55 protein-coding genes (2 of these 55 only partly in view) are annotated in these 56,374 nt (G+C 70.8%); 22 read left to right on the top strand and 33 right to left on the bottom strand.

Annotated elements, in window-relative coordinates; genetic code table 11:
- The 17 genes from OHA58_RS16725 to OHA58_RS16645 all read right to left on the bottom strand — a co-directional run.
- On the bottom strand, positions 1 to 1,306 hold the 5' portion of the coding sequence (locus tag OHA58_RS16725; RefSeq protein ID WP_405479540.1) for a hypothetical protein. It extends 257 nt beyond the left edge of the window; only the first 1,306 of its 1,563 coding nucleotides appear in the window; it begins with the start codon at positions 1,304 to 1,306; the stop codon falls past the left edge of the window.
- A 289-nt stretch (positions 1,307 to 1,595) separates the two neighbouring features.
- Positions 1,596 to 1,850, bottom strand: coding sequence for a hypothetical protein (locus tag OHA58_RS16720; RefSeq protein ID WP_389855966.1), 255 nt, complete (start codon positions 1,848 to 1,850; stop codon positions 1,596 to 1,598).
- Positions 1,851 to 1,863: 13 nt separating this feature from the next.
- Complete coding sequence (locus OHA58_RS16715) at positions 1,864 to 2,724, bottom strand: peptidoglycan-binding protein (protein ID WP_405479538.1); 861 nt, start codon at positions 2,722 to 2,724, stop codon at positions 1,864 to 1,866.
- A 15-nt stretch (positions 2,725 to 2,739) separates the two neighbouring features.
- Positions 2,740 to 3,372 (bottom strand): hypothetical protein, encoded by a 633-nt coding sequence (locus OHA58_RS16710; RefSeq protein ID WP_405479536.1) that lies wholly within the window; start codon positions 3,370 to 3,372, stop codon positions 2,740 to 2,742.
- A gap of 81 nt (positions 3,373 to 3,453) precedes the next feature.
- On the bottom strand, positions 3,454 to 3,618 hold the full coding sequence (locus OHA58_RS16705; protein WP_405479534.1) for a hypothetical protein: 165 nt from the start codon (positions 3,616 to 3,618) through the stop codon (positions 3,454 to 3,456).
- Positions 3,615 to 6,023, bottom strand: a complete 2,409-nt coding sequence (locus OHA58_RS16700; protein ID WP_405479533.1) for a hypothetical protein — start codon at positions 6,021 to 6,023, stop codon at positions 3,615 to 3,617. Before OHA58_RS16700 ends, OHA58_RS16705 begins: the two co-directional genes overlap by 4 nt.
- Complete coding sequence (locus OHA58_RS16695) at positions 6,010 to 6,855, bottom strand: hypothetical protein (protein WP_405479531.1); 846 nt, start codon at positions 6,853 to 6,855, stop codon at positions 6,010 to 6,012. The genes OHA58_RS16700 and OHA58_RS16695 overlap by 14 nt, the downstream gene beginning before the upstream one ends.
- A 9-nt stretch (positions 6,856 to 6,864) precedes the next feature.
- Positions 6,865 to 7,854, bottom strand: coding sequence for a hypothetical protein (locus OHA58_RS16690; protein ID WP_405479530.1), 990 nt, complete (start codon positions 7,852 to 7,854; stop codon positions 6,865 to 6,867).
- Between the two features lie 20 nt (positions 7,855 to 7,874).
- Positions 7,875 to 8,414: a hypothetical protein gene (locus OHA58_RS16685; protein ID WP_405479528.1), complete on the bottom strand. Its 540-nt coding sequence runs from the start codon at positions 8,412 to 8,414 to the stop codon at positions 7,875 to 7,877.
- 77 nt (positions 8,415 to 8,491) lie between these two features.
- Entirely contained in the window at positions 8,492 to 8,899 is a 408-nt protein-coding gene (locus OHA58_RS16680) for a DUF3592 domain-containing protein (RefSeq protein WP_405479527.1), read from the bottom strand.
- Positions 8,900 to 8,970: 71 nt separating this feature from the next.
- Entirely contained in the window at positions 8,971 to 9,303 is a 333-nt protein-coding gene (locus tag OHA58_RS16675; protein WP_405479526.1) for a hypothetical protein, read from the bottom strand.
- Positions 9,304 to 9,368: 65 nt separating this feature from the next.
- Positions 9,369 to 9,659: a hypothetical protein gene (locus OHA58_RS16670; RefSeq protein ID WP_405479525.1), complete on the bottom strand. Its 291-nt coding sequence runs from the start codon at positions 9,657 to 9,659 to the stop codon at positions 9,369 to 9,371.
- Between the two features lie 98 nt (positions 9,660 to 9,757).
- Entirely contained in the window at positions 9,758 to 10,360 is a 603-nt protein-coding gene (locus OHA58_RS16665; RefSeq protein ID WP_405479524.1) for a phage tail protein, read from the bottom strand.
- 58 nt (positions 10,361 to 10,418) lie between these two features.
- The gene (locus OHA58_RS16660) at positions 10,419 to 10,820 is read right to left on the bottom strand and encodes a hypothetical protein (RefSeq protein WP_405479523.1); all 402 of its coding nucleotides are present in this window, start codon (positions 10,818 to 10,820) and stop codon (positions 10,419 to 10,421) included.
- Between the two features lie 291 nt (positions 10,821 to 11,111).
- Complete coding sequence (locus OHA58_RS16655; protein WP_405479522.1) at positions 11,112 to 11,351, bottom strand: helix-turn-helix domain-containing protein; 240 nt, start codon at positions 11,349 to 11,351, stop codon at positions 11,112 to 11,114.
- Positions 11,348 to 11,887, bottom strand: a complete 540-nt coding sequence (locus tag OHA58_RS16650; protein ID WP_405479521.1) for a hypothetical protein — start codon at positions 11,885 to 11,887, stop codon at positions 11,348 to 11,350. Before OHA58_RS16650 ends, OHA58_RS16655 begins: the two co-directional genes overlap by 4 nt.
- Positions 11,884 to 12,240 carry a WhiB family transcriptional regulator gene (locus OHA58_RS16645; RefSeq protein ID WP_405479520.1) on the bottom strand — a complete coding sequence of 119 codons (357 nt, stop codon included), beginning with the start codon at positions 12,238 to 12,240 and terminating at the stop codon, positions 11,884 to 11,886. Before OHA58_RS16645 ends, OHA58_RS16650 begins: the two co-directional genes overlap by 4 nt.
- Positions 12,241 to 12,414: 174 nt before the next feature.
- Between OHA58_RS16645 and OHA58_RS16640 the strand changes: the two genes are divergently transcribed.
- Complete coding sequence (locus OHA58_RS16640) at positions 12,415 to 12,894, top strand: helix-turn-helix domain-containing protein (protein WP_405479518.1); 480 nt, start codon at positions 12,415 to 12,417, stop codon at positions 12,892 to 12,894.
- A gap of 651 nt (positions 12,895 to 13,545) precedes the next feature.
- Complete coding sequence (locus OHA58_RS16635) at positions 13,546 to 14,427, top strand: hypothetical protein (protein ID WP_405479516.1); 882 nt, start codon at positions 13,546 to 13,548, stop codon at positions 14,425 to 14,427.
- A gap of 69 nt (positions 14,428 to 14,496) precedes the next feature.
- On the opposite strand, the gene OHA58_RS16630 is transcribed toward OHA58_RS16635, so the two are convergent.
- On the bottom strand, positions 14,497 to 14,706 hold the full coding sequence (locus tag OHA58_RS16630) for a DUF397 domain-containing protein (RefSeq protein ID WP_405479514.1): 210 nt from the start codon (positions 14,704 to 14,706) through the stop codon (positions 14,497 to 14,499).
- Positions 14,703 to 15,551, bottom strand: coding sequence for a helix-turn-helix domain-containing protein (locus tag OHA58_RS16625; protein WP_405479512.1), 849 nt, complete (start codon positions 15,549 to 15,551; stop codon positions 14,703 to 14,705). Before OHA58_RS16625 ends, OHA58_RS16630 begins: the two co-directional genes overlap by 4 nt.
- Before the next feature lie 401 nt (positions 15,552 to 15,952).
- On the opposite strand from OHA58_RS16625, the gene OHA58_RS16620 reads away from it, so the two are divergent.
- Together OHA58_RS16620 and OHA58_RS16615 are read left to right on the top strand one after the other, a co-directional pair.
- A complete protein-coding gene (locus OHA58_RS16620) occupies positions 15,953 to 16,762 on the top strand; it encodes a helix-turn-helix domain-containing protein (RefSeq protein WP_405479511.1) in 810 nt (269 codons plus the stop codon).
- Between the two features lie 89 nt (positions 16,763 to 16,851).
- Positions 16,852 to 17,547 carry a Uma2 family endonuclease gene (locus tag OHA58_RS16615; RefSeq protein ID WP_405479509.1) on the top strand — a complete coding sequence of 232 codons (696 nt, stop codon included), beginning with the start codon at positions 16,852 to 16,854 and terminating at the stop codon, positions 17,545 to 17,547.
- A 16-nt stretch (positions 17,548 to 17,563) separates the two neighbouring features.
- Here the strand turns inward: OHA58_RS16615 and OHA58_RS16610 are convergent, their stop codons facing one another.
- Together OHA58_RS16610 and OHA58_RS16605 are read right to left on the bottom strand one after the other, a co-directional pair.
- Positions 17,564 to 18,238, bottom strand: a complete 675-nt coding sequence (locus OHA58_RS16610) for a hypothetical protein (protein ID WP_405479508.1) — start codon at positions 18,236 to 18,238, stop codon at positions 17,564 to 17,566.
- A 247-nt stretch (positions 18,239 to 18,485) separates the two neighbouring features.
- Positions 18,486 to 20,588 carry a fibronectin type III domain-containing protein gene (locus tag OHA58_RS16605; RefSeq protein WP_405479507.1) on the bottom strand — a complete coding sequence of 701 codons (2,103 nt, stop codon included), beginning with the start codon at positions 20,586 to 20,588 and terminating at the stop codon, positions 18,486 to 18,488.
- A gap of 351 nt (positions 20,589 to 20,939) precedes the next feature.
- Between OHA58_RS16605 and OHA58_RS16600 the strand changes: the two genes are divergently transcribed.
- The gene (locus tag OHA58_RS16600) at positions 20,940 to 22,067 is read left to right on the top strand and encodes a sugar ABC transporter substrate-binding protein (protein WP_405479505.1); all 1,128 of its coding nucleotides are present in this window, start codon (positions 20,940 to 20,942) and stop codon (positions 22,065 to 22,067) included.
- On the opposite strand, the gene OHA58_RS16595 is transcribed toward OHA58_RS16600, so the two are convergent.
- The 4 genes from OHA58_RS16595 to OHA58_RS16580 form a co-directional block, all read right to left on the bottom strand.
- Positions 22,027 to 23,742, bottom strand: coding sequence for a hypothetical protein (locus OHA58_RS16595; protein WP_405479504.1), 1,716 nt, complete (start codon positions 23,740 to 23,742; stop codon positions 22,027 to 22,029). The two genes, OHA58_RS16600 and OHA58_RS16595, sit on opposite strands and share 41 nt — an antisense overlap.
- A gap of 121 nt (positions 23,743 to 23,863) precedes the next feature.
- Positions 23,864 to 25,330: a hypothetical protein gene (locus OHA58_RS16590; RefSeq protein ID WP_405479503.1), complete on the bottom strand. Its 1,467-nt coding sequence runs from the start codon at positions 25,328 to 25,330 to the stop codon at positions 23,864 to 23,866.
- A 107-nt stretch (positions 25,331 to 25,437) separates the two neighbouring features.
- Entirely contained in the window at positions 25,438 to 26,466 is a 1,029-nt protein-coding gene (locus OHA58_RS16585; protein ID WP_405479502.1) for a LuxR C-terminal-related transcriptional regulator, read from the bottom strand.
- A gap of 23 nt (positions 26,467 to 26,489) precedes the next feature.
- Positions 26,490 to 27,449, bottom strand: coding sequence for a helix-turn-helix transcriptional regulator (locus tag OHA58_RS16580; RefSeq protein WP_405479500.1), 960 nt, complete (start codon positions 27,447 to 27,449; stop codon positions 26,490 to 26,492).
- A 168-nt stretch (positions 27,450 to 27,617) separates the two neighbouring features.
- Here OHA58_RS16580 and OHA58_RS16575 point away from each other — a divergent pair, with 168 nt between their 5' ends.
- Together OHA58_RS16575 and OHA58_RS16570 are read left to right on the top strand one after the other, a co-directional pair.
- A complete protein-coding gene (locus tag OHA58_RS16575; RefSeq protein WP_405479499.1) occupies positions 27,618 to 27,809 on the top strand; it encodes a hypothetical protein in 192 nt (63 codons plus the stop codon).
- A complete protein-coding gene (locus OHA58_RS16570; RefSeq protein WP_405479497.1) occupies positions 27,806 to 28,150 on the top strand; it encodes a hypothetical protein in 345 nt (114 codons plus the stop codon). The genes OHA58_RS16575 and OHA58_RS16570 overlap by 4 nt, the downstream gene beginning before the upstream one ends.
- Positions 28,151 to 28,267: 117 nt before the next feature.
- Here OHA58_RS16570 and OHA58_RS16565 read toward each other — a convergent pair whose 3' ends face one another.
- Positions 28,268 to 28,708 carry a pyridoxamine 5'-phosphate oxidase family protein gene (locus OHA58_RS16565; RefSeq protein ID WP_405479496.1) on the bottom strand — a complete coding sequence of 147 codons (441 nt, stop codon included), beginning with the start codon at positions 28,706 to 28,708 and terminating at the stop codon, positions 28,268 to 28,270.
- A gap of 141 nt (positions 28,709 to 28,849) precedes the next feature.
- On the opposite strand from OHA58_RS16565, the gene clpB reads away from it, so the two are divergent.
- Positions 28,850 to 31,465, top strand: coding sequence for an ATP-dependent chaperone ClpB (gene clpB / locus OHA58_RS16560; protein ID WP_405479494.1), 2,616 nt, complete (start codon positions 28,850 to 28,852; stop codon positions 31,463 to 31,465).
- Between the two features lie 194 nt (positions 31,466 to 31,659).
- Positions 31,660 to 32,199, top strand: coding sequence for a YbjN domain-containing protein (locus OHA58_RS16555; RefSeq protein ID WP_405479493.1), 540 nt, complete (start codon positions 31,660 to 31,662; stop codon positions 32,197 to 32,199).
- Positions 32,200 to 32,215: 16 nt separating this feature from the next.
- Here OHA58_RS16555 and OHA58_RS16550 read toward each other — a convergent pair whose 3' ends face one another.
- Positions 32,216 to 33,430: a hypothetical protein gene (locus tag OHA58_RS16550; protein WP_405479491.1), complete on the bottom strand. Its 1,215-nt coding sequence runs from the start codon at positions 33,428 to 33,430 to the stop codon at positions 32,216 to 32,218.
- A gap of 472 nt (positions 33,431 to 33,902) precedes the next feature.
- On the opposite strand from OHA58_RS16550, the gene OHA58_RS16545 reads away from it, so the two are divergent.
- Both OHA58_RS16545 and OHA58_RS16540 read left to right on the top strand, forming a co-directional pair.
- A complete protein-coding gene (locus tag OHA58_RS16545; RefSeq protein WP_405479489.1) occupies positions 33,903 to 34,112 on the top strand; it encodes a hypothetical protein in 210 nt (69 codons plus the stop codon).
- Positions 34,106 to 36,061: an HEXXH motif domain-containing protein gene (locus OHA58_RS16540; protein WP_405479488.1), complete on the top strand. Its 1,956-nt coding sequence runs from the start codon at positions 34,106 to 34,108 to the stop codon at positions 36,059 to 36,061. The genes OHA58_RS16545 and OHA58_RS16540 overlap by 7 nt, the downstream gene beginning before the upstream one ends.
- On the opposite strand, the gene fxsT is transcribed toward OHA58_RS16540, so the two are convergent.
- The 5 genes from fxsT to OHA58_RS16515 form a co-directional block, all read right to left on the bottom strand.
- Positions 35,976 to 40,226 (bottom strand): FxSxx-COOH system tetratricopeptide repeat protein, encoded by a 4,251-nt coding sequence (fxsT, locus tag OHA58_RS16535; protein WP_405479487.1) that lies wholly within the window; start codon positions 40,224 to 40,226, stop codon positions 35,976 to 35,978. The genes OHA58_RS16540 and fxsT overlap by 86 nt on opposite strands.
- Positions 40,223 to 41,338, bottom strand: coding sequence for an AAA family ATPase (locus OHA58_RS16530; protein ID WP_405479486.1), 1,116 nt, complete (start codon positions 41,336 to 41,338; stop codon positions 40,223 to 40,225). Before OHA58_RS16530 ends, fxsT begins: the two co-directional genes overlap by 4 nt.
- A 94-nt stretch (positions 41,339 to 41,432) precedes the next feature.
- On the bottom strand, positions 41,433 to 42,935 hold the full coding sequence (locus tag OHA58_RS16525; protein WP_405479484.1) for an effector-associated domain 2-containing protein: 1,503 nt from the start codon (positions 42,933 to 42,935) through the stop codon (positions 41,433 to 41,435).
- A 218-nt stretch (positions 42,936 to 43,153) separates the two neighbouring features.
- Complete coding sequence (locus OHA58_RS16520; protein ID WP_405479483.1) at positions 43,154 to 44,365, bottom strand: pyridoxal phosphate-dependent aminotransferase; 1,212 nt, start codon at positions 44,363 to 44,365, stop codon at positions 43,154 to 43,156.
- 66 nt (positions 44,366 to 44,431) lie between these two features.
- On the bottom strand, positions 44,432 to 44,848 hold the full coding sequence (locus tag OHA58_RS16515; RefSeq protein ID WP_405479482.1) for a hypothetical protein: 417 nt from the start codon (positions 44,846 to 44,848) through the stop codon (positions 44,432 to 44,434).
- 322 nt (positions 44,849 to 45,170) lie between these two features.
- On the opposite strand from OHA58_RS16515, the gene OHA58_RS16510 reads away from it, so the two are divergent.
- The 9 genes from OHA58_RS16510 to kynU all read left to right on the top strand — a co-directional run bounded on the left by OHA58_RS16510 (position 45,171) and on the right by kynU (position 53,683).
- A complete protein-coding gene (locus tag OHA58_RS16510) occupies positions 45,171 to 45,692 on the top strand; it encodes a DUF2617 family protein (RefSeq protein ID WP_405479481.1) in 522 nt (173 codons plus the stop codon).
- A gap of 90 nt (positions 45,693 to 45,782) precedes the next feature.
- A complete protein-coding gene (locus OHA58_RS16505; protein ID WP_405479480.1) occupies positions 45,783 to 47,444 on the top strand; it encodes a polyamine aminopropyltransferase in 1,662 nt (553 codons plus the stop codon).
- Positions 47,445 to 47,497: 53 nt separating this feature from the next.
- Positions 47,498 to 48,331 (top strand): SRPBCC domain-containing protein, encoded by an 834-nt coding sequence (locus tag OHA58_RS16500; protein WP_405479479.1) that lies wholly within the window; start codon positions 47,498 to 47,500, stop codon positions 48,329 to 48,331.
- 20 nt (positions 48,332 to 48,351) lie between these two features.
- Entirely contained in the window at positions 48,352 to 49,146 is a 795-nt protein-coding gene (locus OHA58_RS16495) for an aldose 1-epimerase (protein WP_405479478.1), read from the top strand.
- A 36-nt stretch (positions 49,147 to 49,182) separates the two neighbouring features.
- A complete protein-coding gene (gene pyrE / locus OHA58_RS16490; RefSeq protein ID WP_266561964.1) occupies positions 49,183 to 49,734 on the top strand; it encodes an orotate phosphoribosyltransferase in 552 nt (183 codons plus the stop codon).
- Between the two features lie 167 nt (positions 49,735 to 49,901).
- Positions 49,902 to 50,933 (top strand): class II fructose-bisphosphate aldolase, encoded by a 1,032-nt coding sequence (gene fbaA / locus OHA58_RS16485; protein ID WP_405479477.1) that lies wholly within the window; start codon positions 49,902 to 49,904, stop codon positions 50,931 to 50,933.
- A gap of 118 nt (positions 50,934 to 51,051) precedes the next feature.
- Positions 51,052 to 51,465 (top strand): DUF3151 domain-containing protein, encoded by a 414-nt coding sequence (locus OHA58_RS16480; RefSeq protein ID WP_405479476.1) that lies wholly within the window; start codon positions 51,052 to 51,054, stop codon positions 51,463 to 51,465.
- Positions 51,466 to 51,621: 156 nt separating this feature from the next.
- A complete protein-coding gene (locus OHA58_RS16475; protein ID WP_405479474.1) occupies positions 51,622 to 52,461 on the top strand; it encodes a tryptophan 2,3-dioxygenase family protein in 840 nt (279 codons plus the stop codon).
- Positions 52,454 to 53,683: a kynureninase gene (gene kynU / locus OHA58_RS16470; protein ID WP_405479472.1), complete on the top strand. Its 1,230-nt coding sequence runs from the start codon at positions 52,454 to 52,456 to the stop codon at positions 53,681 to 53,683. Before OHA58_RS16475 ends, kynU begins: the two co-directional genes overlap by 8 nt.
- A 48-nt stretch (positions 53,684 to 53,731) precedes the next feature.
- Here kynU and OHA58_RS16465 read toward each other — a convergent pair whose 3' ends face one another.
- Positions 53,732 to 54,382 (bottom strand): TetR/AcrR family transcriptional regulator, encoded by a 651-nt coding sequence (locus tag OHA58_RS16465; protein WP_405479471.1) that lies wholly within the window; start codon positions 54,380 to 54,382, stop codon positions 53,732 to 53,734.
- A 121-nt stretch (positions 54,383 to 54,503) separates the two neighbouring features.
- On the opposite strand from OHA58_RS16465, the gene OHA58_RS16460 reads away from it, so the two are divergent.
- A complete protein-coding gene (locus OHA58_RS16460; protein WP_405479470.1) occupies positions 54,504 to 55,376 on the top strand; it encodes an alpha/beta hydrolase family protein in 873 nt (290 codons plus the stop codon).
- A gap of 104 nt (positions 55,377 to 55,480) precedes the next feature.
- On the top strand, positions 55,481 to 56,374 hold the 5' portion of the coding sequence (locus OHA58_RS16455; RefSeq protein ID WP_405479468.1) for a sensor histidine kinase. It continues 492 nt past the right edge of the window; only the first 894 of its 1,386 coding nucleotides appear in the window; it begins with the start codon at positions 55,481 to 55,483; the stop codon falls past the right edge of the window.

The following is a 56,374-nucleotide window of genomic DNA, read 5'->3' as shown; positions in this document are numbered from 1 at the left end:
CGTCGCCCGCCTGGACGTTCCAGAACGATGTGGAGGGCGGCAGCGGGGGCGTGCGCAGTTCCGGCAGCAGGGACGCGGAGGGTGCCGACAGGACTCCGTAGCCGGACTCCGCCACCACGGCGTAGTAGTAGTAGTCCTTCTCGTCGTCGGCCACGGTGCGGGAGAGGGAGGTCTCCTGCGTGACAGCGAACTCGTTCGCAGGAGAGGTCGTATCGACGGGCGAAGTCTTCGAGCGGTACACGCGGTACTGGGAGATGGGCACGTACGGGCTCTGCAGCCACCTCAGCGTCAGTTTGTTGCCCGCTACGTAGGCGACATTGAGGTTGGGGGACGCCGGCACGGTGGTGGGGCCGACCTGCTTGGTGGCGAGGACGGATGAGGTACCGGCGGACTCGTTCCCGGCGCCGTCCACGCCCCGGACGAGATAGACGTAGTCGAGCCCGGCCTCACCCGAGGTGTCGCGGTAGGTGAGCGTGCTCGTGGAGCCCACCTTCACGTTGGGGGCGGTGTAGGGGGAAGTCGAACGGTAGACGTTGTACTTCACCGCGTCGGACCCGCCGTTGCGCCACGTCAGGGTGACCCCCTGCTCGTCCTGCTTCGCCACGGTCAGGTCCTGAGGGGCGAGGGGCGCGGTGGTGTCGCGGGTGGCACGGGCGACGTCGGAGAAATCCGACGGGTTGCCGGCCACGTCCACGGCACGCACCTTGTAGGCGTACGGCACGTCGACCCATGCGCCGGCATCGGCGTACGAGGTCGACTCCACGGTGGCGATGCGCGTGAACGCACCCGTCTCACCGGTCTCTTCGGAAGCCCGGTACACCTCGTAGTACGCAGCATCCGAAACGTCGTCCCAGGCAAGGGAGTTGGCCTCGCTGCCGGACGATGCGGAGATCCACATCGGCCCGTCGGGCGCCGTCTCGTCCACGGTGGTGACGTCGGCCGCCGTGCTGTAGGCCGACTCCTGCCCGGTCTTGTCGACGGCACGCACGGCGTACGAGTACGTACCTCCGGTCGCCGGGGGTTTGTCGGAGTACGTGGTCGCGGCCAGCGGATCCGTGCTGCTGACGGCGGTGTAGCTGTCGGGCCCCTGCCCTTGCGGGCGCCGGTAGACGCGGTAGCCCACGACCTTCTTTCCGTCACCCCTGGCCCAAGTGATCTTGGCGGTCAGGGCGGAGGAGTCGTAGGAGGCCGCGGTGTCGACCGGGGCGGCGGGTGCGGTGGTGTCCGAGGCGGCCGCCGGGCTGCCGAGAGCGCCGGTGAGACCGGCGGCCAGGGCGAGCGAGGTGAGGACACCGAGAAGGCGCACGCGTCTGAGGCGTCTGCCTCGGGGGTGCCGGGAGGGATGCGGGGGTACATGAGGCACGGCTGACTGCCCTTTCCGTTGGCGGTGTGGGTGGCACACGATGCGTGGGGGGAAGGGGGTGCAGACGCGGGGGGTGGGCGTGCTGTGGAGGAACGCCAATGTATCCACAACTCACAGCCATGTCAGGGGAGTTGGGGGCCAGGGCGACCTATGGCGGGAGTGGGCCGGGAGATTGGCGCGTATGCGTCTCCCGGCCCGTGCGTCGTTCCGGTCCTGGCCCGCGGATGCAGCTTTAGCGCCCCAGCGACTGCCACACCGTGAGCGCGAGTGCCGTGCAGGACGTGGCCGCCGCCAGGGAGGGCAACGGCCAGCGCGTGCGTTCCAGGGCACCGATGCGTTCTTCGTGTTCGACCAGGGTTTTGTCGGTCTGGTCGGCGCGCTGAAGCAGGAGCGCCAAGTCCCCCCGGGTCGTGGCGAATCCGACGTCCACACTGCGCCGCAGCCGCTCCAGCTCGACGGCGACACCCCCGGTGCCCGTATCACTCATCGATACCTCCTCCTCAGGCGTGCGGGACCCGCAGCTTGTCCCAGCTGACACGCCCCGGAATGCCGTCCGCGGCCGCTCCCACATAGCCGAGCCGGCGCTGCCACGCGGCGTACGAGAGGACGTCGGCCTCGCCCCACACCGGCCCGGGGCCGACGCGGTAGCGTCCGCATCCTTCCGCCACCAGGCGCTTGCCGACGGCGGTGATGAGCGCGCTGCGGCGGCCGGGGGTGAAGTACGCGGCGCCCGGAAACGGCTCGTACGACTGGGGCTCCGGCCCCGGCGCCGGTACGGGTCTGAGGCCGAGCCGCGCCTCGATCCGTGTCCGCATTCCCGCCATCGAGAACGAAGGGTCGATCTTGCGCCGCGTCCACTCCTTGTGGCCGATGACGCTTGCCGCCGACCAGTCGTGGGCCCGGCAGATCGCTGCTGACAGGCGTTCGGCAGCGGCGAGTTGGGCGGCGGGGTAGGGGTCGTTGCCGTTTCCGAGGTTCTCGATCTCAAAGCCGTAGAAGTGGGTGTTGCCGTCGACTGCGTCGGGGCCGGGCGGCGGCAGCGGGCGCTCGGAGCGTACGGCGTCGAGCACCGCGGATGAACCGAGGCCGGCGTGGTTCGTGCGTCCGTACCCGACCAGATGCACGGTGCCGTCCTTCGCGACCAGACCGATGCAGAGCGGGCCGGGGAGCGCGGCCGTGCCGTCGCGGCACAGGGTGAGGCTGCTGCTGCCCGCGGTGTGGTGCAGCATCACGCCGTGGACCGGGCCCCAGGGGCCCTTGTGGTTGCGATTGTGGGTCTGCCAGTTGGTGTGCTCGGAGATGCTTACGCCCTCGCCGCGCAGGGCGCGGGCGAGGGCGTAAGCGGTCAGGGGTGCGGCCATGGGTGGTTCGGCTCCTCACATGCTGGTGACCGTGATGTAGCGGTTGGTGAAGGTGGCGGTGCTGGTGGTGACCGCGGACTTGTAGGCGAGCGTCGCGGTGTACGTCGTGTTCGCGACCAGGCCGGTGACCTGGAACTGGGTGGTCGCCGAGAGGGCACTGGTGCCAGTGGCGATCGCGGCCCGGGTGTCGGCGGCGGCGAGCACCGTCGTGGTGCCGTTCTTGACGTTCACCGAGGCGTAACAGGCCGTGGCCGCCGAGCTGGAGATGCGGGCGCCGACGGTGAGCAGGACGGTGCCCGACGGCGGGGCGGTGAACGAGACGGTCGTGGCGGTGGAGCCGGTGAGCGCCTCCACGTAGGTGGCGGACGTGGTGCTGCCCGAGCCGGTGTTGGCGCCGTGGGCGGGGGGTGGGGCGAGCACCGACCACACGCTGCCGTTGTGATACACGAACTGCTTGGGTGTGGTGAGAAAGGCCAGCATGCCGCCGACCGGCGCGGCGATCTTGGCGTCCAGAGAGGCCTGGTCCGCGAACCGCAGCACGGTGCGGCCGTCGACGGCCTCGGCGAGGGACTGCATGTGCTGCGGGATGTTCGCCGCGTCGCTGGGCTGCGGGTAAGGGAGGCTGCCGAGCGGGGTGAGAAGGGCCATGAGGACTTCCTCCTGGAGTCGCGCTGGGACCTCGTACAGGAAGTACGAGAGGGTACGAGCGGGCGCGGGCCGGGCCGGTGGTCACGCACCCATGGCCGGCGGCAGAGAGTCGAGCGGCGTGCTGTAGGCCCCGTCACGGGCGGTGGGACCGTCGATGGGAATGGGGAGGGCCACGTTGCCCGCCGCGTCCGAGTCCACCAGGGCCGGCTCCTGCGCAGGGGGCTCCTCCGGGGGAAGTTCACTCACGCCGCACCTCCCGGTGCCTTGAGCAGATCGCGGTAGGTGAGCTTGCTGAGGGTGAGGTCGTCGAGGGTCGGGAACCCAGCGGTGATCTGGGCGAAGGTGCGCTGGATGCCGTAGGCCGGATCGAGCGGTGGATCGGGGGTGAGTCCGGTGTCGAGCGGGGCGCCGTTGTACGTGGTGCCGCGCAGGGTCAAGGTCTGCTGCGGGGCGGCACCGGCCTGGCAGGTGGTGCGGATGCCGACGACCCAGGCGAGCGTGTCCAGTTCGGCACCGCTGCTGTCCACCACCTGGACCGCGTCGCCGAGCTGGATGCGCGGATCGTGCAGCACCTCCACCTCACCGAGCACGGGCACGGGGAACATCCCGGCCATGATCATGACGTACGACAGGTCGGATGCGGCCTGCCGCGTCTGCACCCAGTCGCTCGCGGGCGCCTGGTAGACCTGCTTGCCGTAGTAGGACTGGCTCTGGGACTGGTACCAGGCGGTGGTGCGCTGCTTGGGGTCCCCGGCCCGTTTCTGCGGAATGATCTGCACCGACGGCTTGCCGTCCTTGGTGACCGTCCAGACGCTCGCCGTCCCGTAGTTGGTGAACCGGACGACATAGGTCGCGCCGTCGCGCCAAGAGCTGACGCTCACGCGCCCCTTGACGGATGTGCCCCCCGTCGCGGTGCTGCCGAAGCGGACCCGGTGACTGGCGGGAGCCGGGGCCACGTCGTCCTCGATCTCCAGCGGACCGATGTCGTTCTCGTCCTCGGCCATGGCGTACGTGACATCAAGAGCCTGACCCGGCTTGACCTCACGTATGACGGTGTCGACGATCGTGTCTCCGTTGGTGCGCCCGACACCGGTCCAGTCCTGGTACACCTGCTCGCAGTGGTTGCGGCAGGCGTCGATCTCCTCGGAGACGGTGAGCGCCGCGATGCTGCGCCGCGTCGTGACGGTGACGTCTGGGCGTGCGGGAACCGACTGGAAGCGTCCGGGCCCCCGCCACCGGAAGACACCTTGCTCGTCGAACTCGGCCGTCGACAACGTCGCGCGGGCGATCTCGGTGATGGCGTCCCACTGCGATCCGGAGACCTTCGGGACGTCGAACAGCGGCACGGCCGCTTCGTCGAGTACGGCGCCCTTGGCCCATCGGCCCTTCTGTTCCCACTCATCGGCGGTGTACGAGCTGAGGTCGGGCCACACCCGGTCGGTGACCTGGACGCACTCGACGGCCACGTCCGTCCTGAGGTTGACCTGGCTCAGCTCCGAAGGGGGCTGGGCGGTGGACACATCGGAGAAGGTGTAGGTCCCCGGAACGATGTACTCCCCATCGGGTGCGGTGAGGCGGGCGGCGACAGTCGCTTGCACGTTGCTGGTGACACTGCCCGCCCTGGTGTCCACGGCGAACCCGATGTGCCATACCCCCTTGAGTGACGAGAGCTTCGCGACGGTCCAGCTAATGACCTGACCTGAACCGTTCACCGTCCCAGAAGTGATCTTCACGGTGCCGGCCGCGAAATCGATGTTCAGCGCGTAGTTCCCGAACACACCCGCGCTACGGTCGAAGACCAGCTTGAGTTCCAGCTCGTTACCGACGGCCAGGGCGGTGTTCACCTGAACCTCGGCCTGGAACACCTTGCCGGCGACGACGAAACGGGACCGCGGACGCCACGCCATGGCCAGCCCCGGGGCCTTCGGCATCAACGCCATCTCGTAAGGCGCACCGTCGCGTATCCAGGAGAACGAGCCCGTGTCCGGGATTGTCTCGGGCTGCCCGTAAGTGGCGTTGAAGCCGCCGTGCAAGGAGGCGTACAGCACGGTGAAGGGCAGGGTGATGTCGACGTTGCCGTTCGTGTCCCGCTTCGGCGCCAGGGGTGCGCGCGGCGGCGGGCAACTGTGGATGCCGCCCTGCCGCAGCAGTTCGTCCACACACCAGGTCGCGGTCGCAACGGGCTTCGCGTAGAGCATGCCCTGGTACGGCCGCGGCACCAGTGCGGCCCCGCGCAAGCGTTCCGCGCCATCGAGCGCCTGCACGGTGACCGTGTCGCTGCCGGATGCGGCGGTGCGCGAGCGCACGGTGCCGCGGAACGCCGGCAGGGTTGCCCCACTGAGGCCCGCCTCATGGACGACGGACTGCCCGGGGCGTACGACATCACCGGTGCCACGCGCGGCCCATGCCGAATAGAGGCGGGGAGCGGGTATGCCTCCCGCACCGCCGAGCGTCAGCTCCAGCTGAGCGGACGAACTTCCCGAGAAGGCGCGCATGGCCTCCGGCAGATCGGTGCTGTAGGCGCGTTCGACCTTCCAGGTCTGCACCTGCGAGCCGAGTTCCCGGCCGCCGAGGCGGGTGGTGTGGGCCGGGGTACGGTCCGGTGCGGCGAGGGCGGCATCGAGCACGCCCCCCTGCTCAGAGTTCTGCACTGCGCACCTCCACCAGGTCGATGCTGATGTTCCGGTAGGGCAGGACGGTGGAGGGCACATCGCTGTACGCGGTCACGGTCATCGCGGGGCAGCCGTCGCCGAGCGCGAACGCGACAGGGGCCTCGCCGATGGTCAGACAGGCTCCCGCGAGCCCCGTCATGCCGGTGGCTCCGGGCCCGCCGACGGGGGTGACGAAGGCGGCGCCGGCAGGGGCGGTCCCGGTGATGCTCGCACCAGTCACCGCAGTCGTACTCAGGTACCCCCCGTCGGCGTCCTTCCAGTCCAGCTGGGCGGTGGCCGTCGCAGGGCTCCAGTCAGGTGGCACGAGCCACGACACCTTCATGCCCGGTGCCACGGGCCAGCCGGACCACACACCGTGCCGCCAGCCGATCCGGGTGTTCGCGTTCTGGCAGTCGCCGATGACCGTGTCACCGATGAAGGGGCTGATGAGGATGGTGCCCTGCACGGTGAACCAGTGGTCGCCGCCGCTGGCCACGCTGCTCTGGGCGGCGGCCTGGTAGGGGTCCAGCAGGTTCACGGAGGCGGGGTCGAGGACGACGAGCGGCCCGTACGCGTTCTGCGGACTCCCCTGCATACCCGGGCCGTTGACCCTTCTGGCCAGCCGGGACAGGTGTTGTGCGTCCCCAGGCTCCAGCGCGTCCCAGGACAGCTTGAGACGACGGATGGTGCGGGCTGGGGCGACGGTGGTGACGGTCCCCTCGAGGGACTTGAACTCGGTGACGTTCAACTCGGCGCTGCGGTCCCAGCTCTTGGCGGCCTGGTCCATCTCGCGCAGCAGTCCGGGCTTGCCGATCCACAGATTTCTGGTCATGTGCTTTCCTCACCTCCGGGCGAGCTGGCGCTGTCCCACGAGGACGGCGCGGGCGATGACCTGGGAGTCCACCGCGATGTGCACGGGCCGGTCCGCGAGCGCCTCGACGGCGGCAGCGAGCCGGTGCAGGGCGGCTCCGCCGCCGGGGTGGTGGCCGAGCATGCGGCTGAGCTTGGACAGCGGGATGACGGCTTCGTCCTCGCCGCCTTCCCCGATGACGGCGAGGCGTCCGCCGGCGCGGGCGCCGATGACGCCGCCCTCGGCGAGGGTCGGAATGTTGGGGATCTTCGGGATGTGGATCCCGAATTCCTTGCCGCCGAAGACCGGGACCCAGCCCGGGATCTTGACGTGGACCCGGTTGAGTCCCCCGATCATGGCGTTGATGCCGCTGATGAAGGCGCGGGGCAGCGCGGTGAAGCTGTTGACGATGCCCTTCATCACGCCCTTGATGGGGCCCGCGTGGGACTTGATGGCCCCGGAGATGGCGTTCCAGGCCCACTTCACGCCTGCGGCAAGGGCCTTCGACACCTTGTCCATGTTGATGAACTGCCCGATGATCGGCGCGAGCAGCGCCATGATCAGCCCGAAGGCGTTGGCCTTCATGGCGGTGTTGAGGCCCTTCTGGGCGAGCGTCGCACCCTTGAGCCCCTTACCGAGCCCGCCCATGGACTTACCGCCGCCGGTGGCGGACTTGCCGGCCTTGCCGACGGACTTCTCGACCGCGTCGGACTGGCGTTTTACATCGCGGAGGGCGGTGTTGGCTTTGGTGGAGGAGGACTTGAGCTTGTCTAGGGAGGACTTGAGCTTGTCGGACGACTGCCTGGACTTGCCGAGGGACGTCCCGGCCTGTCCCGCGGAGGTCTTGAGCGTTCCGACAGAAGTCTGGAACTTGTTCACGCCGCCGGTGGCGCGCGAGACGGATGTACCGGCCTTGTTGGCGGCCGCAGAGAACTTGGAAAAAGCTCCATGGGCGCTCTGGAGCTTTTGTACGAGAGCCATGGCTCCTCCTGGCGCTTTCTTCAGAAGCGGGATTCGAGCTCGGAGATGCGCTGATCAAGAGTCGAGAAGCTCTTGCTCGCGCGCTCGGCACTTGCGGCCGCGAGTTTGGTAGACCTCTCCACGGAGCTCACCAGATTCCGGGCCGAGTTGGCCTTCTGCTTCGCATCGGCGGCATCGTCCTGCGCGACCCTGGCCCGCGTGCGAACACGTTCCACTTGGCTGTTCAGGTCGGTCTTGAACTCAGTGAGGTCGATGCCCGCCCTGCCGATCTCTTCTTTCAGTGTGCCGACGTCCCTGAAGAGTCCGGACAGCTTCTCCTTCTTGTCCTCCTCGTTCTGCTTCTTCTGGCCGACGGGCTTCCCGGCGAAGGTGAAACCTTTCTCGTCCCACTTGAAGAGGGAGTGGTCCATTTTGAAGAACTGGGCGCTTAGTGTGGCGGCCTGGAAATCGCTCTTCAGGAGCGTTGCCTGGACGTCCTTGACCCATTGGGGCTTGACGTGGTCGAGGATGGTCCTGACGGTGCTGTTGATGGCGAGTTCTATGGATGGGTCCACTGACATGCGAATCTCCTGAAGGTGAATCAGGAACACAAAAGCCCGGCCTGACAGGTGCCGGGCCGGGTGCGGGGCGGTATTTCTCAGTCGAAGAGCATGACCTCTATGAGGAGCAGCTCGAAGACGCACAGTGCGACGGTCGCGGGAGCCAGAAGGGCGAGGAGGGCCAGGAAGAGAATCCGGTGCTTCCCGACGCACTCGGTCGCGTCGGATCGGGAGGGCCGACGGGGGTCGTACGTGACCGCTATATCCTCCCCCGGCGTGATGCTCGTCGTGGTGATGGCGGAAGAGCTGCCTGTGTAGCTCGCTCCGTCCACCTCGTACTCGTAATGAAGAGAAAACGCGCCGTCCAGAGCCTGGATGTCGGTGCACATCGCCGTGGTGGCAACGCCGCGACGTCTGAGTCTGAATCCGCCGTTCCCGTTGCGGTAGAGGAATATAGTTCCGCGAATGAAGATGACCGACATGACCCCGCAGATGATCAGAGCCACCCAGAGTTTTCCAGAATTCATATGGTAGGTCCCCTCGAAGAGGGGCACATGTTACAGCTGTCGCATGGCCGTCAGGAGAAGAACCTGGACAGTTCCTCCAGGGCCGGCAGCGAGTCCGGGACGGATGCGGCGGAGGCCTCGTCCTCAGCCGCCGCACCAGGGCGCGGCACCGGCGCGGGCGGCTCCAACGGCTCGGCGTCCTCGTCCCGGTTGACGGTGGCGAACATCCAGTTGGCCTCGGCCAGATAGTCGACCACTGCGGCGAGCAGGTGGTCGGTCGTCGTCCACTCGGCCGTGTTGCCGTGGAGTCCTTGTGCCAGCGCGCTGTCGCGCGGCATGTGCCGCACCAGCACTGCCAGCCGCCGTGACGACAGCCGTCCCCGGTACCAGTCCAGCAGATCCACGCCGTAATGGCGCAGCAGATCGGCCTCGATGGCCTCGGCGTGCTCTTCGACGAGCGCGTCGAGGCTCAGTCTTCCCCCAGGCCCAGCCCCGTCTCCTTGCCGTAGGCCTCCAGGATCGCGGCGATGTCCTGCATCGTGACGTCGTGCCGGTCGAAGCGGGTGAACTGCTGCTCTCCGAGGAGGAGTCGCAGGAGTCCGTCGACGTCGTTGTCGTCGAGGTCGCGCAGCTTACGCGCGACGGCGCGGCTGAGTTCGGTCGGCAGCTCGAACGAGTCGTTGTCGAGCTCGAATGTCCAGGCGCGGCCGAGCGCTTCGAGGCGCTGGGCGCGGGCCGCGTTGACGTTGAATCCGGCCATGGGGTTCTCCAAGCATGTGAGTTGGTGAAGTCAGGGGACGACCGAGGCCCGGCGCCCATGGGGCGCGCGCCGGGCCTCCTGGTGCGGGGCGGGGCCCGTTACGCGTACGCGCCGTCCTTCATCAGCCACGTGGCCAGCGGCTTCGTCGTGTCGTCCTGGGCGAACGCGGTGAAGGTGATGCCGAGCTTCATGGCGCCGGTGCGGGTCATCGAGATCTCCTCGGTGTCGGTGACCTGGCCGCGCGGGACGATCAGGCGGTAGACGACCGAGGTGCCGTTCTGGCTGTCCGCGAACTCGAAGCCCAGCGCGCGCTCGTCGGCGGCCGGGTTGGTGGTGAGGTCGTACTTGTAGGTGCCGGCCCCGGCCGGGGTCGGCGCGGTCGCCGTGGCGCCGCCGCCCATGAAGAACGGCAGGGTGGTCTTGTTGAACTGCAGCAGCTGGAACTTCAGCGTGAGCTCACGGTCGGAGTAGATGTAGCGCAGCGCGCTCACCGACTGCCAGCCGTCCACCTGGTCGATCTTGTCCTTCTTGGCGAGCTTGACGCCGTCGGTGGAGGTGTAGCCCAGCTCGGTCCACCCGGCCGGCCAGGCCACGCTGGTGTCGGCGGGGCCGGCGACCGGCGTGGTCGGGTTGTACTGGGCGACGAGCACCTTGCCGGTCCCCGGGACGCGGATCTGCGAGCTGGTGTTGGGAGAGGCCATGGAACGACTCCTTCATGAGTCTGAGGTCTGAGGTCCGAGGTCTGAGGCGTGGGCCGGGTCAGGCAGGACGGACGGAGAGCTGCAGCCGGGTGAGATAGCGGTTGCTCGCCGGGCGGTTGTAGTCGGGGTACCAGCGCGGACCCTCCACCTCCGACACGTCGGTGACGATCGCCGTTCCGTAGGCGGTGCCCTGGAGTTCGTGGACACAGGCACGGGCGGCGAGCGAGATCGTGTGGGCCGTCGTCTTGTCGGCGGCGTAGACCTCGAGGTCGACGATCGGATGGTCGAGGTAGAGGTCGTCGATCCACGTGCCGCCGGTACGCGAGACGAGGACGACCTGCTGGGTGCCGTCGAAGCCGCTGGGCGGCCGGTTGTCGACGGTGGTCCCGGCCAGCTCGGTGCGGTTCTTCAGGAAGTCGACGACGAGGCGTTCGACGTCGGGAAAGTTCAGTACAGACACATGAACGCTCCCTTCGGAGGGTTCGGAAGGACGGAGAGCAGGATCGGTACGGGGCCCGGCCGCGACGGCGACGAGGAGGTCCGGGCTCGTCTGGGCAACACAAAGCGGCAGGACCGTCGCCCCGGATCCGTTCGGTCCGTGGGCGCAGCTCTGCCGCTGCTTCAACTGTGACGCAGAGGCCCTGATCTCGCAACTGGATGTGTTTGCAAGGCTGTTGGCGCTCCCGCATGCGAGAAGGCCGTGTCCGCGTGATGCGCGGACACGGCCTTCGGAGGCCCGGTAGTGGCAGTCCTAGTCGATGGACCGGGATGAGGCGGGGTCGGTTCGCAGATTCACCGCGCGTTCGGCGGCGAACACGTCCTCGAGGCGATAGAGCAGGGCGCGTCCCTGCTGTCCGGCCGCCGCCAGGTAACCGCGCTGTACCCACTTGCGGATGGTGGCGGGGGCGACGCCGGTCTCGGCCGCGGCGAGGTCGCCGGTGATGAGCGGGCCGGCGGAGGTGAGGGGGGCGGTGGCCGGAGGGCAGGTCACGACGCGTCCTCCAGGATGTGGCGGCAGGCGGGGTTGATGCACATCACGACCGCCCGCTCCGGCAGTGCCCGCAACGAGACGGAGTCGCACGCGGGGCAGCGTCCGGCGATACGTACGAGCTGCTCGGGCTCGCCCAGCGCCCGCCCGCAGCGCTCGGCCATGCGGCGGGACTCCGACGCCACATGGGCGGCCAGGTCCGGGAGTTGGGCGAAGCGGTCGAAGAGTGACGCGATCCGGCGCAGGCGTACGGGGACGGGGGCGGGCCGCGCAGGCCGCAGCCCGAGCCGTTCGCGTACGGCCTCCTCCAGTTCCACGACCCCGTCGGTGACGTCACGAAGGGTGTCGGAGACGAAGAGTCGGACAGGTGCCGAGCCACCGGTGGGAGCGCCCCCGCGCCGCTCCCCCGTGGTCCTGCCCATTGAGGGCGCCAGCTCCTCGATCAGCTCCGGAAATCGAAGAGCGAGGCTGCGGAGCCAGACGGCGGCAGCAGCGGAGGAGGTCTCGACATCCGCCACGTCCGGGATGCGGCTGCTCATAGTCCCGCCCTCCCGTCGACGACCGCGCGCCCATTGCGCCACAGTCGCCCCCCACTCACGCCGTCGAACCAGGTGTGCGCGGGATCGACCACGGCCTCGCACTCTTCCCGTATCGGGCAGTGATTGCAGGCTCGCAACGCCGGTTCGGCTTCGGAGGGGTTCCGGGTGAACACGGAACGTTGAGGAAGGTGGGCGCAGGCGGCTGTCCTGCGCCAGTCGAGCTGATCGTCGGAATCAAGGAAAGCCAAGGTCAAAGCGGCAGTGAAAGAAGTCGTCAGACCGGACACGTGCAGCGCCTCCCCACGTATGGGAACATATGTTCGACAATTGCGAACGCGCGCCCAGCGTCGCATGGTGCGAGCGCGAGCGCAAGCGATTGAAGTGTCTGCTGTGACGTGTGAGGGGTGAGCCAACGGCCGTGCTGACCAAGCAAGTTGGGCGAATCTCTACAACTGCGCGCGAGCGCGCACACCTTTGGTGCGCGCGCGATCGGTACCCTGTCCCCGCGACGAGGGGAGACCGACCACATGGGCACGAGCTCGTGGGCCAATGCCCACAACGACCAGAGCTACCGGGACGAGGGGGCGCGCAGTCGCCCCAAGGGGGCGGACGGGCTTGAGGAGTTCGCGTCCTGGATCGAGGGTCTGCTGCGCGGGCGGGGCTACGACATCGACAGTCCGCGCGGGGGCGGGAAGTCGAAACTGGCGGACGACGCCGGAGTCCATCGCGCCGCAGTCAGCCGTCTGTTGCAGCGTCAGAGCATGCCGGACCTGGAGACGATGCGACGCCTGGCCGGCGTACTCGACGTCCCCCTGCGCGACATGCTGATCCGTTCCGGACGCGTCTCGGAGAGCGACCTGCCGATTACCGGAACGTACGAAGGGAAAAGGGGTGCAGAGGACCAGCGCCTCAGTCCGGAGGAGGCGGCGCGGAGAATGGGGGTGCCGCCTGAGCTGCTGGAGACCTTCGTCAAGGTCGCGAAGCAATTTCTGCCGGACGGCGGCTGAGAGAACGGTAGCCCCTGGGGGAGGGGCCTGAAGGGATGTGCGTATGGGGCGCGAGGGGGGAGACTCGGAGGCACTGGCATCTACGCGCAGTGAGTCCGGGGACGCGGGGGCTGCGGCCGAACAGGGCGACGTATCAGACCTGTTGGGGGGCCTTCTGATCGAACTGGGCCGCAAGGTTCAGCAGGCGGGCGTCGACGGTGTACGCATCCTCACGGCCGACGAGCTCGACAGGGGTCGGATCGACTGGTTCCAGGTGGGATGGGATGAGCATGCGCGAGCGACGGATTCCCCGGCGGACCTGCGCGAGCGGGCAGGTGCGGTGGACCACCCGCCGGCCGAGCCGCCCATTCCCGTACCGGGCCGTCTGCTGCGGTTTCCCGACCGGGAGGACGAGTCGGGCGGGGTCTTACGCCCCGCCGGCGACGACACACACCCGCTCCCGCTGGTAGGAGCGGGCGACGCGAACGTCCGTGACCTGATGCCACACCGCCCGCGGCCGCCGCGGGGGCGTTCGCGTGAGGGGGGACGGGAGCATGAACGGGGGTCTGAGCCGGATTGATGGTGCGGGTGCATGCCGACGTGTCCCTCGGCATTTCTGATGGTGTTCCCCTCGTCTTCCGGGGCGTCATGCCCATGCCTTACCGTGCCGTCGTGGCCGAACAGGTGTTGCGCAGCCGTCGTACTACCGCCCGCCTGGAGCGGGATGCCGTCCTGCTGGACCGGTTCGGTAGTGGGCTGCGTGTGCGTATCCCATTGACCGCCATTGAGACGGTCCGGGCGCGCGGGCCGAAGGGGCGGCGTGGCATCGAGATCGTTCTGACCTCGGGCCCGGACGCGTCCGTCCCCGTCAGCTACCCCCTGCGTCCGTCGAGCACCGCGGCCGCCACAGCCTTCGCCGCCGCCGTCAACTCCACCCTGCCCGTGCGGGATGCGGCCGAGCCGCGCCGGGACGGTTCCGCGGCCGTGTCGGTCCTGCCGAAGCCGCCGAGAGTCCGGCGGCCGGGCCCGGGGCGGACGGCCGGGGAGAGGGCAGCGTGGTGGTTCTTCGGCGGCCTGTTCGTCCTGGGGCTCGGGCTGACGTCCGCAACCGGTCACTGGGAAATGGTCGTGATCTGGACGGCCTTCTACACGGTGTTCCTCGTCGGCTGCGCGATCACGGCAGCCGTGTACCGGGCGACGAAGGACTGGTGGCTCCTGCGCCATCGCGGGATCACCGTGGTGGCCACGTACGAACGGACCTCCTACGGCACGGGATCGGAGGGCGAGACCACATCCACCAAGGTGTACACCTTCACCGATACCGAGGGTGTGGAGCGCGAGCACCTGGGCGGAGGCAGGCTCGTCGCCACCGACCCGGAGCGGATCGAGGTGACGTACGATCCCTGCGCCCCGAAGCGCATGAGCTCCCGGTCCGGGCCCGTTGTCCGAGTGCTGCTCTTCCTCGCGTACGTCCTCCTCGGCCTGCCCATCAGCTTGCTCACCGCGGCCTACCCGGTGGTCTACCTCTACTTCGTCGTGGCGGCATTGCTGTGACCCGCGGTGGAGGACGGCCTTGCAGTGGCGCACCACATCGATGAAACGGGTCGGTCGCGTCGGGTGGGTTCAGCGTTCGCCGGCGTACGTGAGGAAGTCCGCCCAGGCCGTGCCGTTCACCGTGAGGCGGGGGCCCTGGGTGTTCTTGGAGTCGCGGATGTGGACGGTGCCGGGGGTGTGGGCGACCTCTACGCAGTTCGGGTCGTCGCTGCCGCTGCTGTAGCTGCTCTTGAACCAGACCGGTTCGGACGGGTCCCCGGCGGGGGTCTCGCGGTTCATAGTTCTCCCAGCACTTGCTCGATGAAGGCCAGCGACTCCTCTGGTGTGAGCGCCTGAGCCCGGATGATGCCACACCGCAGTTCGATGACGCGGAGCTGGTTCAGGTCGGAGACCGGGCGTCCGGCGTAGAGGCCGTGGCAGCGACCGATCGCCGTTCCGTCCCTGAACTTCAGCACCTCCATCTCCCCGCTCATTCCGGCGTGATCCTCGCGTGCCGTCGGCATCACCTGGATCTCGACATGGCGCAACTGGCCGAGTTCCAGGAGATGTTCGAGTTGGCGCCGCAACACCATCTTCCCTCCGATCGGGCGCCGTAGCGTGGCCTCTTCCTGGATGAAGCTGAGGCTGGGCGCCAGGTCGCGTTCGAAGACGGACTTCCGGGCCACGCGTCCGGCCACACCCCGCTCGATCGTCTCCGGAGCCAGCACCGGGCGCCACATGGAGATGAGCGCCTGCGCGTACTCCGCCGTCTGCAGGAGGCCGTGCAGGTTGTGGTTCCAGTACGCCGTCAGTTCGACAGCCTTGGCCTCCATCTGCGCGATGTCCCGCACCTTCTTCGGATACCGGATCTCCGCCACGGCCGGCTTCATGTCCCCGAAGAGCCCGCCGGTCTTCAGTACCTCGTCCGCCTTGTCGAGGAACTCCGGCCGGGGAATCCGCGCGCCGGCCTCGACCTTGTAGATGATCCCTTCGCCGTAGCCCATGGCTGAACCCAGTTCAGATGCCTTGAGTCCCCCTGCCTCCCGGCGGGCCCTCAACAGTCGCCCGACGAGCGCCACCACCGCCGCACCCTGCTCATCACCTGGTTCGATCTCCCAGCCGTCACTGCCTGTCGCCTCAGTCATCCGCGCGCATCTCCAGTCCGCCGAGCTCCCCGCCCATGTTTGCCAACGGCCGTACCCATAAGGCGGATTGGGCAGCCTGTACAGCCCTGGACAAAAGCTGGGCATGTGGCGACCGTGGCACGGAAACCCGTACGCCGGTGCCGTGGACGGCAACACCAAAGAAACGGTCGAGAGGGAAAGAACCCAGGCCAAGCCCCACCCCGCCTCCCGCCGGAGGCGCCGAAGCCACTCGGACGGGTGAAGGTCACCAACTGGGCTTGCACATATGCCGGTTGCGCCCTCTACGCTCACGACCAGCGAGAGCAGCAGCACAACAACACCAGACATGCGACGGCCCCCGCCGGGACTGCAATCCCAGTGCGAGGGCCTGACCACAGGAAGAGACACACGAGGTCTCCCCCATGGATACCCAGCACCCTAGCGCGCCCTCGCGCGCCCCGGGCGGCATCGTCCACGACAACGCCCGCCATCACACCCGTTTCACGGTCATCGGCAACCACCTCGCCCAGCACCGCGAACTCTCCGGCCTCGCGATCGGCCTCGCCGTGCACATCCAGTCGCTCCCGGCAGGGGCCCGCGCCGACGTCCGTACCCTCGCAGCCCGCTTCCCGGAGGGCGTCACTCGCATCGCCGCCGCCCTGCGTGAACTGGAGGCCCACGGCTACTTGCGGCGCGAACGGCATCGCACACCGGACGGGCGGGTGCGTACGCGTACGGTCTCCTGCAATCGGCCGGGCGCCACCACCTCCGAAGCCCCCGCAAGGCGCCAGCCCCCGCCGAAGAAGAAGCCCCGGCCCCTCGCCGTCCCCCACCCGGAGCACACCCCCGGCCCCGGCATCCTCCAGGCGGCCACGGACCTCCTGGCCACCCTCCACCGCGCCGACTCCCGTCTCACCCTCTCCGTGCGCGACGCCGAACGCCTCGCGCCCGGCGTGGCCGCATGGCTGGAACGGGATCTGGCCCCCTCCGCCGTACGCCACGCCCTCACCCGCGACCTGCCCGAGGACCGCCCGATCCACCGCCCGGCGGCTCTCCTCGCGCACCGCCTGACGGCCCAACTCCCGCCCCGCACCAGCGGCTTCGCGGCAACCGCTACTGCCACACCACCACCCACGGTCCGTCACCCACTCCGGAACTGCGACGTCTGCGACCACGCCTACCGGGGCCCGGAACCGGGCCGCTGTCCCGGCTGCCGCCCGACGCCGCACTGATCGTGTCGCTTGTGTCCCCTGTACGCCGAGCCCACACTGAAAGGAGGTGCGCCACGATGACCGCTCTTGCCGGTGAGAGGCCCAGGACCATGCCTGACATCGCGACCCAGACAGAGAACGCTCCGTCCGACGAGGGGCTGTCCGAGCTGGAAAGGGTTGTGTGGCAGGCATGGAAGGCCATGGAACTCCCCGAGGGCTATCACGCCGAGATCATTGAGGGAGCCATCGAGGTGTCGCCCACCGGCCGCTTTTCCCACGGCCAGATCACCAATCTGCTCCGCGACGAGCTGGTCTTCTTCCTGAAGGAGACGGACTTCGTCGCCCGCAACGACATCAACGTCGTGCACAGGGGCAGCGCGTGGGTACCAGATCTGTTCATCGTCCCCAGGGATGTCGATCGATACGTCACGGCCGACGGTCTCGGTATCACGGCCGCGGCAGTGCGCCTCGTCGTAGAAGTCGTCTCTCCCGGCCAGCGCAGCCAGGAACGCGACCGCATCAGGAAAAAGCGCCGCGAGTACGCCCGCGCGGGCATCCCCGTATACGTGATCATCGACGACCACGACGCCCAGGGCACCGTCACTGTCCTCACCGAGCCCCGCTCCGACAAGGGGGACTGGGTGGGCGTGCACCAGGTGCCGTACGGCACGGAGGTGACCATCCCCGAGGGCCCCGCCAAGGGGTTCACCCTCGATGAGGCGATCACCGGACCACGCCGCGCCGGACCACGCCGCGCCGGACCACGCCGCGCCGGACCACGCCGCGCCGGACCACGCCGCGCCTGACCGCGCCGCCGTCATGTCACGTGATCGACGGATCCTGCTCGTCCCGCACCGTCCACTCGGTGTCCTTGACGACGGAGTCCGGGTTCGCGCCGACCCCGCGCAGCACCCCGTACACGAAGGCGGCCGCCGCCAGGCCGCACAGCAGCCAGGCGAACAGGGCCGGCAGGCCGTCGGTGCCGAGGAGGAGGGCGGGCAGGCAGAGGAGGGATGCGAGGAGGGCGCCGGCGGCGGCGTCCTCGATCAGAACCCGCACCTTGTCCCGGAAGACTTTCGGCGACGCCGAGCGGCGCAGGAACGTGGCGATCTTCAGCGTGCCGAACAGGGTGAGGAAGAAGAGGAAGGAGCCGATGAACGTGCCACCTGTCATGGCGAGCCAGGCCAGGGTGCAGGGGGTGAGTGCGATCAGTGCGGCGCCCGTCGCCCGCCCTAAGTCACGGGGAGGCGACGGAAGTTGGGCCGGTAGGGCGGCGGGCTCGACGGGCGGGGACGTGACCGGTGCCGTCAGGCGGGGCGCGGTGAGGCACGCCAGCGCCCAGGCGGCTGTGAGCACGGCGCCCGCGGCCAGCGCCCCGACGATGTCGAGACGTGGGGCCGACGTGGTGACAGGTACGTAGACCAGAGCCAGGGAGGTCGCAGCGGCGGCCAGCGCCCCGGTACCCAGGGCACGCGTGAGCAGGGTGGAGCGTCTCATGGTGCTTCCTCTGTTCCTCGGGCCAGCAGGAGGAGTCCGTCGGCCCGGGGAGGGGGGAAGCACCGGTCGCCTGACGGGGTGATGCGTGGTCAGTGTGCCGGTGGGGCCGGAGTGCGTAAAGGGGATCTGCCTGGCTCCGTGGGGCTTCTGCTTGCTTCTGTTCCTGTGCGTCGACAGCACTTCGCCCCGCCGGACAGTCCGGCGGGGCGAAGCGGCGCTCTCTCTCGTCGTCACTCGGTACGCGGCGTCAGACCAGGTCCGGCCGGACCGTGAACGGGTGGCCCGCCGCGGTCGTTGTGCCGTCGGCCCGTACGCCGATGACCTGGTAGAACGACGTCTCGCCCAGCGGCTGGGTCTCGTCCCTGTAGTACTGCGACGTCGTGCCGCCGTCGGAGGGGACCGTGGCCAGGGGCTCGTACGTGCCCGTCTGCTGGTTCCAGCGGCTGATGCGGAACTCCTTGATGTCCTCGCACGCCACCGGGTCCGTGCAGCGCCAATACGCGCCGGAGATGGCCTCCGACGCCTGCCAGCCGCCGCCACCGGCGATCGGACCCGGGTCGCTGCCGACCGCGTCCGCCGGTTCCAGACTGAGCTCCGTGCTCGTGACGTTGGGGACCGAGGAGTTTGTGATGGGCAGTTCGTTGCCCCACTGGTCCTCGGCGGTCACCGCGTAGACGTAGGTCTCGCCGTCGGGGACGTCGATGCACAAGATCGCCAGCGGGTCGTCCTTCCCGTCCACGCAGGGGAGGTACGGACCCTGCCACTTGACGGTGCCGTCGGCCTGGCGGACTCCGCGCTGGGCGTGGTACGCGACGACGTCCTCGTCCGCTGCCGGCTTGTCCCAGCTCAGGAGCGTGCCGTCGCCGCGGGGCGTGGCCTTGAGGCCGGTGACCGGACGCGGCGGTACGCGGTCGGAGGTCGTCACCGTGACCGTGTCCGACACAGCCGACTCGTTGCCCCGGCCGTCGCGCACGGCGACGCCGTACGTGTAGACGGTGTCGAGTACCGCGGCGCGGTCGTAGCACTGGAACGTGTACGTGCCGCTGCCCGAGTCGCTGGTGCTCGACTCGTTCTCGCAGGTGATCGCCGCGGGGTCTGCGCCAAGCGAGGTGCCCTGCGCGCGGTACACGACGAAGCGGGCGTCGTTGTCCAGCTCGTCGCGCATCGACGAGGGCACCTGCCACGACAGCCGCACCTGGCTGGTGTCGACCGTCGCCTCGAGCGACGTGGGCGACGCAGGCGCCGTGCGGTCGATGCCGTCCGAGGTGACGGTGGCCGAGTAGGCGCTCGGGTTGCCGGCCGCGTCGAAGGCGCGCACCGCGTAGGTGTGCCGGGTGGCGTCGGCGCTCACGTAGTGGATGTACGACGTGCCGCTCTGCCGCTTCAGGAGCGTGTACGCGCCGGTCGTGGCCGACTTCTCGTACAGCTCGTAGGCGGTGGCGCCCGTGACCGGCTTCCACTCGATGACCATGCCGGGCAGGTCGCCGTGGGCCGTCAGGCCCGTCGGGGCGGCGGGGCCGGTGCGGTCGGCGGTGGCGACGTACTGGTCGGCGGTGCCGGCCGAGGTGTTGCCCGCCTTGTCGTAGGCGCGGACCTCGTAGGCGTACGTGTCGCCCGTCGCGGGGACGGTCGTGTCCGTGAACGACGTCGAGGTGGTCGTCGCGAGGGGCTGGGCCGGGTACGAGCCGGACTTGAGGCGCCGGTAGACGCGGTACCCGGCGAGGTCCATCTCCTTGTTCGCCGACCAGCTGAACTTGGCCTGGTACGAGGAGGTGTACGTGAGTGCGGGAGCGGTCGGGACCAGGGGCTTCGTCGTGTCCACCGTTGTCGAAGTGCGGGGTGTGTAGGCGAACTTGACGTTCGCCGAGCCCGTCCAGTTGACGAAGTCGATCCGCAGCGTGTGCTTGCCGGCGGGGATCGTGACGTTGACGGTCTTCGACTGCGTCGTCGACACGTTCTTCCAGATGTCGACCTTGCGCACGTCGTCGACGTACACGCGGATGCCGTCGCGGGTCTCTACGGGCAGGGCGAACGGGCCGCCCGAGCCGAAGTCGCGGGTCACGGTCCAGCGGACGCCGAAGTAGTTGCTCGGCAGGCCGGTCGCGGGCGCGCCCGTGCCCCAGTTCTGGTCGATCTTCGAGTCGCAGTCGGTCTTCTTCGGCGTGCCGGAGAACGTCGTGTTCGCGAAGAACTGCCGTTGGAAGACGGGCGAGGCGCACGTGACCGCAGCCTCGGCGGCCGGGGCCGTGACGGTGATCAGGCTCCCGGCCGTGGCGGCCACCACGGTCGCGGAGAGGGCTCGCGCACGGCGGCGGCCGCGCGGAGCACTTGAGGGTCTGGCGGGTGTCATGACGATCAAGACCTGCGGGGGCCGCGGTTGGTTGTACGAGGTCAGGCAGTCTTGCGGGGCGTGACGCGGGCAGTGACGGGGCGCCCCGGTGAAGGCCCGGCGAAGGAGACGTGGCGGAGGCGTGGCCGAATCGTGAGTTTGCTCACCGGGTGGGCGGCGACGGCAGGGGTGCACGGGCCGGGGCTGGTGCGGCTACTGGGGTTACCTCGGGTACGCCTGGATTCACCTCCGGAAGGCATGGACCCGATTCCGTCTCGTTCGGGATTCACCTCTTGACGCTGCGTGTCCGGGCGAGTTGGCTTCCAGCCACCTCGGCCGCAGCGACGCGGTCACGTCAGGGAGGTACAGAAAGTGAATCCGCGTACGAAGCGCGCCGCCCTTGTCGGCGCGGCGTCCGCCATGGCCCTCTCGCTCACCGGGTGCGGCAGCAGCTGGATCGAGCCGTCGAACGACTCGGCGGGCAAGGCGTCCGCCCGGCAGAACCAGGACCTGAAGATAGGCGTGCTCCTGCCGGAGAAGGAGACCGCGCGCTACGAGAAGTTCGACTATCCGCACATCAAGAAGGAAGTCGAGGACCTGACCAGCGGCAAGGGCAGAGTCGTCTACGCCAACGCGGAACAGAACGCGAAGCGCCAGGAGAGACAGGTCGACCAGATGATCGCCGACCGGGTCGACGTACTGATCCTCGACGCGGTCGACTCCAAGTCCATCGCGGGATCGGTCAAGAAGGCCAAGGACGCGGGCATCCCCGTCATCGCCTACGACCGCCTCGCCGAGGGCCCCGTCGACGGCTATGTGTCGTTCGACAGCGACCAGGTCGGCCATGTGCAGGGCATGGCGCTCCTCAAGGCGCTGGGCAGCAAGGCCTCCAAGAACAGCCGGATCGTCATGATGAACGGCTCGGTCACCGACCCGAACGCCGCGCTCTACAAGGAGGGCGCCCTGGCCGAGCTCAAGGAGCAGGTGACGATCTCGAAGTCGTACGACACCAAGGACTGGAAGCCGGAGAACGCCCGGGCCAACATGGCGGCCGCCATCCAGGCCGTCGGCGCGCAGAACATCGCCGGTGTCTACTCCGCCAACGACGGCATGGCGGGCGGCATCATCACCGCCCTCAAGGCAGCCGGCGTGACCCACCTCCCGCCGGTCACCGGCCAGGACGCCGAACTCGCCGCCGTGCAGCGCATCGTGTCCGGCGACCAGTACATGACCGTGTACAAGCCGTACCCCGAAGAGGCCTCCACCGCCGCGCAGATGGCCGTCCTCATCGCGCAGCAGCGCGACATTGAGTTCAACGCCCTCACCAAGGACCGCGTCGACAGCCCGACCACGCCGGACGTGCCCTCGCTCCTCGTGCAGGTCGTCCCGATGACGCAGAGCAGCATCAAGTCGACCGTGGTCAAGGACGGGATCTACAAGGTCGGGGACATCTGCACGGCTAAGTTCGCGGCGGACTGTGCTCGGATCGGCCTGAGGTAGGTCCGGGGTCGGGGCTGGGACCCGGGGTGGATGCGGGTGGGGGTACGGATGCCGGTACGGGTGCGGGTTTCGCGGCGGCCTTGCGGTTGCGGGCGGCGGCGCCCAGCAGGGCCACGGCGAGTACGCCGTACGCCACGATGACCGCGACCCCCTCCTGGACCGTGTCCGGGTCGATCACCCTGGTGAACTGGTTCAGCATGAGGGACAGCAGCACGATGACCTCGCGCGCCGGGAGCACGACCGGTGAGCGCCGCACCCACGCGGCGCGGTCCACCCGCACGTGGGCCGTCAGGAACGCGAACAGGGCGAGCATCGCGACGACGCTGAGCGCGCAGGCGAGCCAGGGGTCCGGGTAGCCCACGAGCTGCGGCGCGCTCGCGGCGACGCCGACCGCCGCGAGCAGCAGCGACGTCCGGAACAGCGTGCGGTCGGAGGGCGCGTGCCAGGCGGCGGGCAGGGCGCGGCGGGCGGCGTCGGTGGCGACCAGGCGTGTGCCGGAGCCGGTGTCGCCCAGGCGTGGGGTGCTGCCCCAGATGGTGTGGCCGGTGTCGGTGACGAGGGCGGCGGGGAGGGCCGTACTCACCGGCGGCTTCTGAAGCGCCTGTTTCTTCTGAGGCGTCTCGCCCGGCTCCACGTCCACGGGCAGGCACAGCCACCCCTCCTGGTCGCGGAACGCGCGGGCCGTGCGCAGGAGTGACCGGTGGGTCCACTGGTGCGCGGCGGGCGTGGCCGGACAGCGCCGGCGCGGCAGCAGCGCCAGGGTGGCGCCGTCCTCCGTGTGGAGCTCGACGCGGGGGCCGCCGTCCCACACCGGTGCGCCGACGCGCACCCGCAGGGCCCGTACCGTCCCGCGCGCGGCGTCCTGTTCGAGGCGCCGCTCCTGAGCGTCGAGCCGCCGGGGCACCAGGACCAGGATCAGGACGAACACCACCGGCAGCACCACGACCGCCTGCTGGGCCGTCCTTGGGGGAATCCAGTCGTCGAGGCCGCCGTGTGCGACGAGGCCCTTGAGGTCCTTCATGTTGTCGGGGGTCAGGTCGAGGGCATAGAAGCCGAGGTCGGTGCGGTCCGGCGCGTAGAGGAGCGCGAGGAAGTCCCGGTCCGTCACATGACGGCCGGGCGCGACGACCGAGGCCGGGGCCTGGACGTAGTCGTCCCGCCCGGGAGGCTGGAACTCCACCACGAACCGGGCGGAGGGATCGGCCTTCTCCGTGTCCGCGTACCACTCGGCGCTCTCGCCGCTCTCCGAGTAGTCCGGGTCCTCCAGGTCCACGACGAAGCCGCTCGCGTACGCCGCCCCGGCCCGCTGGATCGCCGCGACCTGCTCCCCGTGTTCCGCACCGCCCGGCACCTTCATGAACACGACGGCCGCCCACGGGAGCAGCAGCATCGCGGGGACCGCGAGCGCCGGGACCCAGCCGAGCACGGGCCGGGCGAAGCGCGCGGGCGGCGCGGGGACGCCGGCCGGATCCGTGGCGCACGGCGGCGCGAGGCGGGCCGCCGTGCGCCAGGCGGCGGCGAGCGCCAGGGCCGCGAGGGCGCAGCCGAGGACGTCCCAGCGGGGCCGGGGCGCGCCGTGGCGCAGTACGGCGCAGCCGACGGCGGCGACCGCGGACAGGACCGCGGCGGACGCGAGGGCGCGGCTCAACGGGGTGGAGCGTCGCACGGTGGACACGTGGTGAACGCCTATCGGGAGGCCGGGCGGACAGAGAGGGAACAGTGTCGAGCGCCGCCCCCGCCGGGGCCATGAGGCCGGTCGGCGGGGGCGGGCATTCGGGCGGGGATTCGGACAGGCCCTAGCTGCCCGAGAGCGTGAACTCGGCCGTGTTGTTGGCCAGTTGGGGGTCGAACGCCGAGATGCGCAGCTCCGGGTCGTCGTTCAGTGTCGCGACCGAACCCTTCGCGCCGCCCGGCACGACGCTGTCGACGCGCAGGGTGAAGTCGAACGTGGAACGGGCCTTCTCCCACAGCAGGATCGGGGTCCGGCACGTGTAGCGGTTCGGTCCTGCCTGGTCGCAGCCGGCGGGCGCGGCGGTGACGGTCGTGCCCTCCGGGAGGCGGACGTCGAGGGTGGCGACGGAGGCGCCCGCGCCGAGCGAGGCCACCCACGCCGGGCCGTTGTTCTTCACGCCGACGCGGGCCGTGACGGTGTCGCCGGGCGCGGCGGACGTGATGTCGCTCGCGAGGGTGACGAGGTCGGCCTTGTTCGTGGCCGTGATCTGCGTGGAGCGGTAGTTGTCACCGGTGTTCAGGTCGGGCTCGGCCGCGGCGCTCAGGGTGCGCGCGGCGGGCACGGCGGCGGGGACCAGGTCGGCCCCCGTGCCCTGCACGAACGGCCGCCCGGAGATCGCCTGCTGGTACGCCTCGTCCGAGTACGGGTCCACGGAGTAGTCGAACCGCTCGTACAGCGCCGCGTCCGTCGCGCGGACCGCGCCGGCCGCCGACAGGTCGTACTCCTGCCCCGGCTCGACGGGCTTGTCGAGCACGCAGACGGCGGTGGTGCCGCTCTGGTTGGTCGTGGCGTCGGCGTCCAGGTAGGTGCAGTTGCCGAAGCGCTGCGCGAGGTCCAGGCCGTGCGAGGCGAAGAGGGTCAGGAGGGTGCGGTCGGCGGTCCGGTTGCCGTGGTTCGTCAGCCGGATCGGCTGCGCGAGGTCCGTGCCGGGCTGGACGTCGGTGCGGTACGGGAGCTGGTTCACGCCGAGGTCGGGGCCGTCGCCCAGGCTGATCTGCGTGTCGGCGGGGTAGCCGGTGAGCGGGCCGAACGAGCTGTCCGCGTCGGCGGTGAGGTGCAGCGTGCCGGTGGCGTCCGCGGGGGCCCCGGCCTTGGCGCGCAGGCCGATCTCGGCGACGGTCTCGTACGGGCCGGTGTTCAGCGAACCGAAGTCGCAGGTCGCCGTGAGCGCGTCGGCGGCCGGGACGCAGTCCGAGGGCCAGGTCACGTCGGCCACGTTCGCGAGCTCGGTCGCGTCGACGGTGAGCTTGCCGCCGGTGATGGTGTTGTGCGTGTTGTCGTGGCCGAGCTTCACGTCGACGGTGTTGCCGACCGCGTTGCCCTGCGCGTCGGCGGTCGGCAGGACGAGGTCGTACGGCGCCGCGATCCAGAGCGCGTCCGTCTCCTGCTCGTCGGCGCTCGCGGGAGCGACGGAACCGAGCGCGAGGACGGCACCCGCGACGAGGGCGAGCGAGGCGTGCCGCCGCCGTCTGCGACCGGCGAACGGTTCCTGAGAGGCCTGCGGTGCACGGGTGGCCTGAGCTGCCTGCATGGTGAGCGTCTCTCCCTGGGGTGAGGTGCGGGGACGGGAGTTGGACGTGCAGGGGCGGGAGTTGGTTGTACGGAGATCGTTTCGGGCGTGGCGGCCTTCCGGGGAGGTCAGTGACTCTCGCCCGGTCCCGGTTCCGGTTCCGGTCCCTGTTCCGGTCCCTGTTCCGGTTCTCGTTCCAGCATCCCGGACTGGCCGATGAGATAGCCCAGTTGGGCGCGGCTGTCGCTGCCGAGCGTGCTGGCGAGCTTGGCGATGTGCACGCGGACCGTGCGGATGTTCATGCCGAGGCGTTCCGCGATGACGGCGTCCGTGTGTCCCTCGATGAGGAGCGCGGCGATCGTGCGCTGTCGGGAGGTGACGCCGTCCTTCGCCGGGGGCCGGTGCGCGGCGACGGGGAACATGGGCGTGGCCAGCCGCCACAGGCGCTCGAACGTCGTCACGAGGTAGGAGATGAGGGCGGGGTGGCGGATCTCCAGGGCCACGGTGCGGTCCGTGTTGGCCGGGATGAACGCGACGGTCCGGTCGAGCAGGACGAGACGCTCGGTGACCTCGTCGAGGGTGCGGACCGCCACGTCGCCGCGTAGTTGCTCGTAGTGGGCGACGGCGGCGGTGGAGTGACGCGCTGTGTGCTGGTACAGCGTGCGCATCCGGCAGCCACGGGAGAGGAGTTCCTGCTCCTGGGAGAGGACCGAGGCCAGCAGGGTGGGCGGGCGCTGGCCCGGCTGGACGGTCAGCAGCTCCTGCGAGGAGGCGGCCATGGCGTCGGTGATGGCGTTGTTGATCCGCTGGAACCCCATGAGGACCGAGAGCATGGGGGTGCTGTGTACGGCCGCGCGCTGGGCGTCGAGGTCCATGAGCGGGCCGAACGTGTCCGCGAGTTTCGACTCGCGGCGGCGCTGGTGCGCGATCTCGTCCTCGATCCTGCTCAGCAGACCGGGCAGCACCAGCGCGGGGGATACGGGGCACAGCCACTGTCCGTCGTCCGGATCCGCGCGCAGCAGCCCGAAGTCGAGGAGACACGGCACGGCCGCGGCGTCCTCGTCCTTCACGCGGCCCTCGCGCAGGGCCCGGGAGTAGAGCGCCGTACCGGCGGCGCACAACTCCTCGGCTCCGTGAGTGTGGGCCTCGGCGGTCACGTGTGGCTCTCCTCGGTCGACATTCAGCGATCCTGGTCGAGGATTCCCGACTGCGCTATCAGAAAGCCGAGTTGCGCGCGGCTTCCGCTGCCGAGCGCGGCCGCGATCTTTGCTATGTGGGCCCGGCAGGTTCGCACGTTCATCCCGAGACGTCTGGCTATGGCCTCGTCGACGTGGCCTTCGATGAGGAGCCGCGCGATGGAGCGTTGGACGCCGGTGATGCCGTCGATCGGGGGAGCGTAGGGAGCCGCGTCCTCGAGGATGGGAACCGCGCGCATCCAGAGTTGCTCGAAGACCTTGGCGAGGTAGTCGACGAGGCTCGGGTGCCTCAGCTCCAGGGCGACCTGCTGGTTTCCCTGGCGGTCGTCGTGGGCGGGGATGAAGGCGACGGTCCTGTCGAAGATCATCAGTCGCTCGATGAGTTCTTCGAGCGTACGTATCTCCACGTTGCCCTCCGCCATGACCTCCGCGTAGGCGAGAGTTCCCTGGCTGTGCCGCGCGGTGTGCTGGTAGAGGGTGCGCATGGTGATGCCGCGCTCCAGGACGCCACGGCCGAGCTTGAGCGCCTCGGTCAGGGCGTGTTCGCTGCGGCCGCCGCCGGGCTGCACCGTGAGGATCTCCGACTGGCACTCGGAGGTGGCGAGTTCTATCGCCCCGTTGATCCGCGCGAAACCCTCCAGGACCGTGACCGAGTGGGTGGTCGGCCGGCTCTGCGCGCTGATGGCCATGAATGGCTCAAAAACTTCGGTCAGTTCGACTGCGAGGGTCCGGCGCTCCTGGATTTCGCGCTCGAGGGGCTGAAGACGCCGGGTGAGTGCGGCCGTCGGCGGAACCGGCCTGAGCCAGTCGGCGTCGTCCGGGTCTGGGTGGAGAAGTGCGAACTCCATCAGGCAGGGAGCGGCCTCGACCTCGTCACGGGCGATGCGCCCTGAGCGCAATGCGCTGCTGTAGAGCCGTCTGCCATCGTCACACAGTTCAGTCATGGCGTGAGAATGTGCCCGATATGGGCTGTTGATTGTCATTGCTCCACCCCCCAGGGTCCTGAACGTGCAGGAACATGATGCATCGACCCTGTGGTGTTTGAGTGGCTGAATGAGCCATCGTCATTCTTGCCGGGGGAGTTAGCCATGGAAGTGAGGAAGAGGCCCACTATGCGCAAGACACTGATTCGCTCGGCTCTTGCCGTTGCCTTCTCCGCCGGGATGCTGCTGAGTGCGGTGAGTGCCCTGGACCTGCACTGGGGCGGCGCGCCTGCCGTGGACAGTACGTCCAGCGTCAGCGTCCAGGCGATAGCCCCGCCGGACCTGCACTGGGGCAGCAAGGCGATGGGCGCCCCGGTATGAGCACTCCCCCCGACGACAGAACATTCCGCCGTGAGATGGCGACCGCCTACCGGTCCGGGTGGCATTTCATCGACCTCGCCACGGCGATTCCTCATCGCGGCGATTCGTTGATGGTCACCCTGTTCGGTGAGCCGATCGTCGTCGTGCGGGACGAGTTCGACGACGAGGAGATCCGGGCCTACCGGTGTCTCCGCCGCCCTCGGGGCGCCCCGCAGCCCGTGCGGTGTGCCATCAGATACGGAATGGTCTTCGTCAACCTCGACCAGCGTGACCACCAGCTGGATCGGGAGGCGGGACCAGAAGTTCCGCGTACTGCCTCAGCCACCCCCCGCAGTGCCTGACGCGATTCCCCCGTCGTTGTAGATCGCGCAGGTGCTTCCCCCCGCAGCGGCGCCACCGTGGACCTGAACACGGTGGCGCCGCTGCAGCTTTGTGCGGCTGTCACGTTTGTGCGGCTGTCACGACGGAGACCCGTTGCCCGTCGCCCGCGTCAGCGTGATCTCGATGGCGACCCGGTCCGGGTTCGGCGCGGGCACGCGCTCGTAGCGCTCCGCGTACCGGCGTACCGCCTCCGCGACGCGGTCCGGCTCCGTGCGGACCACCGCGAGCCCCTCAAGGGTCGCCCAGCGCCGGCCGTCGACCTGGCAGACCGCGACCCGGGCCCCGCCCGCCTCCGTTCCCGATCCCGTTCCCGACCCCGCGAGCACGTGCGACACCTTCGCGCTCGACTTGTTCGCGATCACCCGCGCGAGACCCGCCTCGGGGTCGTACGTGACGCCGACCGGCACCACGTGCGGGGTGCCGTCGGGGCGCAGGGTCGTCAGCGTGCACAGGTGCCGTTCCCGCCAGAAGCCGAGGAAGGTCGGGTCGGGGTTCAGGGGGTCGTTCCGCTTGGCCATGCTCCGGAAGATATCCCCGTTCCAGGACATATCCCGCCGGGGGGTACCCGGCCCGCACCCTTGAGTCGAATCGACTCAACTTTGTGTATGCTGACAGGGTCAGTGTGCTGGAGAGGCAGACGCAAGGAGGAGAGTGCGCACGTGGACGCCGAGCTGACGAACCGGAGCCGGGACGCGATCAACGCGGCCACCAGTCGGGCCGTGTCCGGAGGGCACGCGGATCTGACTCCCGCGCATTTGCTCCTGGCGCTTCTCGAGGGCCAGGAGAACGAGAACATCACGGACCTGCTGACGGCCGTCGAGGCCGATCAGGCCGCCGTGCGGTCCGGGGCTGAGCGCGTCCTCGGCGCGCTGCCCAGCGTGACCGGCTCGACCGTCGCGCCGCCCGGACCCAACCGGGACCTGCTGGCGGTCATCGCCGACGCGGCGCAGCGCGCCAAGGAGCTCGGGGACGAGTACCTCTCCACCGAGCATCTGCTCATCGGCATCGCCGCGAAGGGCGGCACTGTCGCCGACGTACTGACGGAACAGGGGGCGAGCGCCAAGAAGCTGCTCGCCGCCTTCGAGAAGAGCAGGGGAGGGCGCCGGGTGACCACACCCGACCCCGAGGGCCAGTACAAGGCCCTGGAGAAGTTCGGCACCGATTTCACCGCCGCCGCACGCGAGGGCAAGCTCGACCCCGTCATCGGGCGCGATCAGGAGATCCGGCGTGTGGTGCAGGTGCTGTCCCGCCGTACGAAGAACAACCCCGTCCTGATCGGTGAGCCCGGCGTCGGCAAGACCGCCGTCGTCGAGGGGCTCGCCCAGCGCATCGTGAAGGGGGACGTGCCGGAGTCGCTCAAGGACAAGCGGCTCGTCTCGCTGGACCTGAGCGCGATGGTCGCCGGCGCGAAGTACCGCGGCGAGTTCGAGGAGCGCCTCAAGACCGTCCTCTCCGAGATCAAGGAGAGCGACGGGCAGGTCATCACCTTCATCGACGAGCTGCACACGGTCGTGGGGGCCGGCGCAGGCGGCGACTCGTCCATGGACGCGGGCAACATGCTGAAGCCGATGCTCGCGCGCGGCGAGCTGCGCATGGTCGGCGCGACCACGCTCGACGAGTACCGCGAGCGGATCGAGAAGGACCCGGCCCTGGAGCGCCGCTTCCAGCAGGTGCTGGTCGCCGAGCCGACGGTCGAGGACTCGATCGCGATCCTGCGCGGGCTCAAGGGCCGGTACGAGGCTCACCACAAGGTCCAGATCGCCGACAGCGCGCTCGTCGCCGCCGCGTCGCTCTCCGACCGGTACATCACCTCCCGCTTCCTGCCGGACAAGGCCATCGACCTCGTGGACGAGGCCGCGTCCCGGCTGCGCATGGAGATCGACTCGTCGCCCGTCGAGATCGACGAGCTCCAGCGCGCCGTCGACCGGCTGAAGATGGAGGAGCTGGCCCTCTCCAAGGAGACGGATCCGGCCAGCAAGCAGCGCCTGGAGAAGCTGCGGCGCGACCTCGCCGACAAGGAGGAGGAGCTGCGCGGCCTCACCGTCCGCTGGGAGAAGGAGAAGCAGTCCCTCAACCGCGTCGGTGAGCTGAAGGAGAAGCTCGACGAGCTGCGCGGCCAGGCCGAGCGCGCCCAGCGCGACGGCGACTTCGACACCGCCTCCAAGCTCCTCTACGGCGAGATCCCCACCCTGGAAAGGGACTTGGAGGCCGCCACGGAGGAAGAGGAGGAGGCGTCCAAGGCCGACACGATGGTCAAGGACGAGGTCGGCCCGGACGACATCGCGGACGTGGTGGCGGCCTGGACCGGCATCCCGGCCGGGCGGCTCCTGGAGGGCGAGACGCAGAAGCTGCTGCGCATGGAGGACGAGCTCGGCAAGCGCCTGATCGGGCAGACCGAGGCCGTACGGGCGGTGTCCGACGCCGTGCGCCGCACCCGCGCCGGGATCGCCGACCCCGACCGGCCGACCGGTTCCTTCCTGTTCCTCGGCCCGACCGGCGTCGGCAAGACCGAACTGGCCAAGGCGCTCGCCGACTTCCTGTTCGACGACGAGCGGGCCATGATCCGCATCGACATGAGCGAGTACGGCGAGAAGCACTCCGTGGCGCGTCTCGTCGGCGCCCCTCCCGGCTACGTCGGGTACGAGGAGGGCGGTCAGCTCACCGAGGCGGTGCGCAGGCGCCCGTACAGCGTCGTCCTGCTCGACGAGGTCGAGAAGGCGCACCCGGAGGTCTTCGACGTCCTGCTCCAGGTGCTCGACGACGGCCGCCTCACGGACGGCCAGGGCCGCACGGTCGACTTCCGCAACACGATCCTCGTACTCACCTCGAACCTCGGCAGTCAGTTCTTGAGCGGACACAGCCTGGTGGAGCCGGCGGCGAGTGAGGAGCAGAAGAAGCAGCAGGTCCTGGAGGTCGTACGGGCGTCGTTCAAGCCCGAGTTCCTCAACCGGCTCGACGACATCGTCGTCTTCTCCGCGCTGAACAAGGCGGAGCTGGAGCGGATCGCGAAGCTGCAGATCGGCAGGCTCGCGAAGCGGCTCGCCGAGCGGCGGCTCACTTTGGACGTCTCCGACGCGGCCCTGGCCTGGCTCGCCGACGAGGGCAACGACCCCGCGTACGGCGCGCGGCCGCTGCGCCGCCTCGTGCAGACCGCGATCGGCGACCGGCTCGCGAAGGAGATCCTCTCCGGCGGGGTCACCGACGGCGACACGGTCCGCGTGGATACCTCCGGGGACGGCCTGAGCGTGGGCCCGGCCACCGGAAAGACGCTGTAACCGCGAGGCGGACGCCGGTGCCGGACCGGGTCGGGGCCCTGCCGCTCGGGAGGACGAGCGGCAGGGCCGTTGCTCTGTGGGGGTGATCCGGTCACGCCGGGGCAGGAACTCGGTCCGATCCAACCGGTTGGGGGTTGTCACTTCCCACCCGGCATGGGGGAGGATGGCGGAATCCGTACGAAGGGACCAAGCACGTGAGCATCGACCCGTCCTCGATTCCGAACTTCGGGGGACAGCCCGAGCAGCCGCAGGGCTCAGGACCGGCGGGCCCCGTCGTCCCCGATCAGGACCTCGTCAAGCAGCTCCTGGAGCAGATGGAGCTCAAGTACGTCACCGACGAAGAGGGTGACCTCGCGGCTCCGTGGGAGGAGTTCCGCACGTACTTCATGTTCCGCGGCGAGGACGACCAGCAGGTCTTCTCGGTGCGGACGTTCTACGACCGCCCGCATGACCTCGAGACCAAGCCGGCGCTCCTGGAGACCATCGACGACTGGAACCGCCGCACCCTGTGGCCCAAGGTCTACAGCCACACCCACGACGACGGCACGGTCCGCCTCATCGGTGAGGCGCAGATGCTCATCGGCACGGGTGTCAGCCTGGAGCACTTCGTGTCGTCGACGGTCAGCTGGGTGCGCGCCGCCATCGAGTTCGACCGCTGGCTGGTCGAGCAGCTCGGCCTGGAGCAGGCCGTGGACTCCGCCGCCGACGACGAGAAGCCGTCCGACGACGAGTAGGCACGTCAGTAACTGATCACAGGGGCCTGTGCGCGAACGCGACCAGATACGTCCCGTACGAAAGTGAGAGCCCGGCCAGGGCGCCCATCACCAGAAGGGCGCTGCGCGGCCGGGCTTTCGCCGTTCGCGCCAGCGCGAGGGCCAGCGGCAGCAGCAGCGGGAACGCGGGCAGCAGGAAGCGCGGCTTGGACGGGAAGAAGCCCGCGCCGCCGAGCGCGATGAGCAGGAGTACGCCGCTGTAGACGATGAGCGGCAGCGGGGCCGCCCGCTCGGCGACGAGCAGCGCGAACAGCAGCACCGCGGCGGCGACGATCACGAGCGTCACGGGGAAGACGAAGCGGTCGCCCTTGAGCAGCAGATGCCGTACGACGCTCAGCGCGCCGACGCCGTAGTCGAAGCGCGAGCCCCAGTCCCGCTGCACGCCGAAGTAGCCGCCGAGCGGATCGCCTCTTTGGACGCCGACCCACAGGACGTAGCCGGTCCAGCCGAGCGGGGCGATCGCGGCGCCTGTCCACAGCCTGTGGGAAACGTTTCTGCCGCGCTTGTGGATCACCTCGTACGCCGCCGTGACGAGGACCGCGGCGGCGACCGCGAAGCCGTTGGGGCGGGACACCCCGGCCAGCGAGGCGAGCGTGCCCGCCCAGATCCACCGGCCGGTCAGGACCGCGTACAGGGACCAGGCGGCGAAGGCGGTGAGCAGCGGCTCGGTGTACGCCATCGTGAGGATCACGGAGTGCGGCAGCAGCCCCCACAGCAGGACCAGGAAGACGGCGACCGGCCGGGAGTGCAGGCGCACCCCGATCGCGTAGATCCCGGCCGCCGCGGCCAGGGACGCGGTCCAGGCGATGAGCATCCCCGTGACGCCGCCGCTGAGCGGGAGCACGGTCCGCACCGCGCGGACCAGGCCGGGGTAGAGCGGGAAGAACGCGAGGTCGTTGAAGATGATGCCCGGTTTGTAGGGGATGGAGCGGCCGTAGCCGTCCGCGGCGATCCTGAGGTACCAGAGCGAGTCCCAGGACCGGCCGAGCAGGGCGGCGCCGGAACGCTTTCCGGTCAGCGAGGCGGCGACCGTCATCGCGACGACACCGGTGAGCCGGACCGCGGCGAACAGGCCGAGTGCGGTGAGCAGGGGGGCGGCAGCCCTGAGCCGGGCCGGGCGGGAACGTGGTCCGGCGCCGGGCTCCGCGACGGGGACGGTGGCGGGGGCCGGGCCGAGTTGCTGCTGGGTCACATCTCCGCACACTGCGGGCACCTCGCGGGGTGCGCGAGCCGGGAGGGTCCGCTCGGGTGCGAATGGGGGGCGGTCGGCGCGGCTGCGTGACAACGGGCGCCGGGAAGTCCATGTCGGACCGTCAGAAACCGTGCCCCGGCGACGAGAGGAACCGTCTCCGTGGCCGAGCCGGGGACGCGTATCTTCGGAACGCATCAATTGCCCCACGGGACACGCCAGTTGAGAATCCGGTCAACGGCGTTCCGCGGCACCGGATGCCGCCTCCCCCGGCCATGAATCGAACAATTCAAGCCTTGATGGCCACCGGAACCCCTTTCGGCACGGCTGACCACGGGCCACTATGGGAAGGAGGTGGGTCTGCGCCGCGGGGCCGCGAGCGGGAGCCGACAGGGGGAAGTTTGACGTGAGGACTTCTACGACTGACATCGAGACCGGACTTGTCGATCTCAGCCGTTGGGGCCTCCAGGAGGCCATGGCACTGAGGGACCCGTTGGTGTCGGAGGCACAGGACGCGCTGCTCGAGCATCTGACCGAGGACGCCGTCGGGCAGGTCGTGGGCAACGGGGACGGAGTCCGCACGACGGCACGGCCCTCCGTTTGCCCGCGCCACGAACACGGGCCGCCGGGACCCCGCACCCCGGCCCCCACCGCCCGGCCCGACGTACCCTCCTTGCCGTGCTGACCCGGCACCACGTGCCGGTCGCCGACCTCGAGGACATCGCGACCGGGCGCATCACCGCGCCCACCGGGACCCGTATCGCGGCGGCCGAACGCAGCCGCCGCATGCTCATGCTGCGGGCCCTGGCCGCCGCCGAGCGCGAGGCGGGCGAGGGCGCGGGACCGCTGCCCCCGCTGGCGCACGCCTTCGACCTGCTGGCCCGTGCGGAGGCCCACCGGCCACAAGCCGTGGCGAGCGTGCTCGGACACCCGCCCGTCGGGGTCTGGGCGGTCCGCCTGCTCGGGCGGCTGCGCAAGGGTGTCGAGCCCGGCCCCGGCGAACCCCCGCTGTGGCGGGAGGCCGGCTACGCGCACGCGCTCGCCGCGGCGGCCGCGCTGCGGGCGGGACTTCCCGCGCGCGTCCGCGTACCCGCCCGCGCGGGCAGGGTGATCCTGCCGACGGTGGGGCACGCCGTACTGGACGACGCCCCCGGCGACCACGACGTCGCCACCCTGGAGACGGACGGGCGCGGCACAGCCCGCGTCACGCTCGGCCCGCACGCCGTCGAACTGCCCGCCGCCCCGCACCTGCCCGCCCCCGGCTGGCACCCCGCGCGCCTGCTGAGCTGGACCCCGCGCGAGCCGGGACCCGGCGTCCTGCTCGACGACGCCGACCCCTACCGCGACTTCCGGTCCCCCTGGCCGCCCCCGGCCCCGCTCACCGACGCCGAGTCGGACACCTGGCAGCGGCATCTGCACGACGCGGCGCACCTGCTCAGGGCCCGGCACCCGGACGCGGCCCGCGCGGTACCGCACGTCCTGAACTCGCTCGTACCGCTGCCGGGCATGCCCCGCTTCCGCACCTCCAGTGCCTCGTACGCCGAGGCGTTCGGCAGCGTCCTCGTCTCCGTGCCGCGCGACGCCGTCGACTTCGCGGTCACCCTCGTCCACGAGTCACGGCACTCCGTGCTCAACGCCCTCAGCCACCAGATCCAGCTCGTCGACCGGGAGGCGCGCACACCACGGCAGGACACGCTGCTCTACGCGCCCTGGCGCACTGACCCGCGCCCGCCGTGGGGCCTGCTGCACGGCACGTACGCGTTCACGGGCGTCGCCGACTTCTGGCGCACCGAACGGCACGCCCTCACCGGCCCCCGCGCGGACCTCGCGCACTTCGAGTTCGCCGTGTGGCGCGACGCGGTGGCCATCGCCCTGCGCACGCTGGAAGACCAGCCCGGACTCACCCCGTGGGGCCGCCGCTTCGTCGACGGGATGGCGCGCCAGACCGCTCCATGTGCCGACGAGCAGGTGCCGGCGGGCGCCCTCGCCCCGGCCCTGGACGAACTGGCCGACCTGCGGGCCACGTGGTGCAGCCACAACCTCGTACCGGACCCGGCCGCGACGCGGCGGCTCACCGAGCTCCGGCTCGACGGCGGACCGGGCGACGAGGCGACCGCCCCGCCGTCCCGGATGCGCGCCGACCGCCCGCCCCGCCCGCCGGAACTCCGGTGCGAACTACGGCGGACGCTCCTCGCCGACGGCGGCACCTTCGCCCCGGACACCCGCGCGCGCCTGTCCGGCGTGGAACGGGCCCCGGATCTCCTGGAAGCGGACATGTGCCTGCTTCTCGGCGGCCCGGCGAACGCGGCACGGGCGGTGGAGCGCTACCGCGCGGTCCTCACCGCGGCCCCCGGGACCCGCGCGGCCTGGGTCGGCCTCGGCCTGGCCCTCGCGGCAGCGGGCGAGCACACCCCCGCCACCGCCCTGCTGCACCGCCCGGAGCTGGTACGGGCCCTGGCCCTCGACGCCCGGACCCGGGACGGGCGGCTGCCCGACCCCCTGGACCTGGCCCACTGGACCGCCCGCCTGCCCGGACTCACCGGCGAGGTCAGAGCATCAGGGGGTCGATGTCGCAGTTCGCCGTCCTGCCGTCCGCGGCGGCCACTGTCACCGGATGGTCCTCGCCGAGCGTGAACCGGTAGCGCTCGGCCGTGTTGGCGTACAGCTCGTCCGCCTCGTCGGCACGCCGTAGCTGCCGCAGCCCGAGCGAGAGATTGAGGGCGGTGGCGAGGGTGAAGGGGTGGTCCTCGCCGAGGAGGGTGCGGCACTGGCCGAGCGACTTCGTGGCGAGCTCCGTCGACGCCTGCACCTCGCCCAGCTCGTACAGGTCGGCGACGAGATTCGAGGTGCAGGCCAGGGTGTTGGGGTGCCCTTCGCCGAGCAGCTCGGTCAGCTGCTCCCGCGAGGCCACGTTGCTCGCGCGGGCCTCCTCGGTCCGCCCTGCCAGGCGCAGGCAGATCGCGTGGTTGATGCGCGCCGCGACGGTGTGTGGATGCCGCGCGCCGAGCAGCGCCTCGAATCCCTCGTACCCCTGCTGCCCGAGTTCGAGCGCCCGGTCGAGGTCGCCGGTGTTCGCTACGTCGAGTGCGTGCGAGACCAGTGCGTTCACCGTCTGCGGGTACATGTTGCCGTAGCGGGTGCGGAACATCGTGAGGGCCCGGCCGGAGAGGTCGAGGGCCACCTCGTGGTCACCGGCGTGCCGCTCGGTGACCGACTGGATCCGGGACGCGGACGCCGTGTTCGGGTGGGTGTCGCCGACGGTGCTGCGGAAGCGCTCCGTGACGTCCCGCATCTGGTCGCGGGCCGCCAGGTACTCGCCGCCCTCCTGGAGGTCGAGCGCCACGGACGCCATGGTCGACAGCGTAGACCCCGCGTTCTCGCCGAGTTCCTCGGCCTTGCGCCGGTGCGTCACGCGGTCGAGCGCGAGGGCTTCCCGGAAGTGCCCGATGCACCGCAGGTTCAGCGCGTGCCGGTGGGCGCTGAGGAGGGTGGTCGGGTCATTGGGCCCGAAGAGTCGCACGCAGGTGTCGTAGGCCTGCTTGTCGAGTTCGAGCGCGCCCTGGAAGTCGCCGCGCAGCCGCAGGTCCCAGGCGACCATGCAGGTGATGTCGATCGTCGACTCGTGCTCGGGACCGAGGACCTCGGTCATGCCGGCCAGGGTGCGCTGGTCGAGCTCGTACGCCTCCGCGTAGCGGCCCAGGATGCGCAGCGCGCTCGTGTAGAGCCTGGCCGCGTTGAGTACGTGCTCCGCGGTGTCCCCGTCGGCCGCGCGCCAGGTGGTGTACGTCTCCCTGGCCAGGTCCAGGGATCCCTGGTGGTCGCCCCAGGAGTACATGTACTGGATCTCGTTCAGGACGAGTTGACGTACCCAGGGGTCCTTCGACTCGACGGCCCTGCTGTTGAGGACGTGCGGCAGCAGGTCGCCGTACTGCTTCCACTGGTGGGACGCCGTGGGCTCGTCGGGGTCGTACTTGGCGAGCAGCCGGTGGGCGCCGCCGCGCATCTGTGACTTCAGCGGCTCCGCCATCTGGGTGATGAGGACGCGCTGGACCAGTCGGTGCAGCTGGATGGTGTTGGTGTTGTGGTTGATGCGCGCCAGGGCGTACCGGTTGATCTCGCGGATGGCGCGGCCGAGCCGGATCGGGTCACTCAGTGCCGCGTTGAGCTCGGGGGGTACGGGGGCGTCGCGGACGCCGGTGAGCAGGCGCCGGGAGATCGGCTCGGGCGCGAAGAAGGCACATACCTGCAGGAGTTGGAGGGCTGCGGGATGGTTCTTGCGCAGCCGGTCGAGGGAGACGTTCCAGGCGGCGGCGACGGACAGCGGATAGTCCACCGGCGGGTCGCTGAGCATCAGCTCGTTGGCCTGCTGCTCGAACATGCGCAGGTACTCGTCGGCCGGCATGCCCGTCTCGGCCAGCCACACGGCGGCCTGCTCGATGCCGAGCGGCAGGTCGCCCAGGGTCTCGGCGAGCCGGTCCGCGGTCGCGTCGTCGAGGTTCGGGGCCCTCAGTTGGAGCAACGAACGGCTTTCCGGGCGGGTGAACACGTCGATCTCCAGGGGACGGGCCGACGAGGCCCACTGGGAGTTCCGTGAGGTGACGAGGATGCGGCCGGGACCGTTGGTCGGGAAGAACTCCCGCACGGAATCCGGGTCTTCCGCGTTGTCGAAGATGAGGAGCCAGTTCTTGAACGGCTCGCCGACGCGCAGGGCCTCGATGACGGCCGGCACCGCTGTGTTCGCCTCGCCGCTGCCGACGTTCAGACCGAGTCGGTTGGCCAGCTGGACGAGGAACTGCCGGATCTGCTGCGGCTGTTCGGCGGGGATCCACCACACGATCTGGTACTCGTGCAGATGCCGGTACACGTACTCGACCGCGAGCTGGGACTTCCCGACGCCGCCCATGCCCTGGAGCGCCTCGGGGAGCACCGCCGTGGTTCCTTCCTGGAGCCTGCGGTGCAGGTCGTCCAGGAGCTGGACGCGGCCGGTGAAGGCACGGTTTCGGGGAGGGACGTTGCCCCAGACGGGGGGCGGCTTCTGCAGCGCGTCACCCCTTGACCCGGCCTGGGTGGACTGCAAGCCGCTCACTTCTTCGACCCTTTCTTCGTTGCCGGTGCCCGGCGGGGCGGTGGGCTCGGCCCCACCGCCTGACTGACTGGGTTCTCCGGAGGTTGTGGCCACCGGAGGTGGAGGTTCGTCGAGGCGTGCCTCAAGCTCTCTGGCGGCGGTGGCATGTGGTCCGGCCATGGCCGCGAAAGCGGGCAGAATAGACGAAATCCATGGCCGTAAACCTTCCATGGAGACACTCCGCGCGCGATCCGGCTCGCGCAGAAGGGCGACGCCTTCCCCGTACGCCGGAACGGCGACCGCCAAATGGTCCAAGGCGAGCATCAGCGCGCGGGCCGTCTCGCCGCGCGTCCCGTCCGAGAGCAGCTCCCGCCGTACGCCGTCGCCGAATTCGAGCTCGACACCCGGCCCGGCGGTCCCGCCCGGCTCGGCCTCCGTGCGCCGCAGCAGCCCGCTCAGGAGCAGCTCCGCCACGTGCCAGTTCCGCGCCCCGGGGATCAGCCCCTCCTGGAGCAGGCGCAGCACGTCGAGGTTGAGCGGGACGGCCGCGGAGAGGCGGGCCAGGTGGTAGGCGGTGGGGGAGAGCTGGGCCCGTACGGTCTTGACCTGGACGTCGGCGGGCAGCGTGGCGGCGGGCCTGCGTACGACGGCGCTCTCGTCGCCGGGCGTCCGGTCCAGGACGCGCACGGTGTAGCCGCCCCTGCTGTCGTGCGCGAGGAAGCGGGCGAGGCCGCCGATCCCTTCGGGGGTGAGCGTCACCACGGGCAGCCGGACCCCGTCGCCTGCGTCGGCCTCCGAGAGGTCGGCGGTGGGCATGACCAGGCCCACGGGCTCGGCGGTCCAGGTGCTGTTGGGGGACGCGGGGCGCGGGCTGGTCAGCAGGAGGCTGCTGGTCTGCGTGCCCGCCCTCGCCCAGACGTGCTCGGGCAGCACATGGACGATCGCGACGGGCATCGTGCGGGCCCACCGGGCGAGCCTGCGCCGGGCGCTGCCGTCGCCCCAGTGGTCGGCGTGCAGATCGGTGAGGACGAGGACCAGATGCCGGCCGTCGGTGCCGCCGGCGACCTCGCCGCCGGAGCCGTCCTCCTGCCAGCGCACGGTCCGTACGTCACGGAAGGCGCCCGAGCAGTGCAGGGTCTCGGCGAGGCGCTGCGCGGTGTGCGACCACAGCCGCATCGAGTCGCCCGAGTCCACCAGGAGCGTCACGGTCAGCCAGCGCTCCTGGCCCGGCTCCAGCTGGGGCAGCCACATGCCGGTCTCGGCGTGCAGCTCGGCGGTGGCCTCCTCGTTCAGGAAGACCTGGCCCCGGGAGGCGATGCGCCGCTTCAGCGGATTCAGCGCCTTCTCGATCTCCCGCGAGCGGTCGAGCGCGAAGCCGTTCCCGAGGCTCATGAGGAGCGAGTCCACATGGCCGCCGGGATCCGGTTCCGGGGCCGGCGGCCCGGTCAGGGGTGCGGGCTGCTCCACGGGTTCCTCCGTGAGCGCCGGCACGGGGGCGTCCAGGTCCTCGGGGCGCGGGCGGTCCGCCTCGGGCGCTTCGGGCAGCTCGACCGGCGGGACCGGCCGTGGCCTGCCGCGCTGGGCGTCCTTCAGCCGCAGCCAGCGCTGCGCGGCGAGCCACAGGACCTCGCCCGCCTCGTACCAGTGCGGCTGTGGGGACGCCTCGGCCAGCGATGCGGCACCCGGCCCGATACCGTCACCCGCCACGCCGCCGTGGGAGGGCGACCGGTTCATCCAGTGCCGACCTCGTCGAGCCGTCGCCACAGCGCGTGCAACAGCGTGCTCATGGACCCCCCGTCGGGGCCCGCGGGCGTGGTGCGCAGGAACTCCGAGTTGAGGAGCTGGTCCGCGGCGAGCGAGCCGCCGGTCCTCGCGTGGCTGAGGAAGTCGCGGATCATCGCCGTGCGCCCCTCGTCGTCCTGCGAGAGCTGCGCCGCCAGCATGGCCGCGAGCTGGCCCGCGTCGGGCGCGGGGAGATCGAGGTAGAGGCAGCGCCGCAGCAGCGCGGGCGGCAGTGTGCGCTCGCCGTTGCTCGTGATCACGACGACGGGGAACGCGGCGCAGCGCACCGCTCCGTGGTGGATGACCGCCGTGCCGTCCGGGTCGTCCGTGTGCACCTCGGCGTCGGGGAGCCTGGAGCGCACGCGGGCCAGCTCGGGGATGCGGAACTCGCCCTCTTCGAAGACGCTCAGCAGGTCGCCCGCGAGGTCCGTGTCGGACTTGTCGAACTCGTCGACGAGCAGGACGCGCGGGGTCTTGCGGGGCAGCAGCGCCGTTCCCAGCGGGCCCAGTTGGACGTAGTCGCCCAGGTTGTTCAGGCCGTCCGGGTCGGGTGCCGGATCGCCGGCGGCGCCGGGTTCGGAGCCGCGCAGGGCGCCGCGGGTGGCCGCTTCCTGCACTCTGCCGATGGCGTCGTAGGCGTAGAGGCCGTCTTTGAGGGTGCTGCGGCTGGTGATCGACCAGCGCAGGACGCGGCCGAGGGAGAGCTCACGGCTGATGCAGTGGGCGAGGCTCGACTTCCCGATGCCAGGAGGGCCCGCGACGATCAGCGGCCTGCGCAGGAACAGTGCGGCATTGACGAGATCGAGTTCCTGCTCGGACGCCTTGCGGGCGACGGGGCCGTCCGGCGGGCCGAGGCGGCGGGTGAACTCGTCCTCGTCGCCCGGGGGCGGATCGGAGATCAGGGGTGCGCCGGTGAAGCGGCGCCAGGGCGGGGGCGGGGGTAACTCGCGGGACACGGGCTCCTTGCCGCGGGGCCTCGCCGTGCCTCGGTAGATGCGCCATGCGCCGGGGTCGGCCGCGGCGCCGTCGGTCTGTGCCGGAACGTGCGGATCCCTGTCGGCCATCGACCGTTCCCCCTCACCCTGGTTCGTGCCCGGTCGGTGCACGTCCGTACTCCCCAACCGCCGTAGCCCGAACACCTGGTTGGGCTGGAAGTCTTCAACTCGCTGATTCCGGTACTTCGGGAAGGCGGCTCGGATCGTCCCACAGCACAGCGATACGAGAGTCGATGGAACCCTCCGGCCCATCGTCGCGTGTTCTGGGAGAGAAGCGCAAGCGCGTGACCGTCTCCAACAAGTCGTCCCAGGCACCCGTTTCGGCGAGCCGGTGGAGTTCCGCGTGCTCGGTGTCGTCGAGAGGTCCCTGGTGAGCCCAGAGCAGCACCGGCAGGCCCGCCTGGAGGCCGAGCGTCAGCTCGCTGAGCCCGTGTTCCGAGTCGGGTGACGACCCCAGAGTCATCAGCACAATGGCCTGATTGTGCTTCAACTTGGCGTAGAGAGCCTGTTGTTGGGACCCAGCGCCGGTTTCGCACCGGTGCACGCGCCCCGCGCCCCCGCTCCTCAGCACCTCCCAGCGCGCGTTCCACACCCGGTGGACCTGGCGTGCTTCCATCCGCTCCAGACTGCGTATGACGACCTTGTAGTCCATGCCCAGCGGAGGGCGGTACGGGGCCGACGTGCCGAGGCCGGGCTGCCGCGGCCCGAAGGGGGTCGGCCGGGTCCAGTCCTCCACCGGTGTGTTCGCCATCGCCAGGGAGAGGATGAACTCCACGACGATGCCGCCGTGGTGGTTGCGCAGCCGCTCCTCCTCCCGGTCGACGAGGGTGGCGACCCAGTCGGGCACCTCCGTCAGGCGCAGCTCCCGGTCGTCCCGCTGGCGCGGCTCCCACGCGTTGCCGGTACTCGTCCAGCAGGTGAGTGCGACACGGTCGGGTGACTCGGTCAACGGCTGGAGCCGGATCACCAGGAAGGCTTCACGGCCGGGGTCTCTTCGCCAGCTTCCGGTGGAGGTGCGGACGGCTTCGAGCATGCGCTGCCCCCCGGGGCCCGCGTCGGCGAGGGAGCGGATGTGGCGGCTTAGCCAGACCCTGAGCGGGTCGCCGCGCTCCGGGCCGACCAGATAGGCCAGTTCGTGCAGGAAGCGCACGCTCCTCGGTATCCCGTCCGAGGGAACGTTGCACTGCTCCAGGAGCTCGTACGCCTCGCGTGCCGTGCGGGTCGTCCTCGGCAGCGGCCCGAAGCTGTCCCCGGCCACATGACGGAACAGGTCGGCGAGGTCCGGCACGGAGCCGCGGTCCAGGCCGCTCAGGAGCGGGTCGAGCGCGGCCCGCTGCGCCGGGTCGCCGGCCGGCGGCAGCGGCGACTCCACGAGGGCGGATGCCTGGAGCGAGGCCAGATCGTCGTCCGCCAGATACCGGACGGCCTCCACCAGCCGCAGCCAGCCCTGGGGCACCGCGCCGAACACCCGCACCATTTCGACGATGTGCGGTTTCTTGTCGGCGAACTCGGCCACGGACAGGCGCTGTCCGAGCCGGTGCAGCGCCCGGTCCACGCACATCCGGCGGCTGCGCCGGTCCTCCATGACGGACACCCGCATCAGCGCCTCCACGAGCTGCTCTTCGCTCGCGGGAAAGGCCGGGTACGGGGACGGGCGCTCAGGCATGGCCGTCTCGGCGGTTGCGCCACCGGGTGGCACCCGCCGGATAAATGTCCGCAGTCGGTCGAGCCACTTCCACGTGTCCCCCTCACGCGTCCCGCGGCAGCGGTCGTACTGTCGCTGCCCGAGCCAGCAAGGGTATGACGAAGAGCCGCATGTGGGTACGGTCTCAACCGTCCCATTTGGATCACACGTTCATCGGGGTACCGCTCGGGACCCGGGTCTCAGGCGAGCTTCTTGAGGCGGTCGACCGCCTCTTCGAGCACCGGGATCCGCTTGCAGAACGCGAACCGTACGAAGGGGGCGCCCGCCTCGCGGTGGTCGTAGAACACCGCGTTCGGGATGGCGACGACACCCGCGCGTTCGGGCAGCGCGCGGCAGAACGCGAAGCCGTCGCTCTCGCCGAGCGGGCGGATGTCGGTGGTGACGAAGTACGTGCCCGCGGGCCGGAACACCTCGAAGCCGGCCGCCGCGAGACCGTCCGCGAGGAGGTCGCGCCTGGCGCTCATGTCGGCGCGGAAGGCGTCGTAGTACGAGTCGGGCAGGGCGAGTGCCTCGGCGACCGCGTACTGGAAGGGGCCGGACGCGACGTAGGTGAGGAACTGCTTGGCCGAGCGGACCGCGGTGACCAGCTCGGGCGACGCCGTCACCCAGCCGACCTTCCAGCCCGTGAACGAGAAAGTCTTGCCGGCGGACCCGATGGTCACCGTGCGCTCGCGCATGCCGGGGAGCGTGGCGAGCGGGATGTGCCCGGCGTCGCCGAACGTCAGGTGCTCGTACACCTCGTCCGTGATCACCAGGAGGTCGCGTTCGACGGCGAGCGCCGCGATCGCGGTGAGTTCCTCGCGCGTGAGGACGGTGCCGGTGGGGTTGTGCGGGGTGTTGATCAGCAGGAGGCGGGTGCGGTCGGTGACCGCGGCGCGCAGCTCGTCCAGGTCGAGCCGGAAACCGTTTCCTTCAGCGGCTCCGCCGCGGGCACTGTCGGGGCGCAGGGTGACGGGGACGCGGGTGCCGCCCGCCAGCGCGATGCTCGCCGCGTACGAGTCGTAGTACGGCTCCAGCGCGACGACCTCGTCGCCGGGTTCGACCAGGGCGAGCAGCGAGGCGGCGATGGCCTCGGTGGCGCCGGCCGTGACGAGGACCTCGCGGTCCGGGTCGAAGGACAGGCCGTAGCGGTGCTCCTGGTGGGCGGCGATCGCGGTGCGCAGCTCGGGGACGCCGGGGCCCGGCGGGTACTGGTTGCCGCGGCCGTCGCGCAGCGCCCGTACGGCCGCCTCGCGGATCTCCTCGGGGCCGTCCGTGTCGGGGAAGCCCTGGCCGAGGTTGATCGAGCCGGTCGCCGTGGCCAGCGCGGACATCTCCGCGAAGATCGTGGTCCCGAACTCGGCGAGACGGCGGTTGAGCAGGGGGCGCGCGCTGGAGGTCATGGCCGCCATCCTGCGCCGAACCTCTGGAGTTCCTCAACTCTGCTTTGACGGGGCGCGGGCCCGGGAATCCCCGAGTCACGCCCGACGGGGGCGTTCTCGGGGGAATGAGAGGAAGGTGAGGGCCGTGATCATCGGAGCCATCATCTTTGTACTTGTGATCGTGGGCATCGTCGTGGCCGTGTCGTCCGCGGGCGGCTCGGGCAAGGCGCGGAGCGGGAAGACGTCACTGAGCAAGGGTCGGTCGGGCAGCCGCCGGTCGGGCAGTTCCAGCAGCTGGTGGGCCGGCGGCGGTGCGGCGGGCGGGTACTCCTGCTCGTCCGGCAGCTCCGGCAGCTCCGGCGGACACCACGGGCACTCCTGCGGCGGCGGATCCTCGTGCGGGGGCGGCAGCTCCTGCGGAGGCGGGTCCTCCTGCGGCGGCGGGGGCGGGTGCGGCGGCGGAAGCTGACCGCGCCACCAGGCACGTACGGCCCACAGGGAGGCGGCTGACACGGGGCAGCCGGTCCGCGTGGGCCGTACGTATGTGTGAGTCAGCCGGAGAAACGTGCGACGAACAGGGCGCTATGTGCGCCCGGAAAGGTCCGTTGCGCGGGAACGGTACGCAAGTTGCCGAGAGAAGTTGAACAGTTGAGCTGTGGGGTCCCCGGAGGGGATGGAAACCAGGCGAAGTTGGGTAAAAACCCTGTGGCGGCGCCACTGTTCATGATTCTCTCTTAACCGTCAAAGCGGCCCTCGTGTGTTCGCGTGGGCACGTGCCGGCCTTCCCCCTTCAGCGCCGGCCTCACCTCCTTTTGCGTGTTAGCGGAGCCGACCCATGCTCACGACCCTGAACACCGCCTACACCGACACGCGTGCGGACGACCTGGCCTGGGCTCTCGGCCGCGAACCGCTGCCCGCGCTCGCCATGCTCGATCTCGAACTCGCCGGTGCCAAGCTCCAGTTGAGGCTCCTCGGCGCCTCGCACCAGGTACTCCTGGAGGAGGAGCAGGGTAGCTGCTCCGAGACCGTCGCCTGCATCCCGGGCAGCAGCACCCCGCTGCCGCTCGGCGTCGCCAAGCGCGTCGGCGACTGGGAGTACGAATTCGCGGCACACGTCGAGACCCTCTCCGAGGGCTCGTTCGCGGGCCGCGCACAGGAACTCATCGCGCTGGTGTCCGACCATCCCAACGGTCTCGCCGGGGTGTTCCCCGGCAGCCCGCACGCCTTCACCGCACTGCTCGCCCACCGGCAGGAGGGTCAGGTGCGCTGGCGCACCTGGCACGCCTATCCGCAGGAGGGTCAACTCGTCGTCACCCGGACCCGGGTGGGCGTGCGGACCCCGGCCGCGATGCTGTGACGCCATGGGCCGCGGCCCATGCGCGCACGGGCCCACTTCCACACGTGTGGGTGACTCGACGGAGTTGCGCGGTGACGTAGCGTTCCCAACGTGATCGAGCCGCGCACCCCCGTCCCGTCCCGCGTCCCGCGTGCCCGGAGCGAGGAGGGCAGGGCACCCCTCCCCGTGGCACCCCTCCCCGTAAAGCCGGCGACGGGGCGGTTCCTCGTGCTCGCGGGCGTCTTCCTCTGCGCGGCCTGCGGACTCGTGTACGAACTCGAACTGGTCGCACTCGCCTCGTACTTGATCGGCGACTCGGTCACCCAGGCGTCCGTCGTCCTGTCCGTGATGGTCTTCGCCATGGGCATCGGCTCGCTCGGGGCCAAGCGGCTGCGGCTGCGGGCCGCCGCCGGGTTCGGCGCGGTCGAGGCCGTGCTCGCGCTGGTCGGCGGGTGCAGCGCGATCGCGCTGTACGCGGTGTTCGCGTGGACCGGCGACTGGGGCGGATCCTGGGCGGGCGGCTCGCGCTACATGCTCGTCGGGTTCTCCCTCGCCATCGGCGTGCTCATCGGCGCCGAAGTGCCCCTCCTGATGGTGCTCATCCAGCGGATCAGACGGCAGGACCCCGGCGGCGCCGTCGCCGACCTGTTCGCCGCCGACTACGTGGGCGCGCTCGTCGGCGGGCTCGCCTTCCCGTTCCTTCTGCTGCCGATGCTCGGGCAGCTGACGGGCGCGCTGCTGACCGGCGCGGTCAACGCGCTCGCGGGCGGCGCCCTCGTGCTCGGCCTGTTCCGCAGGGACCTCACGCGCCGCGGCCGCTGGACGCTCCTCGTGGCGAACGTCGTCGTGCTCGGCCTGCTCGCCTGTGCCGCGGCCCTCGTCGACGACTTCGAGCGGGCCGCCCGGCAGGCCATGTACGGCAAGGACGTACGCGTCGCCGTCCAGACCGGCGTACAGGAGATCGTGCTCACCGGCGGGAGGCACGAGCCGCTCAACCTCTACCTCGACGGGCGCCTGCGCGTCAGCGGCCGCGACCAGCAGCGCTACCACGAGGCCCTCGTGCGGCCCGCGATGGCCGGACCGCACGCGCGCGTGCTCATCCTCGGCGGCGGTGACGGCCTCGCCGCCCGCGAGGTCCTGCGCTTCCCCGGGGTGCGGCACCTGGACATCGTCGAGATCGACCCGGGCGTCGCCCGCCTCGCGAGAAACGATCCGCCACTGAGCGCGCTCAACGGGCACGTCTACGAGGACCCGCGCGTGCGGGCCGTGACCGCGGACGCCTTCCGCTGGCTGCGCGGCCCGCACACCCCGTACGACGTGGTGATCTCCGATCTGCCCGACCCCGGGATCACGGCCGCCACGAAGCTGTACTCGCAGGAGTTCTACGGCCTGGCGGCCCAGGTCCTCGCCCCGGACGGGCGGCTCGTCGTGCACGCCGGGTCGCTGTCGTCGCGGCCCCGCGTGTTCTGGACGGTCGACACGACGCTGCGCGCGGCGGGCCTGCGGACGGTGCCGTACTGGGTGGGCACGGGCGAACCGCCGGCCCCGGCCGGGCGGCGGCACGGGGCGTGGGACCGGCTCGCCGGGATCGGCGACGGGCCCGACCGGACGCTCGACGGGACGCGGGCGCCGAGCGACTGGGGGTTCGAGCTCGCGGGCCCGCGACCGCTGCCTCAGGGGGCCGTGCCGCGCGAGCGGGTGCGGGCGGCGGAGCGCTCGAGGATCACCGGACTCGCGCCGTCGACGCTGGTTCATCCGCGGTACGCCGACTGAGTACGGGCCGAACACGGGACGCGTGGGGCCGGGCGTGGGTAGGCTCGGGCGGCATGGAGCATGAGGTGTTCGTTCCGGTTCCGGCGGAGTCGTTGAGGGGCGCGCTGGCGGCCCCCGAGTTGGTGGCGAGGGCGGTGCCCGGGCTTCAGCGGGAGGCCTCCGGCGACGGCGGCCGGCTGAAGCTCCGCATCGGCGGCCACACCATCACCTACCGCGGCTCCCTGCGCGTCACCGAGACGGAGACCGGGGCGTTCGCGGTCGAGGGCGACGGCACCGAGGCGCGGGGGACCGGTTCCGTGAAGTTCGCGGTGACGGTACGGGTAGCCGCGGCGTCCGGCGGCTCGAAGGTCACGTTCGTGGCGTCGGGCAGCGGGGACGGCCGGGTCGCCGAACTCCCCGACGACGCGGTGCAGTCCGCTGTACGCCGCCTCCTGACCCGCTTCGCGGAGGCACTCGGCACGGCGGCGGAGCCGGGGACGGACCCGGGGGCGGAGGACGCGGCCCGTACTGAGGACACCGAGGACGCAGAGGACGCGGAGGACGCCACCGACGACTCCCACACCTCCGTCTTCGAGACCGAGATCCCGCCGCCCTCGCTCGCCCCCTTCGCGGAGCTGGACCCTGAAGCCAACACGGCCGACGCTGCCGGCGAAGACGCCGGGTTCGACGCCGACGTGCCGCCCGCCGAGGCCGCCCACGCCCGCCGCACCATGATCGGCCGCAGCGCCGAGGAGGTCGACCACGCGCCGCCGCGCGGCCGCTACGCCCCGGTGCCCGCGCCCGAGTCCACGACGGCCACCGCCACGCTGCGCTGGGCCGCGCCCGCCGCCGCCGTCGTGGTCGCGTCCGCGATCGTCGTCGGCCGGGTACTGCGCCGCCGGCGCTGATCGAAAAGTAAGGTCGGCCCGTGACTACCCAGGAAACGACGCTGACCGCGGGTGACGCGGAAGTGACCGTGCAGCCGGGCAACGGCTGCCGCGTGAGCAGCCTGCGGATCGGCGGCACCGAACTCCTCCGGCAGGGGGAGAAGTACGGCTGCTTCCCGATGGTGCCGTGGTGCGGCCGCGTCAGGGAAGGCAGGTTCCGGGACGGCGGGCGGACGTACCGGATGCCCCTGAACTCGCCGCCCCACGCCATCCACGGCTTCGCCCGCGACGCCGAGTGGACGACCGCCCGCGCGAGCGCCGACGACGCCGTCTTCACGTACGACCTCGCCGAGCCCTGGCCCTGGCCCGGCCGGGTCACCCAGATGGTGCGCCTCACCGAGGACTCGCTCACGCTGACGCTCGGCATCGAGACGTACGGCGACTCGTTCCCCGCGCAGGTCGGCTGGCACCCCTGGTTCAACCGGACCCTCGACGGCTCCGCCGACGGCGTGCGCGTCGACTTCTCCCCGGCCTGGCAGGAGGAGCGCGGCGACGACCACCTTCCCACCGGCAAGCGGATCGACCGCACGGACGGCCCCTGGGACGACTGCTTCGGCATGCCCGACGGTGTGGACGTGACCCTGACCTGGCCGCGGCAGTTCGAGGTCAAGGTCGCGAGCCGGGAGCAGTGGGTCGTCGTCTACGACGAGCAGGAGGCGGCCGTGTGCGTGGAGCCGCAGACCGGCCCGCCGGACGGCCTGAACACGCTGCCGCGCCTCGTCACCCCGGTGAATCCCCTGGAGGCGACGACCACCTGGACGTGGCGAGCGCTCTGAGCCGGAGCCCAAGAGGGTCGGTCTAAGCTCGTAGCCATGACGAACGACGTGCGCGACGCGCTTCTCCAGCAGATCAAGGACAAGGCCGTGGTGCACGGCAAGGTGACGCTCTCCTCCGGTCTGGAGGCGGACTACTACATCGACCTGCGCCGCATCACTCTCGACGGCGAGGCCGCCCCGCTGGTGGGCCAGGTGCTCCTCGACCTGACCGCCGACCTCGACTTCGACGCCGTGGGCGGCCTGACGATGGGCGCCGACCCGGTCGCCGGCGCCATGCTGCACGCGGCCGCCGCCCGGGGCGAGCGCCTCGACGCGTTCGTGGTCCGCAAGGCCGCCAAGGCGCACGGCATGCAGCGCCGTGTCGAGGGCCCGGACATCAAGGGCCGTCGCGTCCTCGTCGTCGAGGACACGTCCACCACCGGCGGCTCCCCGCTCGCCGCCGTGGAGGCCGTGCGCGAGGCCGGTGCCGAGGTCGTCGGCGTCGCCACGATCGTGGACCGCGCCACCGGTGCCGCCGAGAAGATCACCGAGGGCGCCGGGGTCCCGTACCTGTTCGCGTACGGCAAGGACGAGCTGGGCCTCGACTGAGGCCGGTCGATAACGGGCCGGACCCAGTACGCGACCAGGACTGGAGCTGTCCGGCAAGTCTGGAAAGATGGGGGCGACGATGACGTCGCCATCCGGGGCCGATCCAGACGAGAGGCCCCAGGTCAGGGTCTGACAGCACACACCCGCACATCCCAAGGAGCGGACACATGCCCATCGCAACCCCCGAGGTCTACGCCGAGATGCTGGACCGGGCGAAGGCCGGCAAGTTCGCCTACCCGGCCATCAACGTGACCTCCTCGCAGACCCTGAACGCTGCGCTGCGCGGCTTCGCGGAGGCCGAGAGCGACGGCATCATCCAGATCTCCACCGGTGGTGCGGAGTTCCTGGGCGGCCAGTACAACAAGGACATGGTGACGGGCGCCGTGGCCCTCGCCGAGTACGCGCACATCATCGCCGAGAAGTACGACGTCACCGTCGCGCTGCACACCGACCACTGCCCCAAGGGCAAGCTGGACGGCTATGTGCGCCCGCTGCTCGACATCTCCGCCGAGCGCGTCAAGGCCGGCCGCAACCCGCTGTTCCAGTCCCACATGTGGGACGGCTCCGCGGAGACCCTCGCCGACAACCTGGCCATCGGCCAGGAGCTGCTCGCGAAGGCCGCCGCCGCGAAGATCATCCTCGAGGTCGAGATCACCCCGACCGGTGGCGAGGAGGACGGCGTCAGCCACGAGATCAACGACGAGCTGTACACGACCGTCGACGACGCGATCCGCACCGCCGAGGCCCTGGGCCTGGGCGAGAAGGGCCGCTACCTGCTCGCCGCGTCCTTCGGCAACGTGCACGGCGTGTACAAGCCGGGCAACGTCGTCCTGCGTCCGGAGCTCCTCAAGGGCCTCCAGGAGGGCGTCGGCGCCAAGTACGGCAAGACGGCCGGGTCGCAGCCGTTCGACTTCGTCTTCCACGGCGGCTCCGGCTCCACCGAGCAGGAGATCGCGACGGCGCTGGAGAACGGCGTCGTGAAGATGAACCTCGACACCGACACCCAGTACGCCTTCACGCGTCCGGTCGCGGACCACATGTTCCGCCACTACGACGGCGTCCTGAAGGTCGACGGCGAGGTCGGCGTGAAGTCGCAGTACGACCCGCGCACCTGGGGCAAGTCCGCCGAGGCGGGCATGGCCAAGCGCGTCTCCGAGGCCTGCGCGAACCTGCGCTCCACGGGCACGAAGCTCAAGTAAGCGCCGCTTCTCGTACGACGCCGGGGCCCGGCACCCTTCGTGGGTGCCGGGCCTCCGGCATGCCAGGGGGCGCCGCTGACATGGAACGCACCGCCGGTCATGACGCAGACTGGAACCCATGAGCCTTCACGAGAACCTTCTCGGGGGACCGCCCCCGACCCAGCTGCCCGACGACCCGGAGCCGCGCGAGCTGCTCGCGAGCGGCACGGCGCCCGCCGATGTCGCCGCGAAGTACCCGACCTCCTCCCTCGCCTGGGCGCGCCTCGCCGACGAGGCGTTCGAGCGCGGCAGCGTCGTCGAGTCGTACGCGTACGCCCGTACCGGTTACCACCGCGGCCTCGACTCGCTGCGCCGCAGCGGCTGGAAGGGCCACGGCCCGGTGCCGTGGGAGCACGAGCCGAACCGCGGCTTCCTGCGCGCCCTGCACGCCCTCGCGCGCGCCGCGCAGTCCATCGGCGAGCAGGAGGAGTACGAGCGCTGCGCGCAGTTCCTCAAGGACTCCTCGCCCGCCGCGGCCCAGACCCTGGGCTAGATTCCCGCACTTGTGCAGGCCCGCCCGTGACGAGCTGACCGGGCGGGCCTTGCCGTTTCGGGGGACGATTGCGGAGGATGCTCGTGGGGACCGGGGCCCCCGTGCCGGAATCGGCAGGGGCGGACCGCTACCCGGAGTACGTTCAAGGAGACAGCGATGTCCCACGAGGCTCACGAGTCGAACGAGCCAGAGACGCCGTATCTCGACTTTGCGGGGACCACCCCTTACGAGGACTACGTCCAGGCCGACGTCCTCACCCACCTCCAGCACACCCGCTCCGACGACCCCGGAGAGATGGTCTTCCTGGTCACGACCCAGGTGATGGAGCTGTGGTTCACGGTCATCGTCCACGAGTGGGAGACCGCGGCGCGGGCCCTGCGCGGCGACGACGTGCCGACCGCGGTGGCCGCCCTGAAGCGCTCCGTGCGCGAGCTGGACGCGCTGAACGCGTCGTGGCGCCCGCTCGGCCAGCTGACCCCCGCGCAGTTCAACTCCTACCGGGCCGCTCTCGGCGAGGGCTCCGGCTTCCAGTCGGCGATGTACCGGCGCATGGAGTTCCTGCTCGGCGAGAAGTCCTCCTCCATGCTGGTCCCGCACCGGGGCGCGCCGCGCGTGTACGCGGAGCTGGAGAAGGCGCTGGAGGAGCCGAGCCTGTACGACGAGGTGCTGCGGCTGCTCGCCCGCCGCGGCCACGCCGTCCCCGAGGCCGTGCTCAAGCGGGACGTGGCGCAGAAGTACGTGCCGTCCCCCGAGGTCGAGGCCGTGTGGACCGCGCTGTACGCCGGTGACGAGGGCGACGAGCTGGCCCGCCTCGGCGAGGCCCTCACCGACGTCGCCGAGCTGGTGTGGCGATGGCGCAACGACCACCTGGTGGCGACCCGCAGGGCGATGGGCGCCAAGACGGGCACGGGCGGCTCCGCGGGCGTGGCCTGGCTGGAGAAGCGCGCGCAGAAGAACGTGTTCCCCGAGCTGTGGACAGCGAGGTCCCATGTCTGACGTGACCGCCTCCGACGTGACCGCCCTGGCCGCGAAGGCCCTGGAACTGGACGCCGCCGACGAGCTGGGCAAGGTGCGCGAGCGGTTCGTCCTGGACGACGCCGGCGACACCGTGTACCTCGACGGCAACTCGCTCGGCGCGCTCCCCGCGCATGTGCCGGGGCGCGTCGAGGACGTCGTGCGCCGGCAGTGGGGCGAGCTGCGCATCCGCTCCTGGACCGAGTCGGGCTGGTGGACGGCACCCGAGCGGATCGGCGACCGGATAGCCCCGCTGGTGGGGGCCGCCCCGGGCCAGATCGTGGTCGGCGACTCGACCAGCGTCAATGTGTTCAAGGCCCTGGTGGGCGCGGTGCGGCTGGCCGGCGAGGGCCGCGACGAGATCCTCGTCGACGCGACGACGTTCCCCACCGACGGGTACATCGCCGAGTCCGCCGCCCGGATGACGGGCTGCACGCTGCGTCCGCTGACCCCCGCGGAGGTCCCGGGCGCGCTCGGCGACCGTACGGCCGCGGTGCTCCTCAACCACGTCGACTACCGCACGGGCCGCCTGCACGACCTGCCCGCGCTGACCGCCGCGGTACGCCGCGCGGGCGCCGTATCCGTCTGGGACCTGTGCCACAGCGCGGGCGCCCTGCCGGTCGGGCTCGACGAGCACGGGGTCGACCTCGCGGTCGGCTGCACGTACAAGTACCTGAACGGCGGCCCCGGTTCACCCGCGTACCTGTATGTGCGCAGTGATCTCCAGAGCCGCTTCGACTCGCCGCTGCCGGGGTGGAACTCGCACGCCGAGCCGTTCGGGATGCGGCCCTCGTACGAGGCCGGGGACGGGGCTGTGCGGGGCAGGGTCGGCACTCCCGACATCCTGTCCATGCTCGCCCTGGAGGCGGCGCTCGACGTCTGGGACGGGGTGCCGGTCGACGCGGTACGCGCCAAGTCGCTCGCGCTGACGGACTTCTTCCTGGAGTGCGTCGAGGCGTATGTGCCCGCGGGGCGGGTCGAGTCGGTGACGCCGTCGGCGCACGCCGAGCGCGGCAGCCAGGTGGCGCTGCGGTGTGATGACGCGGGCGCGGTCATGGAGCGGCTGATCGCGGCGGGTGTCGTCGGCGACTACCGGGCCCCTGACGTGCTGCGGTTCGGCTTCACCCCGCTGTACCTCGGGTTCGCCGAGGTGGAGCGGGCCGCGCGGGTCCTCGCGGATCAGCTGGCGGCCGCGGCGGCGTAGGGATGCCTCGGGCGGTATTAGGGACGCCTCAGGCGGCGTAGGGATGCCTCAGGTGGTGTAGACGCCCGCTTCCGCCGCCGCGACGGCGGCGTCGGCGGCCTGGTCCGCGTCGGCTTCGGTCGGCGCGGATCCGGCCGTCAGGAGCTGGTAGTAGAGGGGTGCGGACACGGCGCGTACGACGGCGGCCGGGTCCGTGCCGGGCCTCAACTCGCCGCGCTGCACGGCCTGTTCCACGCACGGCGCCCACTCGGCGACCCGTACCTCGTAGAAGCGGCGCAGGGCCGCCGACGTCTTCTCGTCGCAGGTCGCGGCCGCGATGACGGCCCGGAACAGGGCGCCCTGGCGGGGGTCGGCCAGCGTGCGCCGCACCAGGCGGGCGTTGGCCCGCAGGTCGCCGCGCAGGGTGCCGGTGTCGGTGCGCGGCAGCGACTGCTCGGCCATGTCGGCGAGGAGATCGGCGACGAGCCCCGTGACCGAGCCCCAGCGCCGGTACACCGTCGTCTTGCCGACCTCCGCGCGCCGCGCGACGTCCGCCAGGTCGAGATGGGCGAAGCCCTGTTCGGCGAGCACGTCACCGGCGGCGTCGAGGACGGCGGCGCGGACCCGTGCCGTGCGCCCACCGGGACGGACGGTGCCGGGCTCCGCCTGCACGGTGCCGGGGCCCGAAGGGGCGGTCCCGGGCTCTGCTTGTTCGGGCATACGGCCAGGGTAACGGCACAGGGGAACCGTTTATCCGGTTACGGTGTGTGTCCGCCCACGTCACCGGCCTGGTAGCGTCCGCATACTTTCCAATTCCGCCGTGACGCTGAGAGGTTGGAGCATGCCGGACGACGCCGCCGCCCGCGACGAGGCCGAAGAGGCATCGGCCTTCTCGCACCCCGTGGTCCCGCCCGACGTCACCGCCGCGTACGGGGATCACCCGGACCAGGTCGTCGACTTCTACGCGCCCCGCGACGGTGCGGATTCCGCGCCTCTGGTGGTGGTCCTGCACGGCGGCGCGTGGCGCGCCCCCTACGACCGGCAGCACCTCACGCCGTTCGCCGACTTCCTGGCACGGCGCGGCTTCGCGGTCGCCAACGTCGAGTACCGGCGCGGGAGTTCGCTGCCCCAGCAGGGCGGCAGGGGTCCGGTGGCGGGGCGCTGGCCGGAGACGTTCGACGACATCGCCGCTGCCCTCGACGCCCTCCCCCGCCTCGTACGGGACGTGCTGCCGCAGGGTGATCCGCGGCGCACCGTCGTCGTGGGGCACTCGGCCGGCGGGCAGCTCGCCCTGTGGGCCGCCGCGCGGCATCTGCTGCCCGAGGACGCGCCCTGGCACACCGCCGCCCCCGCACCGCTGCGCGGCGTCGTCGCGCTCGCCCCGATCGCCGACTTCGTGACGGCCCGCGACCTCGACGTCTGCTCCGGTGCACCCGCCCAATTCCTGGGCGGCGAGGCCGTGTTCGAGGAGCGGCTGCCGTACGCGGACCCCGCCGCGCTGCTGCCCACGGGCATCGCGACGACGCTGGTGCAGGGACGGGCGGACACGACGGTGCCCTACGCGGTCGCGGAGGCCTACGCGGACGCGGCGGCGAAGGCGGGCGAGGTCGTGGGGCTCACGCTCCTGGAGGACGTCGGCCACTTCCCGCTGATCGACCCCGCCGCGGACGCGTGCGCCGTGGTGGCGGAGGAGATCGCCCAGCTGGCGTGGTGACGGCGCCCGGCCCCGGCGGGAGCGTGTAGTACCTGCGACGGAGGGCCCAGGACCCTCCTCCCGTGGGACGCCTTCGGGGCGGGCCGCCGCTTACGGTGCTGTACGTGACCGAGACCCAGACCCAGACCCAGACGATGCCGACGGGGGCCAAGAGCCGCAGCCCCGAGTACCGTCTCGCCGCCGGCGCGCTGAGCGGCCTGCGGCAGGACCTGTTCAAGGATCCCTTCGCCTACCGTCCGCTGCCGCCGTGGTCGCCGGACGGCCCGCTGGTCGGGCGGCTGCCGGAGCGGGTGCGCCGCTACGCGGTGTGGACGCCGCACGCCGTGGTCCTGGGCGCCGCCCTGTTCACGCTGCTGATCGCGTTCGCCGTCGGTGACGCGATGGGCGGCGACGTGATCCACGCGCTGTCCGGGTTCATCCCGGCACTCGCCGTGGCGATGACGCTGATCAGGCCGGTCGGGGCATGGTGGATATCCCTCGTGTCGACGCCGTTCGTCGCGATCATGGGAGGGGACGGATTCGGCGCCCCGTGGGCGCCCGCCGGGTTCTTCGCGCACCTCGTCGTGATGACGGTGGTCGCGGCCAGGACCCGGCCCCGCACGGCGGCCTGGATGTGGGCGGGCACGGCTGCCTTCGGCTTCTTCGCGTCGGTCTTCTGGTACAGCATGGACCCGGACACCGCGCCGATGCTCTTCGTCTCCGCGCTCGCGCTCCTCGTCACCACGTCGGTGCACATCAGGCGCGAGGCGAAGGTGGAGATGACCGCGCAGCGCCAGGTCACGGCAGTGGAGCGGGACAAGCGCACGCTCCTGGAGGAGCGCACGAACATCGCCCGCGAACTGCACGACGTGGTCGCGCACCACATGTCGGTCGTCGCGATCCAGGCGGAGGCCGCGCCCTACCGCGTGGAGAACCCGCCCCCGGAGCTGGAGCAGGCGTTCGTCACGATCCGCGAGAACGCGGTGGCGGCGCTCACCGAGCTGCGCCGCGTCCTCGGC

Origin of the sequence: Streptomyces sp. NBC_00009, from assembly GCF_045040855.1 — a bacterium.
GTDB classification, from domain to species: domain Bacteria; phylum Actinomycetota; class Actinomycetes; order Streptomycetales; family Streptomycetaceae; genus Streptomyces; species Streptomyces aureus.
This window is presented reverse-complemented; position numbering and strand designations above follow the sequence as displayed.

Bases quoted from the DNA above. Each gene is read 5' to 3' on its own strand.
- OHA58_RS16720 (WP_389855966.1), bottom strand. From the start codon at position 1,850: ATGAGTGATACGGGCACCGGGGGTGTCGCCGTCGAGCTGGAGCGGCTG.
- OHA58_RS16715 (WP_405479538.1), bottom strand. From the start codon at position 2,724: ATGGCCGCACCCCTGACCGCTTACGCCCTCGCCCGCGCCCTGCGCGGC.
- OHA58_RS16710 (WP_405479536.1), bottom strand. From the start codon at position 3,372: ATGGCCCTTCTCACCCCGCTCGGCAGCCTCCCTTACCCGCAGCCCAGC.
- OHA58_RS16695 (WP_405479531.1), bottom strand. From the start codon at position 6,855: ATGACCAGAAATCTGTGGATCGGCAAGCCCGGACTGCTGCGCGAGATG.
- OHA58_RS16690 (WP_405479530.1), bottom strand. From the start codon at position 7,854: ATGGCTCTCGTACAAAAGCTCCAGAGCGCCCATGGAGCTTTTTCCAAG.
- OHA58_RS16685 (WP_405479528.1), bottom strand. From the start codon at position 8,414: ATGTCAGTGGACCCATCCATAGAACTCGCCATCAACAGCACCGTCAGG.
- OHA58_RS16670 (WP_405479525.1), bottom strand. From the start codon at position 9,659: ATGGCCGGATTCAACGTCAACGCGGCCCGCGCCCAGCGCCTCGAAGCG.
- OHA58_RS16665 (WP_405479524.1), bottom strand. From the start codon at position 10,360: ATGGCCTCTCCCAACACCAGCTCGCAGATCCGCGTCCCGGGGACCGGC.
- OHA58_RS16650 (WP_405479521.1), bottom strand. From the start codon at position 11,887: ATGAGCAGCCGCATCCCGGACGTGGCGGATGTCGAGACCTCCTCCGCT.
- OHA58_RS16645 (WP_405479520.1), bottom strand. From the start codon at position 12,240: ATGCGACGCTGGGCGCGCGTTCGCAATTGTCGAACATATGTTCCCATA.
- OHA58_RS16640 (WP_405479518.1), top strand. From the start codon at position 12,415: ATGGGCACGAGCTCGTGGGCCAATGCCCACAACGACCAGAGCTACCGG.
- OHA58_RS16630 (WP_405479514.1), bottom strand. From the start codon at position 14,706: ATGAACCGCGAGACCCCCGCCGGGGACCCGTCCGAACCGGTCTGGTTC.
- OHA58_RS16625 (WP_405479512.1), bottom strand. From the start codon at position 15,551: ATGACTGAGGCGACAGGCAGTGACGGCTGGGAGATCGAACCAGGTGAT.
- OHA58_RS16620 (WP_405479511.1), top strand. From the start codon at position 15,953: ATGGATACCCAGCACCCTAGCGCGCCCTCGCGCGCCCCGGGCGGCATC.
- OHA58_RS16615 (WP_405479509.1), top strand. From the start codon at position 16,852: ATGCCTGACATCGCGACCCAGACAGAGAACGCTCCGTCCGACGAGGGG.
- OHA58_RS16610 (WP_405479508.1), bottom strand. From the start codon at position 18,238: ATGAGACGCTCCACCCTGCTCACGCGTGCCCTGGGTACCGGGGCGCTG.
- OHA58_RS16605 (WP_405479507.1), bottom strand. From the start codon at position 20,588: ATGACACCCGCCAGACCCTCAAGTGCTCCGCGCGGCCGCCGCCGTGCG.
- OHA58_RS16590 (WP_405479503.1), bottom strand. From the start codon at position 25,330: ATGCAGGCAGCTCAGGCCACCCGTGCACCGCAGGCCTCTCAGGAACCG.
- OHA58_RS16580 (WP_405479500.1), bottom strand. From the start codon at position 27,449: ATGACTGAACTGTGTGACGATGGCAGACGGCTCTACAGCAGCGCATTG.
- OHA58_RS16575 (WP_405479499.1), top strand. From the start codon at position 27,618: ATGCGCAAGACACTGATTCGCTCGGCTCTTGCCGTTGCCTTCTCCGCC.
- OHA58_RS16570 (WP_405479497.1), top strand. From the start codon at position 27,806: ATGAGCACTCCCCCCGACGACAGAACATTCCGCCGTGAGATGGCGACC.
- OHA58_RS16565 (WP_405479496.1), bottom strand. From the start codon at position 28,708: ATGGCCAAGCGGAACGACCCCCTGAACCCCGACCCGACCTTCCTCGGC.
- OHA58_RS16545 (WP_405479489.1), top strand. From the start codon at position 33,903: ATGGCACTGAGGGACCCGTTGGTGTCGGAGGCACAGGACGCGCTGCTC.
- fxsT (WP_405479487.1), bottom strand. From the start codon at position 40,226: ATGAACCGGTCGCCCTCCCACGGCGGCGTGGCGGGTGACGGTATCGGG.
- OHA58_RS16530 (WP_405479486.1), bottom strand. From the start codon at position 41,338: ATGGCCGACAGGGATCCGCACGTTCCGGCACAGACCGACGGCGCCGCG.
- OHA58_RS16525 (WP_405479484.1), bottom strand. From the start codon at position 42,935: ATGCCTGAGCGCCCGTCCCCGTACCCGGCCTTTCCCGCGAGCGAAGAG.
- OHA58_RS16520 (WP_405479483.1), bottom strand. From the start codon at position 44,365: ATGGCGGCCATGACCTCCAGCGCGCGCCCCCTGCTCAACCGCCGTCTC.
- OHA58_RS16510 (WP_405479481.1), top strand. From the start codon at position 45,171: ATGCTCACGACCCTGAACACCGCCTACACCGACACGCGTGCGGACGAC.
- OHA58_RS16500 (WP_405479479.1), top strand. From the start codon at position 47,498: ATGGAGCATGAGGTGTTCGTTCCGGTTCCGGCGGAGTCGTTGAGGGGC.
- pyrE (WP_266561964.1), top strand. From the start codon at position 49,183: ATGACGAACGACGTGCGCGACGCGCTTCTCCAGCAGATCAAGGACAAG.
- fbaA (WP_405479477.1), top strand. From the start codon at position 49,902: ATGCCCATCGCAACCCCCGAGGTCTACGCCGAGATGCTGGACCGGGCG.
- OHA58_RS16480 (WP_405479476.1), top strand. From the start codon at position 51,052: ATGAGCCTTCACGAGAACCTTCTCGGGGGACCGCCCCCGACCCAGCTG.
- OHA58_RS16475 (WP_405479474.1), top strand. From the start codon at position 51,622: ATGTCCCACGAGGCTCACGAGTCGAACGAGCCAGAGACGCCGTATCTC.
- kynU (WP_405479472.1), top strand. From the start codon at position 52,454: ATGTCTGACGTGACCGCCTCCGACGTGACCGCCCTGGCCGCGAAGGCC.
- OHA58_RS16465 (WP_405479471.1), bottom strand. From the start codon at position 54,382: ATGCCCGAACAAGCAGAGCCCGGGACCGCCCCTTCGGGCCCCGGCACC.
- OHA58_RS16460 (WP_405479470.1), top strand. From the start codon at position 54,504: ATGCCGGACGACGCCGCCGCCCGCGACGAGGCCGAAGAGGCATCGGCC.